The 57,671-nt window shown below is 25.7% G+C and carries 46 protein-coding genes and 2 riboswitches (1 of these 48 running past the window's edge); of the genes, 14 read left to right on the top strand and 32 right to left on the bottom strand.

Features of this window, described 5'->3' with window-relative positions; all coding sequences use genetic code 11:
• From AZI32_RS07565 to AZI32_RS07505, 13 genes are all read right to left on the bottom strand, one after another.
• A protein-coding gene (locus AZI32_RS07565; RefSeq protein ID WP_242865278.1) for a ribonuclease domain-containing protein crosses the window boundary here: on the bottom strand, nucleotides 1-129 show its 5' end (the start). It extends 135 nt beyond the left edge of the window; only the first 129 of its 264 coding nucleotides appear in the window; its start codon is at nucleotides 127-129; the stop codon falls past the left edge of the window.
• Between the two features lie 502 nt (nucleotides 130-631).
• Nucleotides 632-1,021, bottom strand: coding sequence for a hypothetical protein (locus AZI32_RS07560; RefSeq protein ID WP_061995270.1), 390 nt, complete (start codon nucleotides 1,019-1,021; stop codon nucleotides 632-634).
• 14 nt (nucleotides 1,022-1,035) lie between these two features.
• Nucleotides 1,036-1,383: a hypothetical protein gene (locus tag AZI32_RS18925; RefSeq protein WP_061995269.1), complete on the bottom strand. Its 348-nt coding sequence runs from the start codon at nucleotides 1,381-1,383 to the stop codon at nucleotides 1,036-1,038.
• 1,474 nt (nucleotides 1,384-2,857) lie between these two features.
• The gene (locus AZI32_RS07550; protein WP_061995268.1) at nucleotides 2,858-3,535 is read right to left on the bottom strand and encodes a DUF1963 domain-containing protein; all 678 of its coding nucleotides are present in this window, start codon (nucleotides 3,533-3,535) and stop codon (nucleotides 2,858-2,860) included.
• A gap of 13 nt (nucleotides 3,536-3,548) precedes the next feature.
• Nucleotides 3,549-4,421 (bottom strand): polymorphic toxin-type HINT domain-containing protein, encoded by an 873-nt coding sequence (locus tag AZI32_RS18920; protein WP_275934977.1) that lies wholly within the window; start codon nucleotides 4,419-4,421, stop codon nucleotides 3,549-3,551.
• 532 nt (nucleotides 4,422-4,953) lie between these two features.
• Nucleotides 4,954-5,565 (bottom strand): hypothetical protein, encoded by a 612-nt coding sequence (locus AZI32_RS07540; RefSeq protein ID WP_061995266.1) that lies wholly within the window; start codon nucleotides 5,563-5,565, stop codon nucleotides 4,954-4,956.
• The gene (locus AZI32_RS18815) at nucleotides 5,565-6,209 is read right to left on the bottom strand and encodes a polymorphic toxin-type HINT domain-containing protein (RefSeq protein ID WP_206406628.1); all 645 of its coding nucleotides are present in this window, start codon (nucleotides 6,207-6,209) and stop codon (nucleotides 5,565-5,567) included. Before AZI32_RS18815 ends, AZI32_RS07540 begins: the two co-directional genes overlap by 1 nt.
• A 12-nt stretch (nucleotides 6,210-6,221) precedes the next feature.
• Nucleotides 6,222-6,404 carry a hypothetical protein gene (locus AZI32_RS07530; RefSeq protein ID WP_061995264.1) on the bottom strand — a complete coding sequence of 61 codons (183 nt, stop codon included), beginning with the start codon at nucleotides 6,402-6,404 and terminating at the stop codon, nucleotides 6,222-6,224.
• A gap of 215 nt (nucleotides 6,405-6,619) precedes the next feature.
• Nucleotides 6,620-8,137 carry a S41 family peptidase gene (locus AZI32_RS07525; RefSeq protein ID WP_061995263.1) on the bottom strand — a complete coding sequence of 506 codons (1,518 nt, stop codon included), beginning with the start codon at nucleotides 8,135-8,137 and terminating at the stop codon, nucleotides 6,620-6,622.
• A gap of 72 nt (nucleotides 8,138-8,209) precedes the next feature.
• Nucleotides 8,210-9,715 (bottom strand): S41 family peptidase, encoded by a 1,506-nt coding sequence (locus AZI32_RS07520; protein ID WP_061995262.1) that lies wholly within the window; start codon nucleotides 9,713-9,715, stop codon nucleotides 8,210-8,212.
• A gap of 127 nt (nucleotides 9,716-9,842) precedes the next feature.
• Nucleotides 9,843-11,345 carry a S41 family peptidase gene (locus AZI32_RS07515; protein ID WP_061995261.1) on the bottom strand — a complete coding sequence of 501 codons (1,503 nt, stop codon included), beginning with the start codon at nucleotides 11,343-11,345 and terminating at the stop codon, nucleotides 9,843-9,845.
• A gap of 120 nt (nucleotides 11,346-11,465) precedes the next feature.
• Nucleotides 11,466-12,968, bottom strand: coding sequence for a S41 family peptidase (locus AZI32_RS07510; protein ID WP_061995260.1), 1,503 nt, complete (start codon nucleotides 12,966-12,968; stop codon nucleotides 11,466-11,468).
• 865 nt (nucleotides 12,969-13,833) lie between these two features.
• The gene (locus AZI32_RS07505) at nucleotides 13,834-14,928 is read right to left on the bottom strand and encodes a HEAT repeat domain-containing protein (RefSeq protein ID WP_061995259.1); all 1,095 of its coding nucleotides are present in this window, start codon (nucleotides 14,926-14,928) and stop codon (nucleotides 13,834-13,836) included.
• Nucleotides 14,929-15,622: 694 nt separating this feature from the next.
• Between AZI32_RS07505 and AZI32_RS07500 the strand changes: the two genes are divergently transcribed.
• The 10 genes from AZI32_RS07500 to lipA all read left to right on the top strand — a co-directional run bounded on the left by AZI32_RS07500 (nucleotide 15,623) and on the right by lipA (nucleotide 26,105).
• On the top strand, nucleotides 15,623-16,699 hold the full coding sequence (locus AZI32_RS07500) for a Xaa-Pro peptidase family protein (RefSeq protein WP_061995258.1): 1,077 nt from the start codon (nucleotides 15,623-15,625) through the stop codon (nucleotides 16,697-16,699).
• Nucleotides 16,700-16,887: 188 nt separating this feature from the next.
• Nucleotides 16,888-17,685: an N-acetylmuramoyl-L-alanine amidase gene (locus AZI32_RS07495; RefSeq protein WP_061995257.1), complete on the top strand. Its 798-nt coding sequence runs from the start codon at nucleotides 16,888-16,890 to the stop codon at nucleotides 17,683-17,685.
• Nucleotides 17,686-17,859: 174 nt separating this feature from the next.
• On the top strand, nucleotides 17,860-19,092 hold the full coding sequence (locus AZI32_RS07490) for an aminopeptidase (RefSeq protein WP_061995256.1): 1,233 nt from the start codon (nucleotides 17,860-17,862) through the stop codon (nucleotides 19,090-19,092).
• A 259-nt stretch (nucleotides 19,093-19,351) separates the two neighbouring features.
• Nucleotides 19,352-20,620: a hypothetical protein gene (locus AZI32_RS07485; protein WP_061995255.1), complete on the top strand. Its 1,269-nt coding sequence runs from the start codon at nucleotides 19,352-19,354 to the stop codon at nucleotides 20,618-20,620.
• Nucleotides 20,621-20,666: 46 nt separating this feature from the next.
• Nucleotides 20,667-21,383: a DUF6320 domain-containing protein gene (locus tag AZI32_RS07480; protein WP_061995254.1), complete on the top strand. Its 717-nt coding sequence runs from the start codon at nucleotides 20,667-20,669 to the stop codon at nucleotides 21,381-21,383.
• Between the two features lie 164 nt (nucleotides 21,384-21,547).
• Nucleotides 21,548-22,852, top strand: coding sequence for a hypothetical protein (locus AZI32_RS07475; protein ID WP_061995253.1), 1,305 nt, complete (start codon nucleotides 21,548-21,550; stop codon nucleotides 22,850-22,852).
• A gap of 23 nt (nucleotides 22,853-22,875) precedes the next feature.
• Complete coding sequence (locus tag AZI32_RS07470) at nucleotides 22,876-23,592, top strand: DUF6320 domain-containing protein (protein WP_061995252.1); 717 nt, start codon at nucleotides 22,876-22,878, stop codon at nucleotides 23,590-23,592.
• Between the two features lie 313 nt (nucleotides 23,593-23,905).
• Nucleotides 23,906-24,121 (top strand): hypothetical protein, encoded by a 216-nt coding sequence (locus AZI32_RS07465; RefSeq protein WP_061995251.1) that lies wholly within the window; start codon nucleotides 23,906-23,908, stop codon nucleotides 24,119-24,121.
• Between the two features lie 105 nt (nucleotides 24,122-24,226).
• Nucleotides 24,227-25,207 (top strand): lipoate--protein ligase, encoded by a 981-nt coding sequence (locus AZI32_RS07460; RefSeq protein WP_061995250.1) that lies wholly within the window; start codon nucleotides 24,227-24,229, stop codon nucleotides 25,205-25,207.
• Nucleotides 25,208-25,244: 37 nt separating this feature from the next.
• Nucleotides 25,245-26,105 carry a lipoyl synthase gene (gene lipA / locus AZI32_RS07455; protein ID WP_061995249.1) on the top strand — a complete coding sequence of 287 codons (861 nt, stop codon included), beginning with the start codon at nucleotides 25,245-25,247 and terminating at the stop codon, nucleotides 26,103-26,105.
• A gap of 57 nt (nucleotides 26,106-26,162) precedes the next feature.
• Here the strand turns inward: lipA and AZI32_RS18345 are convergent, their stop codons facing one another.
• The 7 genes from AZI32_RS18345 to AZI32_RS07425 form a co-directional block, all read right to left on the bottom strand.
• Nucleotides 26,163-26,339 carry a hypothetical protein gene (locus tag AZI32_RS18345; protein ID WP_157450862.1) on the bottom strand — a complete coding sequence of 59 codons (177 nt, stop codon included), beginning with the start codon at nucleotides 26,337-26,339 and terminating at the stop codon, nucleotides 26,163-26,165.
• 185 nt (nucleotides 26,340-26,524) lie between these two features.
• Nucleotides 26,525-27,166 (bottom strand): peroxiredoxin, encoded by a 642-nt coding sequence (locus AZI32_RS07450; RefSeq protein WP_061995248.1) that lies wholly within the window; start codon nucleotides 27,164-27,166, stop codon nucleotides 26,525-26,527.
• A gap of 199 nt (nucleotides 27,167-27,365) precedes the next feature.
• On the bottom strand, nucleotides 27,366-28,439 hold the full coding sequence (orr, locus tag AZI32_RS07445) for an ornithine racemase Orr (protein ID WP_061995247.1): 1,074 nt from the start codon (nucleotides 28,437-28,439) through the stop codon (nucleotides 27,366-27,368).
• A gap of 454 nt (nucleotides 28,440-28,893) precedes the next feature.
• Complete coding sequence (locus AZI32_RS07440; protein ID WP_061995246.1) at nucleotides 28,894-30,339, bottom strand: amino acid permease; 1,446 nt, start codon at nucleotides 30,337-30,339, stop codon at nucleotides 28,894-28,896.
• 193 nt (nucleotides 30,340-30,532) lie between these two features.
• Nucleotides 30,533-30,706: riboswitch (Lysine riboswitch) on the bottom strand.
• 116 nt (nucleotides 30,707-30,822) lie between these two features.
• The gene (locus AZI32_RS07435; protein WP_061995245.1) at nucleotides 30,823-34,041 is read right to left on the bottom strand and encodes a sensor histidine kinase; all 3,219 of its coding nucleotides are present in this window, start codon (nucleotides 34,039-34,041) and stop codon (nucleotides 30,823-30,825) included.
• A gap of 243 nt (nucleotides 34,042-34,284) precedes the next feature.
• Nucleotides 34,285-35,592 carry a helix-turn-helix transcriptional regulator gene (locus AZI32_RS07430; RefSeq protein ID WP_061995244.1) on the bottom strand — a complete coding sequence of 436 codons (1,308 nt, stop codon included), beginning with the start codon at nucleotides 35,590-35,592 and terminating at the stop codon, nucleotides 34,285-34,287.
• A 390-nt stretch (nucleotides 35,593-35,982) separates the two neighbouring features.
• Nucleotides 35,983-36,393: a hypothetical protein gene (locus tag AZI32_RS07425; protein WP_061995243.1), complete on the bottom strand. Its 411-nt coding sequence runs from the start codon at nucleotides 36,391-36,393 to the stop codon at nucleotides 35,983-35,985.
• A 205-nt stretch (nucleotides 36,394-36,598) separates the two neighbouring features.
• Here AZI32_RS07425 and AZI32_RS07420 point away from each other — a divergent pair, with 205 nt between their 5' ends.
• Nucleotides 36,599-37,225, top strand: coding sequence for a cyclic nucleotide-binding domain-containing protein (locus AZI32_RS07420; protein ID WP_061995242.1), 627 nt, complete (start codon nucleotides 36,599-36,601; stop codon nucleotides 37,223-37,225).
• Nucleotides 37,226-37,315: 90 nt separating this feature from the next.
• On the opposite strand, the gene hpdA is transcribed toward AZI32_RS07420, so the two are convergent.
• From hpdA to hpdB, 3 genes are read right to left on the bottom strand one after another with little or no spacing between them, the layout of a single operon-like run.
• On the bottom strand, nucleotides 37,316-38,260 hold the full coding sequence (hpdA, locus tag AZI32_RS07415) for a 4-hydroxyphenylacetate decarboxylase activase (RefSeq protein WP_345968956.1): 945 nt from the start codon (nucleotides 38,258-38,260) through the stop codon (nucleotides 37,316-37,318).
• Nucleotides 38,261-38,518 carry a 4-hydroxyphenylacetate decarboxylase small subunit gene (hpdC, locus tag AZI32_RS07410; protein ID WP_061995241.1) on the bottom strand — a complete coding sequence of 86 codons (258 nt, stop codon included), beginning with the start codon at nucleotides 38,516-38,518 and terminating at the stop codon, nucleotides 38,261-38,263.
• 1 nt (nucleotide 38,519) lies between these two features.
• The gene (gene hpdB / locus AZI32_RS07405) at nucleotides 38,520-41,216 is read right to left on the bottom strand and encodes a 4-hydroxyphenylacetate decarboxylase large subunit (protein WP_061995240.1); all 2,697 of its coding nucleotides are present in this window, start codon (nucleotides 41,214-41,216) and stop codon (nucleotides 38,520-38,522) included.
• Nucleotides 41,217-41,495: 279 nt separating this feature from the next.
• Between hpdB and AZI32_RS07400 the strand changes: the two genes are divergently transcribed.
• Complete coding sequence (locus tag AZI32_RS07400; RefSeq protein WP_061995239.1) at nucleotides 41,496-42,257, top strand: DUF4931 domain-containing protein; 762 nt, start codon at nucleotides 41,496-41,498, stop codon at nucleotides 42,255-42,257.
• Nucleotides 42,258-42,319: 62 nt separating this feature from the next.
• The gene (locus tag AZI32_RS07395; protein ID WP_010299124.1) at nucleotides 42,320-42,529 is read left to right on the top strand and encodes a cold shock domain-containing protein; all 210 of its coding nucleotides are present in this window, start codon (nucleotides 42,320-42,322) and stop codon (nucleotides 42,527-42,529) included.
• A 69-nt stretch (nucleotides 42,530-42,598) separates the two neighbouring features.
• On the opposite strand, the gene AZI32_RS07390 is transcribed toward AZI32_RS07395, so the two are convergent.
• The 4 genes from AZI32_RS07390 to AZI32_RS07375 form a co-directional block, all read right to left on the bottom strand.
• Entirely contained in the window at nucleotides 42,599-45,895 is a 3,297-nt protein-coding gene (locus AZI32_RS07390) for a collagenase (protein ID WP_061995238.1), read from the bottom strand.
• Between the two features lie 305 nt (nucleotides 45,896-46,200).
• Nucleotides 46,201-47,745 (bottom strand): methyl-accepting chemotaxis protein, encoded by a 1,545-nt coding sequence (locus tag AZI32_RS07385; protein WP_061995237.1) that lies wholly within the window; start codon nucleotides 47,743-47,745, stop codon nucleotides 46,201-46,203.
• 43 nt (nucleotides 47,746-47,788) lie between these two features.
• Nucleotides 47,789-48,793 (bottom strand): ketoacyl-ACP synthase III, encoded by a 1,005-nt coding sequence (locus AZI32_RS07380; RefSeq protein WP_061995236.1) that lies wholly within the window; start codon nucleotides 48,791-48,793, stop codon nucleotides 47,789-47,791.
• 32 nt (nucleotides 48,794-48,825) lie between these two features.
• A riboswitch (cyclic di-GMP riboswitch) is annotated at nucleotides 48,826-48,913 on the bottom strand.
• Between the two features lie 272 nt (nucleotides 48,914-49,185).
• Nucleotides 49,186-50,052 carry a radical SAM protein gene (locus tag AZI32_RS07375; protein WP_061995286.1) on the bottom strand — a complete coding sequence of 289 codons (867 nt, stop codon included), beginning with the start codon at nucleotides 50,050-50,052 and terminating at the stop codon, nucleotides 49,186-49,188.
• Nucleotides 50,053-50,210: 158 nt separating this feature from the next.
• Between AZI32_RS07375 and AZI32_RS07370 the strand changes: the two genes are divergently transcribed.
• Nucleotides 50,211-51,833: a WG repeat-containing protein gene (locus AZI32_RS07370; protein ID WP_061995235.1), complete on the top strand. Its 1,623-nt coding sequence runs from the start codon at nucleotides 50,211-50,213 to the stop codon at nucleotides 51,831-51,833.
• A gap of 68 nt (nucleotides 51,834-51,901) precedes the next feature.
• Here AZI32_RS07370 and AZI32_RS07365 read toward each other — a convergent pair whose 3' ends face one another.
• The 5 genes from AZI32_RS07365 to AZI32_RS07345 all read right to left on the bottom strand — a co-directional run bounded on the left by AZI32_RS07365 (nucleotide 51,902) and on the right by AZI32_RS07345 (nucleotide 57,558).
• Complete coding sequence (locus AZI32_RS07365) at nucleotides 51,902-53,935, bottom strand: methyl-accepting chemotaxis protein (RefSeq protein ID WP_061995234.1); 2,034 nt, start codon at nucleotides 53,933-53,935, stop codon at nucleotides 51,902-51,904.
• A 250-nt stretch (nucleotides 53,936-54,185) separates the two neighbouring features.
• Nucleotides 54,186-55,133: a GTP-binding protein gene (locus AZI32_RS07360; protein WP_061995233.1), complete on the bottom strand. Its 948-nt coding sequence runs from the start codon at nucleotides 55,131-55,133 to the stop codon at nucleotides 54,186-54,188.
• Between the two features lie 411 nt (nucleotides 55,134-55,544).
• Nucleotides 55,545-56,315 carry a C39 family peptidase gene (locus tag AZI32_RS07355; protein ID WP_061995232.1) on the bottom strand — a complete coding sequence of 257 codons (771 nt, stop codon included), beginning with the start codon at nucleotides 56,313-56,315 and terminating at the stop codon, nucleotides 55,545-55,547.
• A 1-nt stretch (nucleotide 56,316) separates the two neighbouring features.
• Nucleotides 56,317-56,907, bottom strand: coding sequence for an ATP-binding cassette domain-containing protein (locus AZI32_RS07350; RefSeq protein ID WP_082761173.1), 591 nt, complete (start codon nucleotides 56,905-56,907; stop codon nucleotides 56,317-56,319).
• A 27-nt stretch (nucleotides 56,908-56,934) separates the two neighbouring features.
• Nucleotides 56,935-57,558, bottom strand: coding sequence for a hypothetical protein (locus AZI32_RS07345; protein ID WP_061995231.1), 624 nt, complete (start codon nucleotides 57,556-57,558; stop codon nucleotides 56,935-56,937).
• Nucleotides 57,559-57,671: the final 113 nt, after the last annotated feature.

Raw genomic sequence — 57,671 nt, 5'->3', positions numbered from 1 at the left:
TCCTTTTTTCTGATCCCAGCCTAATCTTCTAGCCTCTGTCTTAGTAATGAAATTATTTGGAAGTTCCCCATTTTTTGCAACATAATTAGAAACATCATCAAAGCTATCAAGAACTTTATTAATGCCCATAGTACTTCCCATGCTACAAGTATTATGAACAAGTACTCCAGCATCTAAAACAAAGTAAGTATGCCAATTAGAAACTTCAAAGTTATATACCTTTACTGGTTTATTTAACTTTTTTTATAACTATTATCTTATAAATATTTATGTATTTCTAAACCTAGTAATTCAATTAGTCCTTACCACATTCTATTATAATCTTCTCATCCATTACAAATTTCATGGTTATCAACTTATATATCTATTCTATACTTATTTTAATTATTCCTAAAGGCATTAGTGTTAATTACCTAGGAACTTCTTTATTGATCCCAATTATTTATCTACTAAAAAAATAATGAACCAGCCTACTTAATTTCAGCTGATTCATTTCATCTTCTCACTACATTATTAATATTGTGTAGTGAAATCTAATCTTAAAATTATTAATTTATCTACACTCTTTTTAAATTCTATTTTATGAAGTTAAATATTTCATATTGTGAATCCAGTAAGCTTTAAAAATATATTATATTAAATCAGATAACATACCAATTGTTACATCTGATTCATGATAAAACTCTATTATCATACTTTCATCTTCTGATAATAACCAAGTATCAAAACTTACAGCTATTACATCATCTAACCTATTTAAGATATTTACCAACTCACTTTTTACTATAGGCATCTCAATATCTCCCCATATGATGTAATACTTTTTATTTCCCTCTATTAGATTTAAATCTGTTAACCTTTTAACTTCTCTTATATTTCTAAACTTATCCCAATTAATTCTTCCCCATGTAGTTAGTGGTATCATATCGTAGAACTTATCTTCTATAGCTAACTTCTCATCACCATTCAATATACATATATTATTACCTAATGCCTCAATACATTCTTCTAATAATGTCATTCTAATCACTCCTTTTATTTATTCAAATGTCTTAATAAAGTTTCAAAAGTCTTTTCATCGCCATCAAAAGGTATTGCTATTTTAGTTGAACTACTTCCTTTACCACCTCTAAAATCTTCAATATTTATATGTGTTCCTTTATTAGTGTCATAATCCAACCTCCATCTTACTTTTCCATCTGCTGATTGCCTTCCAATAATATTTCCATTTCCTTTACTAGACTTTAATCTCCCATACAATGGTTTTGAGTCATATCCTAAGTCTCCTATAATATGAAAAGCTTTATTTCGTGCTTGTTCATATGCTTTAACTCTAGGTAACACTACTTCTCCAGCTTGTGTAACCCCCTTAGCACTTCCCATGCTACAAGTATTATGAACAAGTACTTCAGTATCTGAAACAAAATAAGTATGCCAATTGGCAACTTCAAAGTTATATACCTTTACTGACTTATTTAACTTTTCTTTATAACTATTAGTTATTTTTAAAGTTTTACCAGAAGATAAAAGAACTTTATCTTCTTCTTTTAGCTCTCCTGCTCCCGTCCAGCCCTTTCCTACTATCCAGAATGGATGGTCTATTGTAGTACTAATTTGGGTACCATCTATATCTAGATGAATCAGAGTATCTACTTCTTTTACATAAAGATTTGTTACTTCCTTATATTCTTGTTCTCCTGTATATATGTTTTGAGAAAGTACCTTATCACCTATCTTTATTTTTTCTATAGGCTTATTTCCATCTTCTACTGCTATTTTAGTTCCAGCTATAAAGCAAACTCCAAACTCAGCTTTGCTAGCATTATTAATAAACTTGCTACTTGCGCTAGCCTCAGTACTAATACCTTTACTAATTAATGTTTCTGCTTCATTATAAACTTTATTACTAAAACTAACACTACCGCTTTTTGATATATTATTAGCTACTGCTAACTCTAGTTTTTGATGTATTTATCTTGATTGATGTATTGTATTTTTCAGTTATCTATTCCATTGAATGATTTTATTATTTATTGATTATTACTTTATTTTTTAGTTGATTAGACTTTCTTTATCTTTGTTTATTTTTTATTGAAATAGATTTTTATTTATATATTTCAATTCTTATTCTTTCTTTAGGTTCTTATTCCCCTCTATCCTCCGTTGCAATTTTCTAGTCCCTAACTCCCAATCTCTAGTAATTCTACTCAACGATCTTATCATTATGTTCTATTCTATCAGTTCTTTTTATTTTTTTAGTGCTTTTCTACTACATATTATATGTTACCAATTCCATTAACTTTTAAGTGGAGTTATTAGACCTAGGTTTTCCTAGCTTATCAGGTTACACATCTCTTCTATGCTTGATTTACTAGCTCCTAAAGGTACTATTATTGATTGCATAGGAAATCCTTTATCAGATGCTTATACTTGAGATATTGCTAAAACATCTGATTTTAATAAACTATCCATTTCTATTAAATCAGATGTTTTAACCTTTATTCATCACTTTTTAAATTCAATGCAACTCTTATTCGTAGTCTTTTAAAACTCCGTTTTTCAATGTGTTATCATTGCTTTTTAATATAGTTTTTTGAATTATGTGTTTATAGAATATGTTAGCTATTGAAAAAATAATGAACCAGCTTACTTAATTTCAGCTGATTCATTTCATCTTTTTCAATGCATTATTTAGATTATGCATTAAGTTAATCTTTAAAACTTTCTTCCTAATTATTGCAATCAGAAAGTTAAAACATTTAAGTTTGCAATTCTATTTTTTGAATTTAGTTAAACTAAAATTATGCATTCATTTATAAAAAACATTGTTACACTTCTAAATTTTTAAAAACTTACTTTACATATCTTGTATTAATAATTTTCCTCTTTTTAAATCATCTGAAATAAATGCAAAGGCAGTAGGCGACGCCCCTAAGTTTAGGTAAAATGGAAGAAAATTAGAATTCAATTGCATTAATAACTTCCACTTACCATCCTCTGGCCATTCATCTCCTTGGAAAAAATACGGCACTCCTCCAATTTTATTACCTTCAACCGACTTACAGTAATCACTTTTTTTATCTTCCGAAAGATTTCTAAATACATTTGAATCTATAAACTCAGGGTCTTCTAAGTACTTAAATTTTACATATCCTTCATAAGTTAATCCTGATGAATCAAAAAGTGTTGGTCCATTTTTAAGTCTTTGTGTTTCTAAAAACATCTGTCCTCCTGGTTGTATAATTATTGCATTTTCCCCTTCATCAGGATATACTATGTCTGGGTCGAAAAAGTCATCTTCTGGATTCTCTGCATGTGTTACGAAAATATAAGCCATTTTTTCTTCAATATTTCCGAATAATTTCTTATCTAATGCAACTTGTGCAACGAACATCATTGGTCGATTGTCCCAACCACTACTTATAGGCCATTGAGGTTCAGTTAACCATACTGGCTGCCCTCCAAATTTAGTTACAGGCTCATTTATTGCATCATTGACTCTAATAAATTCTTCAATTTCTATCTTAGGTATCATACCCTTCACCTCTTTACTTAATTTCTATTGTCCAATGTATCTTAGTAACCTCATCACTCATATTTAAAATATCTTTTGCAATTCTATTTGCTTGACCACCTAATATTGAGTTTATACGCCTACTACCTATTCTGGTAACATCTGTAGGCAATCCACCAGTTCTCATGTCTGGTTCATGAAGCCATGCAAATCCATCTGGTGCTGAATCTAGTGTTTTAACATAGGCCCTTCCCTTAGCTTCTAGCCTCACATTGTATGAAGTAATCCTATTTTTTAATCCACTCATACCTTCATTTTCAATTATTCTATTCATTGAATCAACTTGGCCTCTAACTTGATTACCTAGTTCATCTAAATCAGTCACCTTATTACTTTTTACTTTATGAACATATTTTAGTCTTCCTTCATTATCATTTAAGCCCTTAAGCATATTTCCTAGATTATCGCTTGAGGTACCTAGTCCAGTTTCTCCTACCCCCTTAGCACTTCCCATACTACAAGTATTATGAACAAGCACTCCAGCATCTGAAACAAAATAAGTATGCCAATTAGAAACTTCAAAGTTATATACCTTTACTAGCTTATTTAACTTTTCTTTATAACTATTAGTTACTTTTAAAGTTTTACCGGAGGATAAAAGAACTTTATCTCCTTCTTTTAGCTCTCCTGCTCCCGTCCAGCCCTTTCCTACTATCCAGAATGGATGGTCTATTGTAGTACTAATTTGGGTACCATCTATATCTAGATGAATCAGAGTATCTACTTCTTTTACATAAAGATTTGTTACTTCCTTATATTCTTGTTCTCCTGTATATATGTTTTGAGAAAGTACCTTATCACCTATCTTTATTTTTTCTATAGGCTTATTTCCATCTTCTAATGCTATTTTAGTTCCAGCTATAAAGCAAACTCCAAAATCAGCTTTGCTAGCATTATTAATAAACTTGCCACTTGCACTAGCCTCAGTACTAATACCTTTACTAATTAATGTTTCTGCTTCATTATAAATTTTATTACTAAAACTAACACTACCGCTTTTTATGTATTTACACTGATTGATGTATTATATTTTTCAATTCTTTTTATTTTTTAGTGATTTTATATCTTTTTTCTATCATATTATATTCCCAGTTTCATTAACTTTTAAGTGGAATTATTGAGTCTAAGATTTCCTAGCTTATCAGCTTACATATCTATGCTATCATTATTTTACTTACGCTTAAAGGTAATAGTATTGATTGGCAAGGACCTCCTTTGTCAGACACTTATATCTGTAGAACTGCTAAAAAAATAATGAACCAGCCTACTTAAATTTCAGCTGATTCATTTCATCTTTTCACTACATTATTTAGATTATGCAGCTAATACCTATAGTACTATTTAACCAATCATTTTTTATACGACTAGCTTACCCTTTATTATGCATTATACTTTTTTAATACATCGATATCATTCTCATCTAGAACAGCCTTTAACTCATCTTTCTCCAAAATAGCCATATAACCACTTGGCAATGCTAGAGTTTTAATTATTGATGGTCTAATCTTTAATAATTGATATGCATAATACGCTTCTAACTCATCAGTAGCAATTGTTTCATCAACTGGACCAATATACCACCCCGAATCATATTTCTCATGTTCCTTACTTCTTTCTAAGTAAATTTTATCTAGTTTTAGCACTCCTTTGGAACATACTACTTTATCTTGGAATGAAATCATTTCTCCATCTAAATTTAATTTATTTAAAAGAATACTTTGCTCTAATTGTACCCACAATGATATGGTTAGATCATCAGTACTTTCAGTAAATGGATTTCTGTTGTAATCTGGTGCAATTATATTGAATCCCTCGCTATCTTCTACTACTTTAAAGATACTCCATCCTACTTGTACTTTAAAATTATCCTTTAGTTTGTTTAATTCAATATTACCTATTACCTCAATTATTGCTTCTGCTTGTTTACTTAAGTGCTCTTCAGAAGTTACTTTAAATAGCTTACCACCAATATTTTTTTTTATGTTCATCATTACTTTAACCTCTCTTTAATCGCTTTTTGCAATGCAATTCTAGCTGAATTTTCTAGTTTCAACATATTACTTCTTACATCACTTGGAACTTCTCCTAATTTTGAATGTCCTACCCAGTCAGCCCAGCTCTTTGCACCTTTTGATGTATTAGTTGACTTACCTAAACCTATGAAATTATTTTTTAAATTTAGTATTTCTATTTTTTGGCTTTCTGATAATTGAGAAAAACCTGGCATATTAACAATTTCTTTCATAGGTACAATATGGTCTGCTTCAAGAACATTTGTCTCATATCCATAAACAGGATCTACCTTTGGTCCTTTTGGATTTACCATCTTCCTAATCTCATTATTTGGTGTCTTCTTTCTAAGACTACTATATTCTGATTTTGTTATAGCGCTACCAGCCCCATTAGCACTTCCCATGCTACAAGTATTATGAACAAGCACTCCAGCATCTGAAACAAAATAAGTATGCCAATTAGAAACTTCAAAGTTATATACCTTTACTGACTTATTTAACTTTTCTTTATAACTATTTGTTACTTTTAAAGTTTTACCAGAAGATAAAAGAACTTTATCTCCTTCTTTTATCTCTCCTGCTCCTGTCCAGCCTTTTCCTACTATCCAGAATGGATGGTCTATTGTAGTACTATTTTAGTTCCAGTATAAGTCAAACTCTACAATCAGCTTTACTAGCATTATTAATGAATTTGCTACTGTGCTAGCCTCAGTACTAATACCTTTACTAATTAATGTTTCTGCTTCATTATAAACTCTATTACTAAAACTAACACTACCACTTTTTGATATATTGTTAGCTACTGCTAACTTTGGCACTTGTTGTGGTATATTAATTTTAATATCACTTACAGATTTCTGTAATAACTTTTCTATAGCACCTACACTTTTGCTTATATCTTAGGGATAAAATAATTCAAACTATCTATTAATAACATGATGAATAAACTATTAATTTAAGCTTTTATAATGAAAATATTACAATATAATATCACCAAAATTAATAAATAAATTACATTAACTGTTTATATCCCTTATTTAAGATTATAATATTTTATTAGCTTTTGAACCTTTTCTAATGCCTCATTAGAATCTACTAATATATCTGGATGAAATCCATTAAATTCAAACTCGTTACCATATGGTGAAAGGTATAAGTAATTTCCTAGTTGAACTGTTATCGATGAGTTTTTTAGTTTATGATAATATGGGTCACAACATAGATTAGCTCCTGATGTATTTGTTCCAACTAATATTACATTGTCCATATTCATAAGACATTCAATAAAAAATTCCCCTGCGGAAATGGTATTTTTATCTATTAGCACAAATACTATTTTATCATTTGGTATTCTAGGCAGTTCCTTAGAATTTAATGAAGATGATATAAAATATGAAGCTACAAAGGAGTCTGGATAATTAGATTTTTTTAATTCTCTTATTAGACTGCTATTTAAATATGAGTAAGCTCCCCTTGGATTTGCAGAGTAGCCAGAATAACTTTGAATCCAATTAGTACCAGCATCTACAAATCCACCTCTATTTCCACGAAGGTCTATTATTGATACTGGATAATTTTGCATATCAATTGCTGAATTTGCAAAATCATATTGACTTGTATCTTCTTCAGTTGATGTATACATAGCACTCAATTTAGCAATAGGAACATTATCTTCTACTGAATACTCAAAAGGAACATTATTATTTGGTGTAGAAAATTTTACTTCATCTAAAACAATACTTTCATTTAAAGTATCCTTATTATTTGAATAAGTGATATCTGTGTTAATATTTAAAGAAGAATTTTCATACAACATAGCTATACTATATACTAGTTTTCCATTATCATTAATAGTATATTTCATATATTTATCTATATTTTTATCTTTATTTATCTCTTTTATATAATAATGTCTTTTATCTACAATTTTATAATATCCATTTTCATTTTTGAAAAATTCATCTTTATCATATATATAATATGATTTAAATTTATATCTAAAAGGATTTTTATCAGCTAAGGCAAAATGACCATCTTTTATAAATTCTAAATTATTTAATAATAAATTTGAAAAATCTTCAGCTTTAATTGAAGGTTGTACATTTAATGTATTTATTATATTTTCTTTAGCTTCATTAAATACAATATCACCACCAAAATATCCATAAGCTGCATAACAATATCTAAAAAGTTTAAATAAACTGTTTACATCTTCTTCAGCTTCATCATAGGTTATTACTTTTTTTTCATTATATCTTCTTGCAGAATGTAATATTAGATTTTTTTGATAAAAACTTTTTTGATAATCTATAGCTTCCTTAGTTTCTTCTGGAGTAAATATATCTTCTCCATCTTTGAACCACTTTATATACTCGTCCTTTATAGAAGGTGCATTTTTAAATAATTCATTCCTAGATAAATTAATACCTTCTACAAATCTATTAAAATTCTCTTTTTTATTAATTTCTGAATTTTTTTTAATTAAATATACTGCAAATATAATTGACAATATTAAAATTGGAGTTAATGTCTTAATTAACTTTTTTTTCATCACACTAATCCTTTCTAAAAGAATATTATTAAGAAATTCTAATTAACATAAACTAAAATATGTTTATACACATTAATTAAGATTATAATATTTTATTAACTTTTGAACCTTTTCTAATGCCTCATTAGAATCCACTAATACATCTGGATGAAATCCATTAAATTCAAAATCGTCACCGCATGGTGAAATGTATAAGTAATTTCCTATTTGAGTTGTTATCATTGAGTTTTTTAACCTATAATAGTATGTGCCACCACTTAAAGTACCACCACATGTATTTGTTCCAACTAATATTACATTATCCATGTTCATAAGACATTCAATAAAATGTTCTCCTGCTGAGAAAATGGCTTTATCAATTAACACAAATACTAATTTATCATTTGGTATTCTAGATAATAATGTAGGCTTTAATGAATTTGAACCTCCAGAATAATTTGAACCATTATATTTATTAAATTCTCTTATCATATTATTAGATATAGTTGCGTAAGCCCCTCTGTTAGTTGTGTATTCACCAGAATAACTTTGAATCCAAGTAGTACCAGCAGTTAAAAATCCACCTTTATTTCCACGAAGATCTAATATTGATATTGGATAATTTTTCATTTTAAAGCCTGTACCTGGAAAATCAAATTGGCTGTCATCTTCTTCACTAGATGCATGCATAGCTCCTAATTTAGCAATAGGAACATTGTCTTTTATTGAATATTCAAAGGGAATATTCTCTTTTTGAAAATCAAAGGGTAAAATATTTAAAACTAGACTTTCACTAAAACTTTCTTTATCATTTAAATAAACAACATCTGTATTAATAGTTGATGAAACTTCTTCTTGTAAAATAGCTATGCTATATACCAATTTTCCATCATTATTAATTGTATACTTCATATATTTATCTATATTGCTATCTTTATTTATCTCTTTTATATAATAATGTCTTTTATCTACAAGTCTATAATATCCATTACCGTCTTTAAAAAATTCATCTTTGTCATATATATAATATACTTTAAGTTTATTAAAAAACGGATTTTTACTAGCTAATGCAAAATGACCATCTTTTATAAAATTCAAATTATTTAATAATAAATTTGAAAAATCATCAGCTTTAATTGATTGCTGCCCATTTAACACATCCATTATATTTTTTTTAGCTTCATTAAATACAATATCACCACCAAAGTATCCATAAGCCCCATAACCATATCTAAGAAACTTAAATAAACTATCTACATCTTCTTTAGCTTCATCGTAAGTTATTATCTTTTTTTCATTATAAATTATATTAGGATTTAGAATTAAATTTTTATCAAAAAAAAGTTTTTGATACTCTACAAATTCTTTAGTTTCTTCAGGGGTAAATTCATATTCATCACCTAAATTCCAATTTAAATACTCATCCTTTATAGAAGGTGCATCTTTAAATAATTCATTCCTAGATAAATTAATACCTTCTACAAATTTGTTAAAATTCTCTTTTTTATTAATTTCTAAATTCTTTTTAATTAAGTATACTGAGAATATAATTGACAATATTAAGATTGGAGTCAATGTCTTAATTAACTTTTTTTTCATCACACTAATCCTTTCTAATAAGAATATTATTAAGAAATTCTAATTAACATAAGCCAAAATATGTTTATACACATTAATTAAATTTAAAATTATAATATTTAAATATTCACTTTGAATATTCTATTCCTTATTTAAGATTATAATACTTTATTAACTTTTGAACTTTTTCTAATGCCTCATTAGAATCTACTAATATATCTGGATGAAATCCATTAAATTCAAAATCATTACTACATGGTTGAAGGTATAAGCCACTTCCTAATCGAACTGTTATTGATGAGTTTTTAAGTTTATAATAATATGCATTACGAGTTATATTAGCGCCAAGTGTATTTGTTCCAACTAATATTACATTATCCATATTCATAAGACATTCAATGAAATACTCTCCTGAAGAAGCAATTGCTTTATCAATTAATACAAATACTAATTTATCATTTGGTATTCTAGATAATGATGTAGGGGTTGTTGAATATGCATTTGAAATATAGTTACCATTGTATTTTTCGAATTCTTTTATCATATTGTTAGATACACCTGTGCAAGCCCCTCTAATCTCTACAAACCCATCAGAATAACTTTGAATCCAACTAGTACCAGCAGTTACAAATCCACCTTTATTTCCACGAAGATCTAATATTGACACTGGATATTTTTTCATTTCAAAGCCTGTACCTGGGAAATCAAATTGGCTGTCATCTTCTTCACTAGATGCATACATAGCTCCTAATTTAGCAATAGGAACATTGTCTTCTATTGAATATTCAAAAGGAATATTCTCTTTTTGAAAATCAAAGGGTAAAATATTTAAAACTATACTTTCACTAAAATCTTCTTTATCATTTGAATAAACAACATCTGTATTAATAGTTGATGAAACTTCTTCTTGTAAAATAGCTATGCTATATACCAATTTTCCATCATTATTAATTGTATACTTCATATATTTATCTATATTGCTATCTTTATTTATCGCTTTTATATAATAATGTTTTTTATCTACAATTTTATAATATCCATTAGCATCTTTAAAAAATTCATCTTTGTTATATATATAATATATTTGATGTCTAGTGAAAAATGGATTTTTATTAGCTAATGCAAAATGGCAATCTTTTATGAAATTCAAATTATTTAATAATAAATTTGAAAAATCATCAGCTTTAATTGATTGTTGTCCATTTAAAACATCCATTATATTTTCTTTAGCTTCATTAAATACAGTATCACCACCAAAATATCCATAAGCCCCATAACCATATCTAAAAAACTTAAATAAACTATCTACATCTTCTTTAGCTTCATCATAAGTTATTACCTTTTTTTCATTATAAATTATATTAGGATTTAGAATTAAATTTTTATCAAAAAAAAGTTTTTGATACTCTACAAATTCTTTAGTTTCTTCAGGGGTAAATTTATATTCATCACCTAAATGCCAATTTATATACTCATCCTTTATAGAAGGTGCATTTTTAAATAATTCACTTCTAGATAAATTAATACCTTCTACAAATCTATTAAAATTCTCTTTTTTATTAATTTCTGAATTTTTTTTAATTAAATATACTGCAAATATAATTGACAATATTAAGATTGGAGTTAATGTCTTAATTAACTTTTTTTTCATCACACTAATCCTTTCTAAAAGAATATTATTAAGAAATTCTTATTAACATAAGCCAAAATATGTTTATACACATTAATTAAAATTAGAATATTTAAACATTCACTTTAAATATTCTATTTCTTATTTAAGATTGTAATAATTTATTAGTTTTTTAACTTTTTCTAATGCCTCATTAGAATCTACTAATATATCTGGGTGAAATCCATTAAATTCAAAATCATTACTACATGGTTGAAGATATAATCCACTTCCAAATTGAACTGTTATTGATGAGTTTTTAAGTTTATAGTAATATATATTACCAGTTATATTACCGCCACATGTATTTGTCCCAACTAATATTACATTATCCATATTCATAAGACATTCAATAAAAAGCTCTCCTGCTGAAAAAATAGTTTTATCAATTAGCACAAATAGTAATTTATCATTTGGTATTCTAGATAATGATGTAGGGTTTGTTGAATATGCATTTGCAAGGTAACCATAATTATATTTTTCAAATTCTTTTATCATATTATTAGATACACCTGCACAAGCCCCTCTGATTTCTACAAATCCATCAGAATAACTTTTAATCCAGCTAGTCCCAGTGGTTATGAATCCACCTGTATTTCCACGAAGATCTAATATTGATACTGGATAATTTTTCATTTCAAAGCCTGTACCTGGAAAATCAAATTGGCTGTTATCTTCTTCACTATATGCATGCATAGCTCCTAATTTAGCAATAGGAACCTTGTCTTCTATTGAATATTCAAAGGGAATATTCTCTTTTTGAAAATCAAAGGGTAACATATTTAAAACTATACTTTCATTAAAACTTTCTTTATTATTTAAATAAACAACATCCGCATTAATAGTTGATGAAACTTCTTCTTGTAAAATAGCTATGCTATATACCAATTTTCCATCATTGTTAATTGTATGTTTCATATATTTATCTATATTATTATTTTTATTTATCTCTTTTATATAATGATGTTTTTTATCTACAATTTTATAATATCCATTACCGTCTTTAAAAAATTCATCTTTGTCATATATATAATATACTTTAAGTCTATTAAAAAACGGATTTTTACTAGCTAATGCAAAATGACCATCTTTTATAAAATTCAAATTATTTAATAATAAATTTGAAAAATCATCAGCTTTAATTGATTGCTGCCCATTTAACACATCCATTATATTTTTTTTAGCTTCATTAAATACAATATCACCACCAAAGTATCCATAAGCCCCATAACCATATCTAAGAAACTTAAATAAACTATCTACATCTTCTTTAGCTTCATCGTAAGTTATTATCTTTTTTTCATTATAAATTATATTAGGATTTAGCATTAAATTTTTATCATAAAAAAGTTTTTGATACTCTATAAATTCTTTAGTTTCTTCAGGGGTAAATTCATATTCATCACCTAAATACCAATTTATATGCTCATCTTTTATAGATGATGCATTTTCAAATAATTCATTCCTAGATAAATTAATACCTTCTACAAATCTGTTAAAATTCTCTTTTTTATTAATTTGTGAATTTTTTTTAATTAAGTATACTGAAAATATAATTGACAATATTAAAATTGGAGTTAATGTCTTAATTAACTTTTTTTTCATCACACTAATCCTTTCTAAAAGAATATTATTACATTTTATGAAAAACAATCTAAAAAATTCTAATTAATACAAAATAAGATATGTTTATATTTTTATACACTATAGCGTTCCAAGTTGACTTTTAAAATTGTCCATTCCAAAACTTGGATACCTAAAATAGTGAGACATGCTCCGAATCACTTAAAATTCAACACTGTATCTTGTGTGAAAATATTTTAAAGTTATTGAATAAATTTAAATTGGAGCTTGTTTCCCTATATAAAACTTATAATTTTTTCTATATGTATATATTCATCTAAGCTTACTTTCATAATTCAATATACTAAATCAAATCCCTTCCAAATTTGTGCATTTAATTCTTTTAATCTTATAAAAAACAAAAATCTCTAATAAATAAAAATTTATTAGAGACCCTTATTCTATATGGTTACAAGTATCTGCATAGAGCTATTCCAATTTATTTCAATAAAATATTTTTTTGAAAATTTTACAAATTATTTTAGTTAAAAGTTAAGAGTGAATAGTGAACAGTTGTGGTTATTACTATTTACTTCGTTCCTAGTAATTCTCAACGTATATTTTTATAAACTTTCAAATCAAATTATATTGATAGATTTTTTAAAATCATTTTCAGAAAGTGGTTGCCACTTTCATCCTAAATTCATAATTCATAATTCATAATTCTTAACTAAATATATTTGCACTTATTTTTCTCAACTAATAACAAAAATTTCATGTATAAATTTAAGTTCGAAATTGTTTCCCTATATAGGGTTCCACAGTCTTAATTTAAATTAAAATAAAAAAGGATGTTTCAAAATAAAATCCAATTTTATTTGAAACATCCAAATTATAATAAATTTAATTATAAACTTAAATTAACATCTTTTAAATCATCTAATTTATATTCCACTCGACGCTGTAAGCAATCCATATTTTTAAGTTTAACATTATTTATTTTTGCAGTAGCTAATAACTCTCTTTTTAAATTTAATATACTTTTATTATAGTTTTCATTTTTAACAATATCAGCTATATAATCAATATATTTAACTTCATAACTTTTACATAATGCTGATGCTAATACTCCTCTCATGGTTTTTGTATTTTCTTTTTCAAGCAATTTAAAACATGTTTTTGCTGAAAAATCTGTTTTAATACTCTCAAATACCATGGAAACATATAGCCTAATTGAAGTATTATTACATTCTAACATTTTTTTATAAACAGCTTGTATAACTGTATCTCCACCAATTTTACTTAAAGCTTCTCCTATAACTTCGTTAGTTAAATCATCATTTTCTTTTAATTTTGAAATTAAAATATCTATACAACTTTTATCCCTTAATTCACCTAATATATAAACTAAATAAATTACATAATACTTGCTATTTTCATTTTTTAATTCCTTGATAATATACTCCAAATTTAAATCTTCTCTATCACTTAAAATTTTACCTATATTTATTCCTTTATCATAATCAAAATCATTTTCTTTTCTTTCTTCATTGTTATTTGCCAAATCTTTTAATTGTTTTAATAAGTTTTCAGTTGAACATTCATCTAAAGTTTTTAATTTATTATAATGCTCAAACAATTCCAAACTACTATCCTTATTAATAAAAAATTTTTTTTCTTGTATTTTATCATAAAAACTTTCTATAACATCAATTCCTTGTTTAATTGTTAATGTCACTATGTTATTTTTAAAATATATATCTTCACCATAATCTAAATTCATTAGTTTATTAATTTGAGTTTCGTTAATATTTAAATTTTCACAATTAGCCATTAAATAATTTCTTTCAAAAGAATCATCATACTTTCTTACGGCATCAATAACCCTATCAACAACCTCACTATCCCTAGAGTAACTCTCATTAAAATAACTTAATGCTGCACATCTAACAATAAAATCATTAGAGTTAATTAAATCTTTCATATAATTGTCATTTACCATTAAAATGCACTCCCTTCTAACTATTAAATAAATTTGGTTATTTTACAAACTAATGTAAATATTTTGTAATCATTTACATTAGTATACTATATGTTTGTTAATATATTGTAAACAACATGTAAATCTTGTAAATTATTTCAGCCTATATATTTATCTTCTATTTTTTAGAGATATAGGGAAACAAGCTCGAATTTAAATTTATTTAATAACTTTAAAATATTTTTATACAAAATGTAGTGTTGAATTCTAAGCGATTCAGAGCATGTCTCACTATTTGGGGTATCCAAGTTTTGGAATGGATAATTTTAAAAGTCAACTTGGAACCCTATATAGGGAAACAAGCTCGAATTTAAATTTATTCAATAACTTTAAAATATTTTTATACAAAATGTAGTGTTGAATTCTAAGCGATTCAGAGCATGTCTCACTATTTGGGGTATCCAAGTTTTGGAATGAACAATTTTAAAAATCAACTTGAAACTCTATAAAATGCACAAATAAATTAAAGTTTTATTAACCTTATTAATAAAACTTTAATTTATTTGTATATTTTTAATTGAATATATATTACAATTATTATATATAGGGTTGCAAGTTTACTTGCTAAATTATTCTTTTCAAGACTTACAACACCATATGATTATCTAGATTTAATTAAATTTAATTTAATATAAGTGTATTGGAGGAGATTATTTTGAAACAAAATAGACTTAACAAAGTTATAGAAGGAATGAATGATAGGAAAATAACTCAACTGCTAATATCTGACCCAGCAGCTATTTTTTATTTAACTGGAAAGTGGATTCATCCTGGTGAAAGATTGTTAGCACTATATTTAAATATTAATGGGGATCATAGACTATTTATAAATAAACTATTCCCTGTACAGGAAGACTTAGGTGTTGAAAAAGTTTGGTTTGACGATAATAATGATGCCGTAGAAATAATAAATAACTACATAGACAAAGATAAAACTTTAGGTGTTGACAAAAATTGGCCTGCTCGTTTCCTTTTAAGACTTATGGAGCTTAAAGGCGATTCTAACATAGTAAATGGTTCTATAATAATTGATACTTGTAGAATGTTTAAAGATGATGAAGAAAGAGACCTAATGAGAGCATCTTCTAAAATTAACGATATGGCTATGAAAAAAATACAAACTTATATAAAAGATGGACTTAGCGAAAAGCAAATGGCTTCAAAGCTTTTGGAAATATATGAAAATCTTGGAGCTGAAGGTTTTTCATTTGACCCTATAATAGCTTATGGAGCAAATGGCGCAGATCCACATCATGGTAATGATAATTCTATGGTTAAAGAGGGAGATTCCATAATTATAGATATGGGATGTGTAAAAGATTCCTATTGTTCTGACATGACAAGAACTGTATTTTATAAGAATGTACCACCAAAATCTAAAGAAGTATTTGAAACAGTACTTGAAGCTAATAAAAAAGCTATATCAATAATTAAACCTGGAGTAAGATTTTGTGATATAGATAAGGCTGCTAGAGATTATATTGATTCTAAAGGTTATGGAAAATACTTTACTCATAGAACTGGTCATTCAATTGGACTTGAAGTTCATGACCTTGGTGATGTCTCTTCTGTTAACACTAATGCTGTTCAACCAGGAATGATATTTTCAATTGAACCTGGAATATATATTCCAGGTGAAGTCGGAGTGAGAATAGAAGATTTAGTTCTAGTTACAAAAGATGGTTGTGAAATATTAAATGAATTTAATAAAGAATTAGTAGTTATAGAATAGTTTTTAATGTACTATCTCAAAATAGATCTTATTATTTTGGGATAGTACATTTTCATTTATATAATATAAATTTAATTAAATTTATTATTTAAAGCCATAAATTATACACTAACATAAATGTATTCACATATTATATTATGTAAAGTATCTTATATACAAAATGTACTCATATAAAAGAGGTGCAAATTATGAAAATTGGGGGAAGATCTGGTCATAACCCATTGGCTCCAGGTGCTAGTGGTATAATTGATGAAACTACTGAGGCTAGAAAGATATTCTTATATTCTAAAAAATATTTGGAAAAATCTCATCAATTTATAGATTGTTATCCTGGAAATATGAATGATGCTAGTGTAGAATTAATGTGGGGTATAAATAAAGCTAATTCATCAAATGTAGATTTTTTCTATTCTATTCATTTAAATAAAGCATACGATTCATACAACGGAGCTATTGGTTCAGAAATTTGGGTTTATCCAAATTGTAGCCAAGCTACTAAAGATAAAGCTAATAGAATCTTAAGTAATTTTCAAAAACTTGGCTTTATTAATAGAGGCATTAAATTTTCAACTGAGCTTGCAGAGCTCAATTCCACTTCTATGGAAGCCATGATAATAGAATGTTTTTTCTGTGAAGCAACAAAAGATGTTGAATTATATAAAAAATTTGGTGAAGATAAATTAGGTTTTGCTATAGCAAATGGAATTGATCCTACAATACAAAACTCTACACCAATACCTGAGGTGAATAAAGTGAAAAACTTAATTATATATAATAATGATATAGATAAAAGAGCTGCAGAATATTTAGCTGATTTTCTACTTTCTCCTGTAGTAAGAGAAAGTAATTATAACGCCACTACAATGCCTGCTGAAAAAATCTTTGTAGTTGGTGGTGGTGTAAAAACTAAAGGTGATATTAGATTAGAAGGCAGCGATAGATATGAAACTATAAAAGCTGTTTTAAAATATATGAATAAATTATAAAGTTTTATTTAAAATAGGAATGGATATATGTCCATTCCTATTTTTTTATAAATACCTTATTAATAAGAATATTGATTATTCAAATTTTTTTGCTAATATGTTGTTAATATATTATAATTAATGTATTTTATAAAAAATATAATTGAAATATAATTTATTTAGGAGGAATATAAAATGAATAATTTCCAAGAAACATTAATGAAATATGCAGATCTTGCAGTTTGTGTTGGTATAAACATACAAAAAAATCAAACTTTAGTTGTTAATTCCCCTATTGAATGTGCTGAATTTGCAAGAGCTATATCTGAGTCTGCTTATAAACATGGTGCTAGAAATGTTATAATTAAATGGAATGATGAAAAAGCATCTTTAATAAAATTTTTAAATGCTCCAGAAGAAGTATTTAACGAATTTTCTAAATTTGAAGCTGATGAACTTGAAGATTTAGCAAAAAATAATGCTGCATTTTTAAGTATATACGCACAAGACCCTGAAATTTTAAAACCTGTAGAGCCTTCTAGAATAGCGTCTGCTAGCAAAGCCCGTTCATTAGCTACTAAAGCTTTTAGAGAATATACTATGAGTAGCACTGTTGCATGGAATGTAGTGTCTGTTCCTACAGAAGCATGGGCTAAAAAAGTATTTCCTGAAGTTTCACCAAAAGAAGCTGTTGAAAAATTATGGGAAGCTATATTTAAAATAGTAAGAGTTGATAAAAATAATCCTGTTGCTGCTTGGAATGAACACCTAAAAACTCTTGAAAAAAGTACAGCATTTCTAAATGAAAAGAAATTCAAAAAATTACATTATAAATCAAGCATCACCAACCTTACTGTAGAACTTCCTGAAAATCACATTTGGTCTGGTGGCGGAGAATACAATGGTAAAAACACTTTTTTTGTTGCTAATATGCCAACTGAAGAAGTTTTTACGCTACCGCTTAAAACAGGTGTTAATGGAACTGTAACTAGTACTAAACCCCTTAATTATGGTGGAAACTTAATTAATGATTTTGCTTTAACTTTTAAAGATGGAAAAGTTGTTGATTTTACAGCAAAAGAAGGTTATGAAACATTAAAAAAATTATTAGATACAGATGAAGGTGCTCGTTATTTAGGTGAAGTTGCATTAGTTCCTTTTGATTCTCCAATTTCTAATTCAAATACAGTATTTTATAATACATTATTTGATGAAAATGCTTCATGTCATTTAGCATTTGGAAATGGTTATCCTACATGTTTAGAAAATGGTACTGAAATGTCCGAAGAAGAATTTAAAAATGCTGGTGGTAATACCTCTTTAACTCATGTTGACTTTATGATAGGATCAAGTGATCTTGATATAATTGGAATAACTAACGAAGATGAAGAATTTTATATATTTAAAAATGGGAACTGGGCATTTTAGTAAAAAATAAAATTTCAAAGGGAGTATCTCTAAATGATGAGACTCCTTTTTTTGTATTTTACCATTAAAATTTAATAGTACTTTTTTTATTATTTTTATAATATGAATATTTATATAAGGCATACAAAAATATCAAGTTAAAATTGTTACACTATATTTTCTGTATGACAGCGAATTTTATTGATGTAGCATAAGGAAATTAGTCTAGTATCACTTGTTATTTTTTAAATATGCTTAAGTATTTTTTTATGAGGTAATTATGAATAATAATAAATTCGACTGGTACGTTCTTGATAATGCAGGCAAATTATATCCCTCAATAATGTCTTGGAGGGTTACTACTGTTTTTAGAATTTCTGCTACTTTAACTGTTGATATAGAACCAAAAATATTACAAAGGGCTTTAAACAAAACAATCAATAAATTTCCTTTTTTTAAAGTCAACTTAAAGCCAGGATTATTTTGGTATTATTTTGACTATGTAAACTTTTTTCCTACAATTGAAAAAGAAACCTATTATCCTTGCACTGGAATGGAACTTAAAAAGAAAGGTAACTTTCCCTTTAAAATTTTATATTATAACAAAAAAATTTCTTTAGAATTTTCTCATTGTATTACTGATGGTCATGGCGCATTAATATTTATGAAAAGTTTACTATATGAATATTTTTCTTTTAAAAACATTATAAAAGAAACAAAGGAAATCAATAATTACTCTTCTAATTTATTTTTTGAAGATTCCTTTAAAAAACATTTTAATCCAGATATACCTAGTCCATCACCACTACCTTTTGCTTTCCATTTCCCTATGGAGCTAGACTCTAAAGGTATATATTATATAGTTACAGGTTCTCTTCCTTTAGACAAAGTACTTAGTATTTGCAAATCTAAAAATGCCACTGTTACAGAATTTTTCTTAGCAGTATATTTTGATACAATACTAGATTATATTAAATTGTTAGAAAGATTTGATTTACCATTTAAAAAATCACCTATAATACTAAATGTACCAGTAAATCTTAGAAAAATTTATAATTCTAAAACTCTTAGAAATTTTTTTATTTCTATAACACCAATGATTGATCCAAGATTAGGTGAATATACTTTTGATGAGCTTTTAACCTATATTAAAAGTTATATGTATATTAATACTGATAAAAAACAGATTAATCAACATATTAGCAAAAATGTTAAAACAGAACTTTTCTTTTTAAATAGAGCAGTTCCTCTTATATTTAAAAATTTATTTTTACCTATTGCTTATAGCACCTTTGCTGAGGGACATTATACCAGTGGCCTTTCCAATTTAGGTAAAATAACTATTCCTAAGGAACTGTATCCTTATATAGAGAAATTTGAAGCATATCCTCCACCAAGTGAAGGTAATAAAATTAAACTTGTTTTATTAAGTTTCAAAAAAACTCTTTATATAACTTTTGGGAAAGTAACCACAGATTCAAATATTGAAAGAATATTTTTTAATAAACTTAGAAAAATGGGCATACCTATAAAAATAGAAACTAATTAATATGAATATATATTTCTATATTAAGATTTACTGGAGGTGTTAATAGTTGTCTTATTGTCCTAAATGTGGTGTGGAAGTTAACTCTAATGCGAAAAAATGTCCTCTATGTAAGTTTTCTTTACCTTACATAGATACAAATTCTTCAGAAAGTTTTTCTGATAGTTTTCCTAATGCAATTAATATTTATAATAAAAAAGTTAAAGAATTTAAAAAAATACTTTTTTCTATAATTAAAGCATTTTGTATATGTAGCATGTTTATAACCTTATTTTGCAATTTTTATATTTCTGGAAAACTTACTTGGTCAAAATACTCTACAGTTTGTATAGTTGCAGCTATGTTTTATTTTTATCTAATGCTAGATTTACAATGGAAGTTTAAAAATTTTATAATAGGATTTGGTTTAAATACTTTTATATTAATATTATTATTAGATATTTTTGATGGTAAGTTATCTTGGTCTATAAAATTAGGACTTCCTTTTATAGTAATGACTATATGTCTTTTATCCATATGCTATGAAGTTTTTAGAATTGCTAAACATAAATATTTTAATGTAGCGGGATACACTTTAATTGCCTTATCCTTATATTGTATTGGAATTGATGGTTTTGTATCTTTAACTTTATATAACTTATTTAAATTAAGATGGTCTTTATTAGTGACTATAGTTTTATTACCTCTAGGCTTAGTGCTTATATATATACATCATAAATTACCTGTTGAATATAAAATTAAATTGAAGAAAAAACTTCATATATAATTAAATTCCAATTAAATCGATATACTATAAATAATACTATTAATTATTTATAGCATAAAAAGTCATTTAAAACTTAATTTTTTGAAAAATTAATCTACTATTTAAATGATTGATGCTATAATTAAATTAGTTTTAAATTTGGGTTTATTGAAAGAGGTTTATTTATGAAAAAAAAATCAAAATCAAACTGGTACCCTTTAGATAATGCAGGAAAATTATACCCTTCCATAATGTCTTGGAGGGTAAGTACAATCTTTAGAATTTCTTCAACCTTAACAGAATATGTAGATTCTACTTTGCTTCAACAAGCCTTAAATCTAGTTATTAAACGTTTCCCTTATTTTCAAGTAAATTTAAGACCAGGATTGTTTTGGTATTATTTTGATCATACAAAAAAAACACCAAAGGTTGAAGAAGAAAAATACTATCCTTGTATTCGTTTAGAGCTTAAAAAAAAGGGTACCTTTCCTTTTAGAGTAATATACTATAAAAAAAGAATATCTGTTGAATTTTCACATAGTATAACAGATGGTACCGGTGGAATAATATTTTTACAAAGCCTTTTAAAAGAATATTTTAAACTTAAAAAAATAAATTTTATAGATGAAGATACATCTTTTTTTAATTATAATGATGTTCCAAAAGAAGAAGAATTTGAAGACTCCTTCAAAAGATACCTTAATAAGACTACGCCACCACCTTATAGATTACCAAAGGCATTTCATTTTCCTATGCCTTTAGATACTAAAGGTGTATACCATATAGTAACAGGAATACTCCCTGTTAAAAACATATTAGAAATTTCCAAAAGCCATGGTGTAACTCTTACAGAATTTATCATAGCGGTTTATTTTGATACTATATTAGATTACATAAAGGAGTTAAAAAAGGAAAATCCTAAAATAAAATTGAATCCAATAATTTTAAATGTACCAGTTAGTTTAAGAAAATTATATGATTCAAAAACACTTAGAAACTTTTTTATATCTGTAACTCCTATGATAGATCCTAGACTTTTAGATTATAGTTTTGATGAAATATTAACTTATGTTCATCAATATATGAAAGAAAAAACTCACAAACGTTTTATTGATCAGCAAATAACCAAAAATATTAAAAGTGAGTTAAGTTTTTTAAATCGTTCTACACCTCTTTTTATTAAGAATTTAGTATTGCCTATTGCTTATAGCAGACTTGGTGAAGGTAGTTACACCAGTGGAATATCTAATGTTGGTAAGATAACTATGCCTAAAGAGCTTGAACCACTTATAGAGCGTTTTGAAGCATATCCTCCTCCTAGTGAAGGTAATAAAATAAAAATTGTTATGGCTAGTTATAAAGACAATCTTTATATAACTTTTGGAAAAGTAACTTACGATAAAACTATAGAAAAACTTTTTTTTAGGAAACTACGTAAAATGGGTATAGTTTCTAAAATTGAAACAAATAACAGCTTTATACATAAATAAGATTAAAGGAGGTATTTTCTTTTATGCCTTATTGTCCAAAATGTGGTGTAGAAGTAGAGTATACTTTAAAAGAGTGTCCTCTTTGTGAATTCTCTATACCAAATATAATTCCAGATATTCAAATTGAAGAAGAAAATAAGTTTCCTAATGCTACTAACATTTATCCTTCAAAGCATGAGCAACTTAAAAAAGTAATATTTTCAGTATTATTAGCTATTTCTATATGTGGTATATTTATAGCTACTCTGCAAAACATATATTTTTCTAAAACTATTACTTGGTCAAGATATAGCACTGTAAGTATTTTATCTGGAATAATTTACTTATATATAATACTTAAAACTAACTTATCTTTAGATAAATTTATAAAATCAATGGCCACTAATACTTTTTTTTTAATTCTTTTATTAGATATTGTTGATGGTGAACTATATTGGTCTATTACTTTTGGATTACCTTGTATTTTCTTAGCTACAATATTTATACTGTCTCTTGTAAAATTAATTAGAATAAGTAGAAATCCAGGATTTAATATAGCTGCATATATTATTTTTCTTTTAACTTTATATTCTTTAGCCATTGACACACTAATATGTCTAAACTATAAAGAATCTATAATATTAACTTGGTCAATAATAATTGCCTTTATAGGATTTCCTTTATCTATTGCTTTATTATACATACATTATAAATTACCAGAACAATATAAAGAAAAGTTTAGAAAAAAATTTCATATATAATTGTTTTAATATACCTTTAAATAATATTTTTTATTTAAAGGTTTTTTATTTCTAACTTTTTAACTTATATTTTTGTTTTTTATTACATATGTCAATAATTTTTACCATTTATTGTATTATTTTTCTTTTAATATTCTTGAATTTATTTATATTTAAAGGATATTTTTGAAATAGATTTTACTTTTTCTCAAAACAACTTTTTATTGATTAAATATTGTGTTTTTTTTGAATTTTGTATTTATTTTGTTAAATTTTAGGAGTATAATAATAATCGAAGTTAAAAATATCTATTTAATCTTAGGAGGATTTTAAAATGAAAAAAGTTCTTTCAATCGTATTATCAGTAATGTTAACATTATCTTTAGTTGCTTGTGGTGGAAACAACGCTACTGAGAACAAAACTGAAGGAAATAACACAAAGGTAGAAGACACTAATAAAAAAGATGACACTAAAAAAGATGACACTAAGGATGCAAATGCAAACAAAGATAAAGATACAAATAAAAAAGAAGAAACTAAACAAAACTAATATTATTTATTCTTAATTATTTAGTTTTAAATAAAAAAGAAAGAGTATAAATTTTCTCTTTCTTTTTTATTTTATACATAACTAAAAAAGAAAGGTTGCTAAATAATGATATTTATAAATCACAATAACATAAACCCATATTTTAATCATTCTGCTGAAGAATATATTTTAAAGACTTTAGATAATGATTGTTTTATGTTATGGCAAAATGAGCCTTGCATACTTATTGGTAGAAATCAAAACGCATTTGCTGAAATAAATGAAGATTATGTAAGTAATAATAATATTAAAGTAGTTCGAAGACTTACTGGTGGTGGTGCAGTTTTCAATGATTTAGGAAACATAAATTTTTCTTTTATTTCTCAAAATACTGGTGATGTTACTTCTAACTTTAAAAAATTCACTCTTCCTATAATTAAATCTCTTCATAGTCTAGGGATAGATGCTAAATTTTCAGGAAGAAATGATTTGGTTATAGATGAAAAAAAATTTTCAGGTAATGCTCAATATTATTATAAAAACAAAGTTCTTCATCATGGTACACTTTTGTTTTCAAGCTCTATAGTAAACTTATCTTCAGCTTTAAATGTAAATCCTTTAAAATTTAAGCATAAAAGTGTATCTTCAGTTAAATCAAGAGTTACTAATATTTCTGATTACCTTAAAGAAAATATGACTGTGCTTAATTTTAAAAACTATGTATTAAATTTTGTTATGAATGAATTTAATGAAAAAAAACTATATTTTTTTGATGATACAGCTTTAAAAGAAATTAATAATATTATGAATACACGTTTTGCCACACATGAATGGAATTTTGGTAAAAACTCTAAATATAAATACTCAAAAGAAAAAAGATTTAGTGGGGGAACTATTGAAGTTAATTTTAATATTGAAAAAGGAATTATTAAGGATTTAAAGTTTTATGGAGACTTTTTCTTCACAAGAAATATTGAATATCTAGAAAGCAAACTTATTGACAAACCGTATAATTCAACTATATTAAGTGCTGTACTAAACTCATTTAATATAGAAGATTATATAAAAGGTATATCAAATAAAGATTTAATTAATCTTATGTTTTAGTATAACAATTATTTTATTAAGTTGTGGAGGTATTTTTATGTATAAAAGAAAACCAGATTGGTTAAAAGTAAAATTAGAACATAGTGATAATTTTAAAAAAGTACAAGCCTTAACCCGCTCATTATCTTTAAATACTGTATGCACAGAAGCTAATTGCCCAAATAGATTAGAATGTCATAATAAAGGAACTGCAACATTTATGATTTTAGGTAATACCTGCACTAGAAATTGTAGATTTTGTAATGTAACATCTGGAACTCCATCAGATGTAGATCCTCTTGAGCCTATGCATATAGCAGAAGCTATTCAAAAACTTAATTTAAAACATGCAGTTATAACTTCTGTAACTAGAGATGATTTAGTTGATGGTGGAGCTTCTCACTTTGCTAATGTCATAAAATGTATTCGAAAGCTTAATCCATCTACTACAATTGAAGTTCTTATACCTGATTTAAGAGGAAATTGGAACGGATTGAAAACAATTACAGATGCAAAGCCTGAAATTTTAAATCATAATATAGAAACTGTTCCAAGTTTATATAATACTGTAAGACCTCAAGCAATTTATTCACGTTCTTTAGAACTTTTAAAAATGGTAAAAAAATTAGATCCTAATATTTTAACTAAATCTGGTTTTATGCTAGGTTTAGGTGAAAATGATGATGAGGTAATATCTTTATTAAAAGATTTAAAATCTTATGAATGTGATATTGTTACAATCGGTCAATACCTTCAACCCTCTAAAAACCATGTTGAATTGGTAGAATATGTTCATCCAGATAAATTTAACAAATTCAAAGACATAGGTATGAATATGGGGTTTCGTTATATAGCATCAGCTCCTTTAGTTAGAAGTTCGTATAATGCCGCTGAAGCTTTAGAATGTAAAGTCTTATAATTTTTAAGCAACATAAAAAGCAGTGTCCTATTTGGTTATAGAACACTGCTTTTTATATTATTTCAGCTTCTTTTCTACAAATCTAAGAGCAAAAATATCTATGATAATTACTATTAGAAAAAATAACATCCAAAATATCGATTGCTTATAAGCAGAAATTAACATACATATCATAAATAAAGGTATTTCAAAATTGAATGCTATTTTAAAATATCTTAAGGTTTTTCTATCCATTTTAAGTACATCTCCTAAAGCATATATATGCTATTTACTATTTTTCCTTAGATTAATTAAGTTTTTTTATTTTAAGTATTTATAAATTATCTTTATATAACTTATCCATAAAAAATACTTTCTTCCTTTATTCCTCATAGTATATATTTGTTATACTACTTTTTCAATCACTAGTAAAGTTTATTTTAATCATCTAAACTCTTATACATAAACCACGAAGATAGCTTACATATATTTTCTTCTTTAATTCTCTCCTCTGTAACTTCTTCACTACCTCCAATTAAAACTTTATTTCCTATAATCTTATTATTGGGCCAATTTGCTGGTGTAAATAAATGCTTTTCACTAGCTATTTGTAAACTTTTAACTATTCTTATTATTTCATCTATATTTCTACCAATTTCTTTAGGATATTCTAATATAGTTCTTACAGTGCCTTTAAAATCTACTATAACTACTGATCTCGCTGTTGTTGTGTCCTTTTGTTCATCTCTTATCATTCCTAATTGTTTAGATATTTCTTTATTGCTATCATCTATTATTGGAAATTTAATCTCTACATTTAAATTTTCTTTTATCCATAAAATCCAATTTTTATGTTCTTCGATGGTATCAACACTTAACCCTACAAGTTCAGTATTCAACATTTTAAACTTCTCTATCTTTTCTTGAAACGCTACAAATTCTGTTGTGCAAACAGGAGTAAAATCTGATGGGTGACTAAAAAACACAAACCATTTTCCACTAAAATCATCTGGCAAATTCATCTTCCCTTTTGTAGTAACAACATTCATTTTAGGAAATTTATCTCTTACTAATAACTTCATATAAACTTGAGTTTATAAATAAACTCATCCCCCTTTTCTCTAAATTTTCTGATTTTATTATATCACACATATACTTTTTTCAAAAATGTTCAATTACAGTTATATTTTTCTTTATATATTTACCTTATCTATTTATAAATTTTATTGTAAAATAAAAAAATATCTCAAGATAAATTCTATCTTGAGATATCATTTCATATTACCTATGCTTATAGTACTTGCTTATATATGGTGATGTCATAGCTTGAAGCAAACATCCATACTTAACATCAAAATCCACTATATCCCCAACCCTATAATCTTTCATATTTTCAGTCAAATCTAATATTAAATGATCACTACTTGCTCCTAAAATCTTTATTTTTTCATCCCTAGGACTCATAGCATCTACCTTTATATCTTGCCTTCCTATAGCTAATATAGCTCTTTTCATAATACCTACATCTTCAAAATGTGGTTCTTCACCAAAAGCATTTAATCCTATAGTCCCCTTAGGAACAGACGGTTTATTTTTTATTTCTACTATCTCTCCTTTTAATGTAAACACATCTTGGAAAGTATTATCAATCTTATTTGCAAAAGATGACTCTGTCCCTAATATAATGCCTTCACCTATTCTAAGTTGATTTATTCCATTAGGTATCTGACCATTTATAACCATATATAAACTACTAGAATTTCCACCTGATATTATTGGAAGTTCAATGTCTAATATTTTTTCTAGCTTGTCCCTTAACTCAACTAACTTACTAAGATTATCTTCATCTGGCAATACGCCACCATAACAAGTTAAATTAGTTCCAACACCTATTAGTTTTATATTAGGAAGCTTTAATATTTCTTTAACTGTATCTAATAAATCTAATTCTAATACACCTTCTCTTAAATCTCCTAAATCTATCATAAGTATAATATTGTGTATTTTTTTTGCTCTTTTTGCTGCTTTTGATAATTTCTCTATGACCTTTAATTCAGAATTTAAACTTACATCAGAATACTTAACAACATTAACTGCATCACTTTCCATGGGTATTCTTACTAAATATTTTTCACAATTTAGCTCAGCGACACCTCTCAAGTTCTGAATTCTTGCATCTCCTATTGTTTTAATTCCAGCTTCAACCATAGCATTAACTATAGGCTTTTTTGCACAAAACCCTTTTGTTATAGCAACTACTTCTATTCCTTGATTATTGCATAATTTCAAAATTGTCTTGCAATTATGTGCTAACTTATTCAAATCTACTTCTATACAAGGATAACTTCTTCGCATATTCCCACAACCCCCTATTTAAAGCCTTGTTAAAACATATTATGTCTTTTTAATAATATGTCTTACGTATAACTATATAATTTTTTTAGATAAATTAAATTCCTTTATCATTTTAATCAAAATATTTAGAATTTATAATTTATTATTAGTATAATAATACCATTAAATCACATTATTTCATAGCTGTTATACTATCATTCTGCATATTTTTTGAAGGATATCTTGCCCATAACACAATTTCATTTACATATATATTAAAGAAAAATTTAAATATTACATGTAATTGATAGATAGTGAAGAGTATTTTTAGGTTTATCTTTCAACGATAAAATTAACATAATTTCAAATAAAATATCTGTTCAATTTTATTTAACTCTCCACTATCTAATTTATATACTGCATTATTATTGTTAAATTTAAAAAGATAATTTTTAAAAATTTATTTACTTTTTAATTATGCTATTTTATTATTATTTTCCTCTTTTTCATTATATATCAAATCAACATCTTCTAATTTTATTACTTTAGTCTTATTTTTAATTTTATATCCAACGTATAAAATTAGGAATAATGGTAATCCAATATAGGATGCTATCAAGCCTTGCCAATCTATTGTATCCCCACTTAAATAGCTATATCCTTGTCCTATTATTATTATTACACACATTACCAATGCAATAATTGGCCCTAGTGGATATAATTTAGCTTTATATTTTAAATCAGATAATTTTTTATCTTGTACTATATAGGCTTTTCTAAACCTATAGTGACAAAGTGCAATGCCTACCCAAGCTATAAATCCGGCTAATCCTGATGCTGCTACTAACCATACATAAACTGTATTTTCTGCAAAAGCTCCTGTTAAAAAACATATTGATGCAATAGCAGTAGTTAATACTATAGCATTAACAGGAACTCCTTTTGAATTAGTTTTTGCAAAAGCTTTTGGTGCCATTCCATCCTTAGCCATAGCATGTAACATTCTACTTGATGCATACATTCCTGAATTTCCTGCTGATAATATTGATGTTAAAATTACAGCATTCATTATTGATGCAGCCATAGGTATTCCTGCTCTTTCAAAAACAACAGTAAAGGCACTTTGTTCTACTCCTAATTCAGTATAAGGTATTATAGCTCCAATAATAACAATAGTTCCTAAATAAAATATTAATATTCTCCAAAATATAGTACTTACTGCCTTAGGTATAGTTTTCTCTGGATTTTCACTTTCAGCTGCTGCTACCCCAACAAGTTCTGTTCCTTGAAAGGCAAATCCAGCCAATAAAAAAATCATAAATATTGAATTTTTACCTCCAACAAAAGGCCCTCCATTTGAAGTAAAGTTTTCAAATCCTATCCTTTCCCCACCTATTACTCCTAAAATAGTTAAAACTCCAATTATCAAAAATATTATTACTGTAACAATTTTTATACTAGCAAACCAATATTCTGATTCTCCAAAAGCTTTAGAAGATAACAAGTTCAATCCTACTATTATAGTTAAAAATATAATACTCCATATAACTGGCTTTACATCTGGAAACCAATATTTCATTATCAACCCACCAGCTACCATTTCTGCTGCTATCGTTATTGCCCAGTTATACCAATAATTCCAACCAAGTGCAAATCCCAATGATGGGTCTATAAATTTTGTTGCATAAGCACTAAAGGAACCAGATATAGGCATATATGTAGCCATTTCCCCCAAACTAGTAATTAAAAAATATACCATAACTCCAATTAACCCATACGCTATTAGTGCGCCTCCTGGACCTGCCTTATGTATGGTATCTCCCATTGCAAGAAATATACCTGTACCTATGGCACCTCCCATTGCAATCATGTTTAGATGTCGTGATTTTAAACCTCTTTGTAACTCTTCATTGTTTTGCATTACTATTCCTCCTTATGGGCATTTTATTAGGTAATCCATAATAACTGCTCAATTATTAATTCCCATAAGTAATTAACCAAGATACATCCACATTGAATAAACTGAATAATTATTCATATTCTAAAAAAACAAAAAAACCATAAGCATATACTTATGGCTTCGAATTCTTTTTAAAAATAATCTTCAAAGTTTATAAAGTAATAGCCCTCCACAAAATATTTTGTGACAGTTTTACATATATTCTATATAAAACCAGCTAATAGCCTTAAAGCATCCGCTATTAACTTCGGCAAAATTTCCTTTTTTATTACTTCATCGTGCTTATCTCCATAATAATACTCTTAAATTTTGCTCCTCTATCTTAATTATTTACTTTTTAATATATGTATTATTATGCATCTTTTAAACTTTCAAGTCAATACATATTATATTTTTCAGAATTATATCTCATTTCCAATTTTTCTAATTTTAATATGTTAAAAATTATTGATAAAGTGGCAACGTTATTATAAATTCACTTCCTTTTCCTAATTCGCTTTTCAATTCAATAGTTCCTTTATGAAGTTTTATTAATTGCATTGTAAGTGTTAACCCAAGACCACTGCCACCATGTTCTTCTGACGATTTATCATAAGCTTGAGAAAATCTATTAAATATACTTTCATGATTCTGTTTATCTATGCCAACTCCAGTGTCTCTTACAGATATAGATACGGTATCACCGTTATCAAATATCCTTATTTCTATTAGCCCACCTCTATTGGTAAATTTAACTGAGTTCCCTATTAAATTAATTATGCATCTTTCAATATCACTTGGATCACATTCTATAATCTTTTCCTCAATTTCAGGATCAATTATAAGTTCTATACCTTTATCTTCTATAAATTCTTTCATAGATAAAGCTAATTCTTCAACTAAATAAACTATATCCACCTTTTGTATATGAATTTTATAACTTCCTGAGTCAATTTTTGATGTATCAATTATATTATTTATAAGCCTTAGCAATCTATTAGAATTTTTAGTCATAACATCTAAATAATATATCATTTTTTCATTTTGTATTGTTATTTTATCTATAGTAAATCTATTTAAAAGTTGAAGTGTAGACATAACAACATTTAATGGAGTCCTTAGTTCATGTGATAAATTAATAAAATAGTTGTTTTTATATCTTTCTGTCTCTATTAATTTGTCATATAATTTTTTGTTTTCTTTTAATTTTGTGTTAAGTTCAAAAGTTCTTTGATGTACCATCTTTTCTAATATATTTACATAATTCCATATTATATATATAAGTAAAGTTAATATTAAAATATAAATCAAGTATGCAATAGGAGTTCTCCAAGGAGGATTCATTATATTTATCGATAATTTGGTCTCCTCGCTCCAAATCCCTGCAGTATTTCTAGCTTTAACTGTAAACACATATTTCCCTGGTGGTATATTAGTGTAATTACCATAATTCCTATTTTTACAATATACCCATTCCTTATCAAATCCATTTAATTTATAGCAATATTCTGTTTTAGATGTATTGTTGTATTCTGGAAGAAAAAATTCTACATTAAAGTGATTTTCGTTATATTTAAGTGTAATGTTTTTATTATATTTTAATATATTTCCATTAAATAAAACCTCTTTAATAACTACTTTGGGAATATAATTATCTTGATTTAGATTTTTAGGATAAAACGTGCTAAATCCATTAATTCCACCAAAAAACATTTCTCCTGATTTACTTTTAAACATAGAATAAGAATTAAACTCATTACTTTGCAATCCATCTGTTACATTAAATTTTAAAAATTTATTTTGTTTTATATCTAATTTTGATATACCATTATTAGTACTCATCCATGGATTTTGTTCTTCATCTATAAGAAGACCATAAACAAAATTATTAGATAACCCTTCATTTTCTGTATATACTGTAAATTCCTCTGTTTTAGGATTAAATTTATTTAATCCATAATTAGTAGCTATCCATAAATTTCCTGTACTATCTCCTCTTATACATTTAACACTATTCATACTTAAACAATTACCATCAATTATATGACTTGTATAATTTTTTACTGTTCCTTTTTCTCTATTATACTTTATAATTCCACCATTTAAAGCAGCTCCAATCCATAACTCGCCTTTATCATCTTCATATATAGATGTTATGAATTCGTCTGTTAATCCACCTTTTTTAAAAATTTCTTTTTCTTCTTTAAATGTTCCATTTTTATCTCTACAGGTTAGTCCATTTCTTGACCCAATCCACATATTATCTTTGCTATCAAAATAAATATACCTAGTTTCATTAGATGACAATCCATCTTGTATGTAATACCTTGTAAACTTTTCCGTTTTTTTATCAAATTTATTTAATCCATCAGATGTGGATATCCATATCTCATCATTATTGTTTGCATTAACATGCCATATTTCATTATTGCTTATACTATTATCATTATTAGGATTATGTTTATAAATTTTAACTTCTCCAGTTTTTCTATTTAAACAGTTTAATCCACCACTTATAGTTCCAAACCAAATTAAACCATCATCATCTTCATATATACCCATTATAGATTTATCACTAAAAGTTTTTTCAATAGTCGGATTGAATTTATAACTAGTAAAGAAAGTATTGGGATTAAACATATTTATACCATCATATGTACCTATCCAAATAATACCTGACTTATCTTTAAATATACTTAAAATATTATTATTTATTATACTTTGATTGTCATAAATATTATGGGTAAAAGTTATAAACTCATTAGTTTTATGATTATATCTACAAAGCCCATTATCTGTACCAATTAATATTTCATTATCGCTCATAGCTTTTATACATCTAACATAATTACTCGGTATCTGTTTTTTATTATCTTCATCTCCATCATTAACATAGTACTCTACTTGTTCTTTTTTTAAATCTAATTTATTTAGACCACCAAATTTTGTTGCAATCCAAATAATATTATTTTTATCACAGTATACATTAAATATATAATCATCACTCAATGGCATAATTTCACTATCTTTAAAATACCTTGTGATTTTTTTATCATTTATATTCAAACTATTTAGTCCTTTTTTAGTACCTATCCAAATTAAACCATTTTCATCTTCATCTAATGACAAGATAAAATTATCAGACAAACTATTTTCATTTTCTTTATTATTACAAAACTTTATAAACATATCCTTTTGCTCATCATATAAATTTAAACCGTTTTCAGTACCTACCCATAAGTTACCTTTACTATCTATAAGTAAATTCCATATATTATAATGAGATATTCCTGATAAATTATTCTCATCATAAAAATAATTTTTTATTACTTGATTTTTTTTATCTATTTTACTTAACCCTTTACTAGTTGCTATCCATATATTTCCTTTTAAATCTTCTGTTATATCTGCTATATAACTTCCAGCTATGCCATTTTTACTTCTTTTATCAAATTTATAACTTTCAAAACTATATCCATCGTACTTATTTAAACCATCCGCTGTTCCAAACCACATATATCCTTCACTATCTTGAAATATAGCAGAAACAGAATTTTGTGATAATCCGTTTTCTATGGTTATACTTTTAAAATTTATATTTTTTTCTTTTGCTTCTACATTAAATGTAAATAATATAGAAAATAAGATAACACTTAATATAAATAAACTACTTTTTTTCCTCATATTTACCTCATCTTAGATTAATATATAACTCTATTCTTTTTAAATAAATTTCTTCAAGTTAAATTATATCAATTTTTTTACAAAATTTCTATTATTATTTATTAACTTATATTTTATACATAATATCCAATTTATTTTATATATAAATTTAAATATTATTAAAATTTACATAAAATAAAGTTAATTTAAAAATTCATTTTTAAATTAACTTTATTTCAATTTATTTATCTAATTTTTAAAGTCTTAAATTAAAAATTCTAATATATCTTCTATTATTTCTCGTTCTTCTAATTTATTGTAATATTTTATTAAATTTAAAATAATTATATGATTTTTATCTATTTTATTTTTAGAAACTAATTGCAATATTAAATTCTTTATATTGTTTACTTCCTCATAATTTTCTTCATTCATATATATATCTAATAAAATTAAAATACTTTTTTCTAAAATTATTTTATCATTTAATTCTATAGCAATTTCTTTTGCTTTTTTTAAATATACTACACATTCTTCTTTCAAGTTTAAAGCTTTAGTTGCTATAGCTATGTTAATATATACTTTTGGTTTTAATTCTTTTGGAATTTCAAATTCTTTATCTAATTTTATTAATTTATTAGAGTATTTTTGCAAATTTCTTCTATCTTTTAGTGAGTTATATATTTCAAGTATATTTACATTACATTCAAATTGACGTTGCAAATCATTAATTGATATTATTTTTAATATATTTTTTTCTATATCTAATGATTCTAAAAATGAATTTTTTTCTCTTAAACAAGATGATTTTAGTTTTAATAAGTTTATATATTCATCTGGGTAATTTTTTAAATATTTTTCAAAAGTTTTTTCTAATCTTTTTATGCATTCCAATGAATAATCTATCTTATTTATTTCTCTATAACAAATAATTTCTTTTATTATTATATTATATTTATATGACTCTTTTAATTCTTCAAACTCATGTAATGTAAAATTTATTAAGCTTAATGCTTGCTCATATTTTTTAGTAATTATACAACAAGAAACTAATTTATCTATTAAATTAAAAAATTCTTCTTTATTATCATTTAATATATAATTTTCATAGGCTTTATTGTAAAAATAATATGCTTTGTTATATTTTTCAATGGTTTTAAATTTATCTCCTATTTTTGAAAATATAATTATTTTTTTTTCTCTGCAATTATATTTTTTTAGAAATACTTCAACCTCATCAAATGAGTATTCTATTGTATCCATTTTTTTTATATCTGTTTTTTCTATAAACTCAATATAATTATCACAAATCTTATTTACCTGTGAAGTAATATTCTCTAAAAGATAATCTGCAGTTATATAAAAATCTATTGAATTTCTACTACAATAAATATTTATATTATCCGCTAATATTTTAGCCACATTTTCAGTTAGATTTGCCTTATTATTCTCTATTATACTAATTAAGTTACGTGTAATTTCACCACCAGTTATATCTTGTTGTTTAATTTTAAATCTTTTCCTAATATTTTTTATTTTTTCCCCTGGACTTAAAACTTCGATTGATTTCATAAACCCCACCTCACATTTAAAAATTTATAAGAGGATATACCCTAAATCTAATTTTTTAAATATTTACACATTTGATTTTATTTTATATTTCAATATTAATACTACATCTTATCATTTACATGTAAGCACCTTAAAAAATTCTTTAATTTAAATATCTTTTACTATTAATTTAAATTATAATTAAGGAATAGTAAACCTATTTTATTATAATTTAAAAAATTAACAGTAAATAGTACAAAAAATTAACTGTTATTTAATATATTATACATTAAATAATTCATTATAATAATATTTTTAATAAAAAAATTAAAAATTAATTATTAAATTAAAAAAGCATGAATGAAATACAATCATACTTTCTTATTATATTACAAAATATTTCAATTTTTTTTATTGACTCAAAAGCACTGCTCCACCAATTACAATTTTTTCATTTTTTTTATTTTTAGGTGTTGTAAATCCTCTTACTTTTATTACATCACCAATTTTTACATTTGAAATATTTACATCTTTTTGAAATCCTATAGCTATATCATCTTCTCCTTCATTTGCCATAATTATTCTTTTGCTTGTTGTACTTTTAACTTTCAATGTAATTTCAATAACCTTTTTATAAAATTTTTTATTATTTTTAATTGACATTTCTTCACTTAATTCTTTTGGTGTTATACATACTATATCAACACTTCTAGCCTCTTTAACCTTTTCATTAGCATATTCTATAATTTTATTTATTCCAAATATTCCTCCTGCAATTATAAATAATATAACAAAACTTGATATTATCACAGTTCGTCTCATATTTTGTACCTCCTTAAATGCCTAAGATTTAATTTTAATTTATATATTTATTCTAATAATTTTTTCTATATATACTGTAACTAACATTATATTGTATAAACCTTTAATATATCTTTAATGAACCTTAAACTAACATTAATTTTTTAATATTAGTTTGAAATATGTTACTATATAAATATATAAATGTATAAAATTAGGAGGATTTATGAGTATCTGTGATTATTTTCAACCTTACTTGAAAGAAATGGAAACAATTTTTTTTAAAAAAGGATCTTATATAATAACTTCCGATAAAGAATTTGAGGAAGTTTTTTATATATTAGATGGTGTTGTTACTGTTGAATGTATTAATGCGAAAGGAAAAATGTTTTTAGTAGACTCATTAAAAAAAGGTGATTTTGTTGGAAAACTTAGCTACATATACGAAGCAGATTTTCGTTGTGATATTATAGCCAATACAAATGTAAAACTTTTAAAAATTCACAAATCAACGTTGAGCCATCTAAAAAAGAATGCTGATTTTGTTAATCTATTTTTTTTTAAAACCAGTAAAAGAATATACTACATATATAAAAAAATGTTAATAAAAGATTTGTTTAAAATAGAAGAGATTTTTGCATATCACATTCTTACTCACTCTTTAAATAATGTTTTTAAATTTAAAAGCATGTATGAATTGTGTAAAGAATTATCCATCAGTAGAAAAAGCTTATACAATACTCTAAATAATTTTTTTGCTCTTGGATATGTAGACAAAAAATCTAATTCAATAATTATTTTAAATAGAGCCTATTTAGAAAAATTAAGTGAAAATTTAAAAGAATTTTATTAAATTTGCAATTTTTCTATAAATCCAAAGGATTTGTAGAAGGATTTTTGTCAAAGCAAATTTTATATATTTGACATAATCCTTCTATAATTTTTATATACCTAGAGTGTCGTCCCCTATATAGCAAGCTATCTCTTCTTCTAAAAACATATCCTGAAATTTATTCAATAAAGCTTTATCTATATCTCCACACGTACTATATTCATACTTATTACCTAACTGATTCCACTTACTTTCCCCTAATCTATGAAAAGGCAATAAATTTATTTCTACTAAATCATTGCAATGCATAAAATCTATAGTTTCATGTATATTTTCTATATTATCATTAAATCCACCTATCATTGGAATTCTTAAAACTAACCTTCCCTCCCACTGTAATTTAGCTAAATTTACTATATTTTCTTTTATTATATCGTTACAAACTCCTGTTTTTTCTTTATGTCTTTTTCTATTCATATGTTTGATATCTATAAAAGCAAAATCTACATACTGCATAACTTCATTAAATATATCAGTATCTTGATATGCACTTGTTTCTATAGCTGTGTGAAATTTCTTTTCTTTACATCTTTTCAATACTTCAATTAAAAATTCATTCTGCATTAAAGGTTCGCCTCCACTAAAGGTAACCCCACCATTTCCTCTCCAATTATTAGAATCTCTTTGCAAGATTTTCATTAATCCTTCTATTGAGTATTCTCTTGAACAATATTTTAAAGCATCATAATAACAAGCATTTGCACAATTAAAATCACTACACTCTTTACATATTTCAAAATTTAATATTGGTCTATTATTTTCATCAAATTTTAAACCACCTCTAGTACAACTATTTTTACAAATATTACATCCACTTCTATACTTACAAGTACCTTCACTAAACATTATATTATTACTTCTCCAACTTTCTGGATTTGCACACCACCTACATTTTAATGGACATCCACTCATGAATATGGTAGTTCTGCATCCTGGTCCATCATGAAGTGAAAAACTTTGGATATCGAATATTCGCCCCTTAATCAATATTTTCACCTACTCATTAAATTCATGTTTTTTACAAGTTATAGCATTTAAAGTTTTAAATGACCAATTCTCTTTTTCTAATCCAGTACATAAACCTATTCCCTTTTTATCTTCATTTTTAAAATTTATGCAGTTACCACACTTAGGTGTCAACTCAAATTTATTACAGCCTTCCTCATCTATAGATACAAATTTTTTACTTATTCTACAAATACCTTTAGATGCATCTACATTACAAAAATTCTTACACTCTCCATGATATAACATATTATTTCACTCCCTTGTACTCTGTTCTTGCTATTACTTCATCTTGTATAGGTTTTCCAAGTTCACACCAATATTGAGTAAAACCAGCTACTCTAACCATTAAATCTCTATATTCATTAGGCTTCTTTTGTGCATTTCTTAACATATAAGAATCTATTATATTATATTGAATATGAAATCCTCCTTTTCTTAAATAGGACCTTGTTAAATCTAATAGTTTTCTACTACCTTCTATTCCTCTTAAAACCGTTGGATGAAGTTTTAAATTCAATTGTGAATTTTGAGATGTTGTATGATCCCAAACTGTTGCTGACTCAAATAATGCATATACACCATTTTTATCTGTGCCAGGATAAGCTGATACCGACCCATCTGAGTATGTGGTTCCACTTAACCTTCCATCAGCACTTGCAAATGTTGCTGCCCCTTGTGGCCCATGAGTAGACACAGATATTTGACAGGGATACATTTTCTTTCCATATAGTGACTCTGCTTTTTCGCAGGCTTTTTTAAACCATATCTCATATTCCGCTAATATATTATCTGCATAAGAATTGTTATTTCCATACTTAGGTGCCTTTAAACACTCACCATATATATTGTCATATTTACCACTACTATCAAATTTAACTTGATCTTTCATTGAATAGCTACCAACTTCTGATGCATTTTTAAAACCAAAATTATTTAACATAGCATCTTTTAATTCTTCCATGCTATATTTATTTTCATAAACAACTTTTTTAATTGCAGCTAAAGTATTTACCATAGTAATTGTTCCACAACTTTCAACATTAAATGTTCCATTATATCTATATCCCATATTTCCTATATGTTGCCCTTTTTCCAAACAATCAGGCTTTAGAAACGAATTTATAACAGACATGTTTTGCTTTCTCCACACATCATGTTGAATATTATTTGTTTTAGCTAAAACATTTATTGTTTCTTCATAATATTGTTTAAACACTTCAAAAAATTCTTCAAAATTCTCAAGTTTTTTATTATGTGGATTATAGATTTGTTGTCCCGTTCTATAATCCTTTCCATTTGTTATTACCAACTCTATTATTTTAGGATTTGCTATAAAATGTACTCCAACACTTGTAGGTTGTCCAGCTCCACCAGGTATTTCATAGACTCTATTATTTAAATGTAGTGTTTTAAAACAACAAGGGGAAGTCTCTAAACATCCACCTATAGCAATAGCTCTAGCTTCTTCCAATGTCATTCCTTCATTTCCAAATTGATTAATTAAAAAATCTATAGCATTTCTATTATTAACCCATGCTGGATATCCACATCCTGTTTTATTACTTTCTACTGCTTTTAATAAAAATTCTTCTGGAAGTTTTTCATCATAGAGTATTGTTAGCGTGGGTTGAGGCGTTTTGCACCTTATTCCAGCCTCTAATATTATCATTTCTAATTCATTAGTTGCAGATTTTCCATCCTTAGTTAATCCACCTAAACTTAAATTATTAAATGTGTTTCCTGATAGCACCCCTCCATTTACGCCAGCTGATGCAAAACAGTCTATACACGTTATCTTAATTCTATAAAGTTCCATAAGTTCCAAAACTTCTTCTTTTGTTATCTCTCCAGTTTTAATGTCATTTTCATACCAAGGATATAAAATTTGACCAAGTCTTCCTATAGACATTCCAGAAATAGCATCTTCATTAATTGAAGCTATATGAATAGTATACGAAAGTTGAAGTGCATCTCTAAAGTTTCTTGGTTTATTGTAAGCTATCCATTCTAATGTTTCCTTTATTTTTTTATATTCTTTTTTATCTTCTAAGTTTTCCTCTAGTTCTTCTAAACACTTTGCATGCTCGGCATAATTTAAAATCCAAATTTGTATTCCTTCAATAACATTTATTACTGCATCATAAAAATACAATCTATCCATGCCTATTATTCCATCACCAGATGCATTTCCTGCAACTTCATTAATAGATTCTTTCGCTATATCTTTAATTTTTTCAAAGCCATATTCTAAAGGATAATAATAGTTTATAACCTCTCTTCCTTGTGGAATTGTATATCCTGAATCAAACATACATATTAAACTATTCATTATTTTTTCTTTAGTTTCATACTGTGGAACTAATTTTTCGTATCTATGTCCTACATCTTCAACCGATTTGTTAACCCAACTTTTAGCGATCTTTAAAAGCGCTGTAGCTTCACTTTTTTCCATTCCAAATTTTCCTGCTATAGAAATTACATTCCCAAAACTTTTTGTTACATTTCCTCCACCTTGCCCAAATTGGCTTAATTCATCTCCACTATTCGTACTTGTAATTTCTTTGCTGATGCTATCTTCCTGTGATATGAAAAAATTTTCACTAAGCCATGGCATGGGAAAAGAACCTCTATAATTTTTAGTCTTTTGCATTACTAATTTTTCACCTGGTATAATGTTAGGTGTTAAATGTGAAAATGCATTTTTTAATGCTTTTGCTCTTCTTACTATTGTAACCTCTCCATTTAATTCTTCCCAACTTCTAGTATACCAATAAGGAAATTCCATATCTGTTGTAGATAATGTATTATAAAATATATCTCGTAGTTTTTTAGACCTATCCGTTGGTTCTTTAATAATATCTAAATTACTATCATTAGAATCACTATTTTTTATTCCTTTAGCTTTAAGAATGTTTTTTATTTTTTCTTCTTTTTCTTTCAGCATCCAAATCCCCCCTGTTTTTCAATATATAAGCATCTATACTTTAAAATATACTATCTATATACAATTTTAAGGTAGTGTAATTTACACTACCGACATCTTTTTTCACCTTTCATTTAATCTTTTAACCTTAACACTATTTTTATTCTTTTATGTTATAATGTATAAATAAGCAATTAGGATATTATCGACTCTAGATTGTCTTTTAATTGAATATATTTCAATATGTATCCATATATAATTTTGTTTGTTTAAATTAATGTTTTATAAGTAGGTGACAATATGAATGGCGATAAGTATATAAACTTTTTATACAGTATAGGTGCAAGTAAGCCTAATAACATAAATAAATCCGATATATCTTGCCCTTTTTGTGATAGATCTAAATTAAGTAATATATTAGATGAAGATGAAAATATTATACTTTTAAAGAATAAATATCCTACCCTTGAAAACTCATTACAGCTAGTAATAATTGAAAGTGATAAATGTGATTTAAATATATCTTTTTATTCTAAAGAACATATAAGAAAATTGTTTGATTTTGCAATTAAACACTGGTTTAAATTAAGAGAAAGTAACAAATTTAAATCTGTAATTTTATATAAAAATCACGGACCTTTATCTGGTGGAAGTTTAAAACATCCTCACATGCAAATAATAGGCCTTAATGATATAGACTATGAGGATACTTTAAAAGACATATATTTTCGTGGAAATATAATCCATAAAAATAAACATTGTGAAATTAATTTATCAGATAAGCCATTAACTTGCTTTACTGAATTTAATGTTATTATAAAAGATATTAAAGATATAGATTACCTTGCAGACAACGTACAGAAAGTTGTTCACTATATTTTAAATAATTATAGGTCTAACTGTGATAGTTTTAATCTCTTCTTTTACTGTTGGCATGAGGAAATAATCTGTAAAATCACACCACGTTTTGTTACATCACCTTTATTGCTAGGATACTCATTAAAACAAGTACCAAATAATAATGATGAAACTATTGATTCAATAAAAAAATTATACTTTTAGTATAATTCCCTTATATTTGCAAACACTAGTTATTGAATTTAATTTTAAAGGAGAGCGTTAAAATGACAATGTATAATGGTGTTATTAAATGGTTTGATAATTCAAAAGGATATGGATTTATTTCTGCAAATAATGGAAATGATATATTTGTTCATCATTCACAAGTAAAAGAAAAAGGAAATGATAAAGATTTACATGAAGGAGAACAGGTTGAATTTGATATAACAGAAGGTTCTAAAGGACCTATGGCAATTAATGTTCAAAAACTTTAATTTTATTATTAAAGTTTAAAATAAAAGACCAAAATTTCAATTAATTTTGGTCTTTTATAGTTAATAAATTTAATTTATCTCTACAGTATATTTCCCGTTGTCTTTTGAAAAATTATATACATATAAATAATATTTACCTTTAGTTGCTTTATATGAATTTTTATAAATACTTCCATCTATTTGAGCAAATGAAACATAGTCATTTAAATCTTCTTCCTTATAAAGCAGCCAATTTAAGCCTATATTATTCATGTTACTTAAAACTATATTTATATCTTTATCTTCATCTAATTGAAATTTAAAAATATCTACATTATCATCATCACTTAAATTTCCATTTATAATTTTATTTAATTCAACTATATTAGCTTTTTCAAAATCATTATTAGGTTCACTTTCCATAATTATATTTTTACTAGATTCACTAGATATTTTAAACTCATACTTACCATCTTCATAATCATACTTATAAATATTTATATAATACATTCCTGGCTTAGTTACTTCATATTCTCCATTTAGTTCACTATCCATTGGATAAGCTACAAATTCATTTAGATTTTCTTCATTAAACAATGTCCAATTCATACCTATATTATCCAAATTATTAACTTCAATCTTTAATTTATCTGGATTTTCAACTTTAAAGCAATATACATCAACATTATCATTACCTAATAAGGACCCTTTATAACTCTTATTTAAGTTTGGTACCAAACTTGCTTCTTTAAAATTATTATTAGGTTCTAAATCGATATTGTCCTCTTCATCTATATTTTTCTTCTCAACTTTTATTGTGAAAATTTTTTCTCCTAATGCACCTTTATCATCTTTAACTTTTAAAACTATATTAAATGTCCCTTCTTTTTTATATACATGGGTTGGATTTACTTCATTAGATGTATTTCCATCTCCAAAATCCCAAAAGTATTCTACTATTTTTCCATCACTATCTGTAGAATTTTTTGAAGAAAGTGTAACATTCTCTCCCACTTTACAAACATTAGGCCCCTCTATATTCGCTATTGGTGGATTGTTACTAATATTTTCATCCCCCAATATACCGGTAAATATAACATCATATTCATATTGACCCTGGCTATTAACTCTATGATTTACAAAATAACAATTTATAGTTTTATAACCTGACCACTCTAAACTGCTTAATTTTTTTACAAAATCATTAGATTTTTCATTCATTTTCTTCCAATCTTCAAGTTCACCATAAGATTTTTCACCTATATAAGTTCCTCTTAAAGTAAAAGTATTGAAAAATTGTCCTTTTTCTTCATTAACTGTAGTATTTTTAATATTAGAGATTTTCTCTATATTAGAGTATATTAATTTTGAATTTATAGCACTATGATTTTTCAGATAATCGTCTGAAACTAAAGGTGTTGTAAGGTTCTCATAATTTTTCACTAGATTCTCCATATGAGACTGATATTGATTATTTATACCATTATCTAAACCTAAAGTTGATATATAATCATCATATCCCTTTACATCATTTGATTTAATAGTTTTTATAAACTTATTAAAAATATCCATTCTATTGTTATACATATAATCTGAAAATGCAAACCCATAATAATAGAATTCCCAAGACCCATATTTAGAATTAAATAGTTTTTCAGCAGTGAATCTGTTTGATGGATTGCTATCTAAACCTGACACTTGAGATTTTCTAGCAAGTATATTATTTTCTCTAGTTGAACCTGCAAAGAATTCCGCTGTTCCTTCTTCAAACCATGTTAGTCTTGAATCTTTTTCTTTGTAAAAATCTCCTGTACCCCATAATCCAGGAACTAAATATCTACCTTGAAGATAATGTGTATACTCATGACGGAAAAGTTCCTCTAAACTAAATATACTATCATCCACAGTCCTTTCATATGTGAAAAATGTTCCTATTCCTTCTATATAAATTCCACCATTATCAGTACTATATCCATATAAAGATGAATTCATCTTATATTCTTTAGGGCTATTATAAATAACCATAGTTAATATATCATCAGCATTTCCTTGTTCAAGTTCTTTATCATTTCCAACTACTCTATGAAATTGAGATCTAACTTCTTTAGATGCCCAATAAAGCCTTTCCACCTTTTCTTTTGTTACTTTATCTCCTGACTTTATTATCATTTTACCATCTTCAAATGTATAGGTATTAGGAAGATAATATTTTTTTCCATCTTCTTTTATTTTTTCTAAGTCAATAGTTTTACCTGTACTTAAAATTCCATTAAAATCATATTGAATTGATTCTATAGCTTTGAAGTACTGTTCTCCTAAATACGGATAAACCTTTAAAACATTTTCTACTTCCTTTTGTTTTTCTATTGGACTACTATAAAACTTAGCAAATTTTCCTGTTAAATATATTCCACAATTAATTAGCCAACTATTTTCCTCTGTTACATTTTCATCAATTATAAATTTTGATACTTCATCTATGAATTTATCTATTCTATTTTTCCAAGGAGAATTACTTAAGTCTCCATTATTATTATACACATACGAAGATAATTCATATTCTACTCCTTTTACCACTTCAAATACTGCATTTGATTTTGAAATATCTTTTATATATAGATTTTTATTTTCATTATATTGCTTAATTATCTTAGTAAAATTATTTACAATTTCTTCATTACAAGTTGTATTTCCTATTAACATTCCAAGTGATTTAATTGTTTCATTTTGACCACTTTCTCCTAGTTTAAAATTGCTGTTTTTTTGGATTTGTAACATTGAAGGAATACATTTTTCTCTATAACTTAATTCATAGAGTTCATTTAAAGGTTTATTATAATAACCTAAATAAAATCCTGATCTTAAAACCTCTACTATTGTAGGTATACCTTTATCATCTGTTGCAGTGTATATCTTTCCTTTTTCACCTAATGCATTTATTAATGCTTCCATACGATTTTTATCTTTATAAAATTCATAGGAATCATCAGTAAATTGAAATAATCCCTCTATTTCATACCAATTACAATTTGATATTGTTTCTACTAGAGTTTTATAGTCTAGAGTATTTAAATATTTCATTGTATAATTGCTGTTGGCTTTTAAATTATATTTTTTTAAATTTTCAGTTTCATCATAAGTTGAATCCAATTTTCCTTTTATTTGATCTTTATAATCATTCTCTGCTTCATCTGTATTTTTAAAATGTTCGAATCCATAGCATTCATTACTATCCATATTTTTTTCTAATACAGCCTCGCTTTGTATCTGTGGTTCTTTGAAGTTTTGTTCATTATTTTCTTTTGCTAAAACTATAAGATTTGAATTTACGGTAATTACCGCTGTAACTACTATAAAACAAATACTTTTTAAATGTTTTCCTTTCATTTAAGCCCCTCCATCTTTATCTAGAGTTTCTTAATATTTATCTATTAAGATGTTTAATTTAAATAAATTATTATGAAACTCATATTAAAATAAAAAAATAAAATTCAACCTCCTATTTTGAAAATTTTGATAATTTTGATTTTACATCATCATTTTAACTATCGATTCCTAATATAAAAATATTAGCTTTAATTTTTTCATTAATTAATAATTGCCCTTTTATATTATGATAAATATTTTTCATTTGTTAAAATAAAAAGCTGTTTTAAAATAAGTTTCAATTCCTATTTTAAAACAGCTATTGTTTACTTTTCTTCTATTAATTCATTCATTTCTACAGCCATAAATCTTAAACTTTCCGCATTTTCTGCAACTTGCTGACTCATTGCTACATTTTCATTAACAGAATGATTTACTGATAAAAATTTATTTATAGTATCTTCTATACATTCATATATATTAGTATTAAATTCAACAACTTCTTCCATTTGTATTAGCAAGTCACTACTTAAGGTTTTTATTTCTTTTATATTTTCACCAGAATCTTTTAATTTTGTCAACATAATTTTTATATTATTTACACCAGAGTTTATTGTTTCATTTCCATAAGATATTTTGTTTATATTTGCAGCCGTAAGCTTTTCTACATCTTTTAACCTTATATTAAACTCATTGGTAATTAAAGATATATTTTTTAATGACTCTTCCGTATTTTTTGCAAGTTTTCTAATTGATTCTGCAACAATAATAAAGCCGGCTCCATATTTTCCTGCTCTAGATGCTTCAATTGTAGCATTTAATGCAAGTATATTAGTTTGTTTAGAGATTTTTTCTATAATAGCTACTACTTCATCAATTTCTTCAGATTTTTTTTCTAATATTTTTGTAGCTTCAAAAGTACTTCCTATACTTACTTTTATATCATCTATTATTACTAATGTTTCATTTAATCTTTTCTCATTATCATTAGATAATATAATAAGCTCATTTGATTTGCTTTCATTATCCTCAGTTTTATAAGATATAATTTCATTTGTGACTAATAGCTTCTCTAATATTTGTTTATTTTCCATAGCTCTTTTTAGCATGTTGTTAGCATCTACTGAAACTATATCTGTAGTATTAGACAATTCTTCTAATGATTGATTTTCTTCTTCAGATATTTCTGTCAAAAGTTCACTCGCTCCTAATAGTGTTTTTGCATAGTCACCAGTTTTAAAAAATATTTCTTTTATTTGACTATTGTTTTCTTTAAGTTTCTCTTCATTTTTATTTACACTGTCTAATAACTTAGATGCAAATAAAGTAAAAATTAATATTCCAAAGGATATTAATCCTATAATAACTATTCTTAAAATTAGTTCCCGTGCAAAAAATTCATTTGGAAGAGTAGTTTTATTTATTGAAAAAACCAAAATTTCAGAAACTATACTTAATCCTATAGAAAGTATATTCATTTTATTATCTAAAAATAATGCTCCAATAATTATAAAGTAAAATACAACTACCCAGAATTCCTTTGAATGAATAAAAATTGACATATATATGTAATTCATATAAGAAAATATAAGAATAAGTTTCTTTAAAAATCCAAATTTCCTAATATCAAACACTATAGCATTTAAAGTTATATTATACATAACTTTAAAAGTTACTAATTCTACTAAAATCATTATTGATAATCCTATAAAAAAACTACATTTTAAATCATCAAACAATCCTAAAATTTTCATAGTAAAGAAAGTAACGCCTGCCATTATAGCACTTATAGAATATAAAATAAGAACATATTTCAAAGTATTTTTCTGATATCTGATTATTGTACTACTATCATTTTGTATATTATTCATCTTATAATACCCCTTATACACTTACTCCCAATTGTATGTTTTTCTACCACTTATACAATAAAGCACATATACTATATCCTGATGCAACAGAACAAAATACAATTAAATCATCTTTATTAAAATGTTCTTCATTTAATTTATCTTCTAAAGCCATAATAGGACTTGTACATCCAGTGTATCCATACCTATTTCCCACAAAAATCGCCTTTCCCATATCTGTACCTAATTTAGTTACTGTTAACTCTATATCTGCTCTTGAAAATTGAGACATAAGATAGTGAGTAACATCTTTTGTTTCATAGTTATAGTCCCTTAATAATTTTGTTATTGTTTCTGTCCATTTTTCAGATAAAAAACTAAAATCAAAAGGTTTCCATACCATTTTCTTATTTTCGTTATCTATATTCATATCTAAAATATTGGACATTCCACACCCTGGCATAGTTATAGACCAATGATATGAATCATCAGTATACATTCTTGAACCTAAGAATCCTTTTTCTTCATTTTCTTCTCTCTTCTCTAAAACTATCGCTGCTGCACCGTCAGCAGAACATCCAAATGCTACAATATCATCTTCTCTAGCAAACTTACTTATTAATAAAGAACCTACTACTAATATTCTTTTATACTTATTATCAGTTTTTAAATATCTACTAGCTACATCTATAGCAGTTAACATTCCTGTACAATTAGAATTCATATCAAATATAGCATTTGCATTTTTAGCATTAAGTTGATTTTTAATTAAAAGTGCACAGCACGGTGATAAATATTCTGGAGTATCAGATACAGATATAATCATATCTATATCTGATACTGAAATTTCAGCGTTATGTAAAGCTTTTCTAGAAGCCTTTAATGCCATGCTAATACCATTTTCTCCTTCTTCAGCAATTGTTCTAGTATCTCTACCTAACTTGTCCATTAAAGCTTCAGCATAATCTTCTAATTTATATTTTTTAAAATGCTCAACAAAATATTGATTTTTCAATTCCTTTTTGGGATGGTATGTACCGACTCCTATAATGTGTACATTTTTATACATAATAATTCCTCCTTGTTGTATTACAACATTAATCTAGTAACCTAACTATCTTGGGATTATTTATCCTTTAGACTTACGGCTTTGCGTCCTTATTTTTCAATAAGTTTGCCTTTTTTAGATTTATACATTACTTTTTATGTATAAACCACATTTTGTATAATAAGACCTCCTTAATACAATTATATTATTTGTATTTTTTTACGTATATACCTTATTATACTTGTTAATACATTATTTTTCTATTTATTGTTTAAAATATTTTAATTTTAAGTAAATAAAAAAACATTTAAGTATCTAAACTTAAATGTTTTTTGCATTTTTAGTCATAATGCTCTATTTTTATTTTAAATTTATTCTTTAAAGCTAATTTTCTACATTTTTCTTTTTTAACTTTAAAGCATTCTCTCCACTTCATCCCTTATATCTCTATTTTCTAACGCATTATCAATTTCTCTTATTAATTGCTCTCTATCTTTTGGTAAATCCCCTCTTAAAAGCAAGTAATTTGATGCATGGTTACATCTAAATACAATTTTTCCTTTTGTGTTTATGTTCTGAAGAATATTCTTGATTTCTTTTAATACCTCTATATCAGATAAAACTAAAAACTTTCCAGAACTAATATCTTTATATAGTTCTGTATTCTCTTCTATCATAAGACTAAGAACCCCTAAGAAATCAGGACTAATATTACTAATAAGTTTTCCTGTATTTATGCTATGTTCTATTGTTCTATCCTTACCTCCAATTCCTGCAATCACAGTTACAGATAAAAGTATTCCACTTTCTTTTACTTTTAATCCTGCATTTAATAATTCACTAGAAGCAACACCTTTATTTATATAATTAAGTACCAAATTATCGCCACTTTCAATTCCCATATAAATCATTGATAATCCTAATCTCTTTAATTCTTTAAGCTCATCTATAGTTTTATATAATATAGATTTAGGCGATCCATATAATGTAATTCTCTTACATTCTGGAAAAACTTCTTTTATATACTTAAGTATTTCCTTTAAAGTATCTATCGGAATTATTAGTGCGTCTCCATCTGCTAAAAATATTTTTTCAGCCTTTCCATATATACTTCTAAATATATCTATTTCTTTTTTTATTTCCTTCAATGGTTTTATAGTAAATTTTTTAGATTTATACATACTACAAAAATTACACTTATTATGAGAGCAGCCTAAAGTCACCTGAATAATTAAGCTATACGCTTCACTTGGCGGTCTATATAATGGCATATTGTACATCATAAATTATTTCCTCCCTAGCTTTCACATTGTTATAATCTATCCCTGTAATAATACAATATTTCACTCTAAAATTCAAAAGATTTGAAATTTTTTTTATCTTCCATGTTATAATACTTTTAACTGTAAATATTTTAAATGTACTTAGAGGTGATATAATGAAACTTAAAAAAATTTTTATTACTTTTTTCTTTATTTTTTTTATAACATTTCTTTATGGATGTGAAAATAAAAATTTCAACTTTGAAAATGCCTTTGACTTTAAAGGTGATGTAGCTCGTGTAGAAACAAATAAAAAGTTTGGTTACATAAATAAAGAAGGTAACTTTATAATTAATCCCAAATATGAGGATGCTCTTGATTTTTCAAATAAATTTGCTTGGGTTAAAAAAGATAATTTATGGGGATGCATAGACAAAAATAATAATACTATATTAAACTTTGAGTATGAAGATGTAATACCAACCTATGAAGCTACTTCACTTATTGTAAAACAAGATAATAAGTTGGGCTTATTTTATGATGGTGAAATTACAATATTTCCTATGTTTGATGAAATAACTCCTAATATAAATCCAGATGTATTAATTGTTAATGATGGGAATAAATTAGGCTTGTTTACTTATACTGGAGATACCATATTAGATCCAATCTATTCTGACATTTCATTCAAATCTAATTTAGTATGTTTTATGGTTAATAATAAATATGGAATTTTAAATTTAAATACTAAGGAAAAACTAGAATCACTTTCTGACACACCACTAAATTTTATTGATAATATATCTACTTTTTCATCTAATGGTAAATATGGGTATATTAATATAGATGGCAATGTTTTAATAGAACCTAAATTTGAAAATGCTCTTTATTTTAATTCCTGTAATTTAGCTAGTGTTAAACTCAATAATAAATGGGGGGTTATCAATAAGAGTGGAGATTTTATAGTAGAACCTAAATATGAAGAAATTGTTTATAATGAATCTTCTGATTATGATTTTAAAGATAAATCTGATTCTTCTACATTTCTGATTAAGCTCAATAATAAATGGGGATTACTAGACTCCTATGGAAAAGAACTTTTAGAACCAACTTTTAATTATGCTACTCCGTTAAATAATGAAACTTTTGCTATAAGTGAAAATTCTTCTATGTGGGCATTAGCTGATACTAAAGGAACTATTCTTAGTGATTTTAAATATAATAGTTTACATTCTATATCAGATAAATTTACATGTGCACAAATAAAAGAAAAAAATACAATAGTTAATTTAAATGGTTTAGAAGTGCTAAAACCTGAATATAATAGTGTATATTTTTTTAATAATAATTTTATTATAGAAAAAGATGGTAAGAAAGGCTATGTTTCAAATGATGGTAAAGAGATTCTTCCAATCAAATATGATGAATTAAATTCTTCTCCTGAATTTTTATTACCTGAAAATTATAATTTAACTATAGAAGACTTTCACTCTTCTTATATAGAACTTTATAATCAACATCTCAATAATTATATATACATTAAACTAGATAATAAATTTGGTGTCTGTAATAAGGATGGAAAAATAATAATAGAACCTAAATATTCTAGAATTAAATACTTAAACAAAGATTATTTAGCAGTATTAGAGGATAACCTATGGGGCATCATTGACATAAATGGAAAAGTTATAATTCCTCCTAAATTTAATGACATAGGCAAATTTAATGCAGATTTAATTCCTGTTAAAGTAGAAAACCATTGGAGATACGTGGATTTAAAGGGCAACCTTGTTATATAAATTTAATTTCTTATAAAACAAATAAAGTATTAACTAAACTTTAAATTTAGTTAATACTTTATTTTACTTTATCTGTCTTCAGTTTTAAATTTTTTTAACTTAACATTTAAATTTTCCGTTAGTTTAAACAAATTACTAGCTGAATTGGCTATTTCTTCACTGGAACTGTTAAACTCCTCTGTTGATGCTGATATTTCCTCTGTAGTTGCCGATATCTCTTGTGATATTGAAGTTGAATTTTCTATTTTTATAATTATATCATCCTTATCCTTTTTTATATTATTAGAATTATTATAAGTATCTTTTATAATAGGGTTTATTTCTCCTAAAGATTTAGATATTTCCTCAAAAGAAAAAATTGCCTTCTGAATATCTTGTTTTTGTAATTGAACTTCATTATCTAAAATATTAGTTTCACTTATAATATTTTTACTTTCATCCAAAACACCATCTATAACATTACTTATTTCAACTGCAGAATCTTTGCTTTGCTCTGCAAGTTTTCTTATCTCATCAGCCACTACAGAAAAGCCTCTACCTGCCTCTCCTGCCCTAGCTGCTTCTATAGCTGCATTTAATGCTAATAAGTTAGTCTGTTCAGCTATACTATTTATAACATATGTTATTTTATTTACCGAATCTATTTTACTATTCATACCTTCAATAGTAACTAAAAACTTTTTAAATATGTCATCAAAATCATTTATAGAATTAAATAAATTTTTCATGTCTTTATTACTAATATTAGCTTTATCTACAACTTTTGTAGAAACTGTATTTATATTTTTTATATTTTCAATCATTGTATTTATTTTATCACTAAAATTATTCATTATATTATCTATATAGTTTAACCCTGAGCATTGATTATCATTACCTTTTACTGATTCCTGTATTGCACTAGCTATATTTTCTGAAGATAATACCATCTCCTCTGATACTGCTGATAATTCTTTTGAATGTTCTGTTATTATATTAGAACTGTCTTTTATAGAAGTTAAGATTTCACCTACAGACTCTTTAGTTTTATTTATAGCTTTATATATATCTCCAATCTCATCTCCTTGATTGATATCCTTTTCATCTATAGTTAAAGTAAAGTCTCCTTGTGATAAAAGTGATAATTTATTTTTTGCCTTAACTAATTTTTTAGAAAACTTACTTGAAATTCCCAAACTTAATATTATAGCTAATAATAAGCTTATTAATACACTTATTGCTAACGCAAGTTTTAATCTATTTAAACTTTTTAAAACTACAGATTCTTCTACTAAAATACCAACTGACCAACCATTTGTATTTTCAATAGGTGCATAAGCTAAATATTTATCAATGCCATATTTATATTTGGATATACCTGTTTCCCCTTTTATCATTTTTTTATGTATCTCCGCTACATTTTTTGAAAGTTCATCTTTCTCTGCATTTTTTATTTCATTATGCTTATTTATTACATCATCAAAATTGGCACTAGCAACTGAATTTCCTTCCTTGTCCAATATAAATGCTGTGCCTTCTCCTTTTAATGTTACCTTTGCAATATTATTTGACATATCCTTGGCATTTACATTAAACAATAAACAGCCAACAATTTTTTCTTTGCATTTGATTGGAACTGAATATATTACCACATATTCATTTATTTCTTTTATAAATCTTGGTTCTACTAAGGTTTCTTCTCCCTTTAATGCATTTTTAAAAAATTCTTCATCACTTATATTAGAATTTTTTTGACCATCTGTTGATTGATAAATACCATTTAAATCTGCAATTCCTATTGTTAATGCTTTTGTTTTTTCTGTAAAATCATTTAAAGTTTCAAGTTTTTTTTCAAAAGGAATATTCATGTCATTGATTAAATTATTATTACTTAATAATTTTGCTGTTTGAAAATTTTCATTAACATCCCTAGAAACAAGTCCAGCATTCTGTATTATTATATTGCTCATATTATCTAAGTCACTTTTTAATATTATTTTATTTGACATATAATTTACCATAAATAAAATAAACATAAGTATTAAAAAGAATGCCATAGATATAACAAATGTCATTTGAAATTTTATGTTTGCATTTTTCAGTTTAATGTTTTTTAATCCCATATTACTTCTCCCCTTTTTTTAATTAAATTCACCATAACATAAAAATATCCCTTTAACCTAAAAACTTAACACTTAAATAAATTGAAAATTCAACTTTATTCTATCATATAATTTACATATATTTAATTATTTATTTAATTTTATATTTTTTTACATTTATTTTATACCTATACTTATACTTGTTTTAAACATAAAAAAAAGTTGAAAATAAATTATTCAACTTTTCTTTTATCATCATATTTTATACAGTTTAACTAAAAAAATTATATAATAGTTCTTTGTTTAGTTTTTTACCTATAATACAAACAACTCCCTCTTCATTAAATTTATATGGTACGACATTAAAACTTTTTAATACATAGTCAAATTTTAATTGTTTGCAATTATTACTTTTAACAATTCCTTTTGCTCTTATTATATTTCCAAATTCATTATTTTTTAATTTTTCCATCACATCTTCTAATTGTTTTTCTGTAAAAAACTTATTAGTTTTAAAAGATAAATTCTCAAATTTTTCTTCTACATTCACCCTATAATGTTTTTTTGTTTTTATTGATGTATTTTTTTTAGGTTTTTTTATGTATTTTATAGTTGAAAAATCAGTTTTATCTTCTCCCCAAAATATAATCTCTTCTCCTTGTACACTATCTGAATTACATATTATATTAGCATTTGAATTTATATTTTTTAAATCATCTTTAATCTTTTTTATCTTATCCTGAGATATATTTTCACACTTGGTTATAACAATAGATTTGCAATTAATAATTTGATTTTTATAAAATGCTCCAAAATTTTCAACATATTCATTAAAATTTTCCCCATCAATTACAGTAATAATCATATTTACATTAACCATACTATTTATTTTTTCATCATTAAATATTTTTAATATATCTGATAACTGAGCAACCCCTGAAGGTTCAATAATTATTCTATCCGGTGTAAATAACTCTGTTACATTTATTATGCAATCTTTAAAATTTTCTGTTAAAGTACAGCATATACAACCATCAGTTATTTCTTTTATATCTATATTATCCTTTTTTAAAAATTCACCGTCTATATTTACTTCACCAAATTCATTTTCTATAATTACTATTTTTTCATTTAAAAAGTTATTTTTAATAATCTTTTTTATAAGGTTAGTCTTACCAGCACCTAAAAATCCTGAAATTATATCTAACTTAACACCCATAATTTCTCTCCCATCTTAACAAAATTTTATATTATATACTAATAAGTTACAATTTATATAGGATTCCAAGTTGACTTTTAAAATTATCCATTCCAAAACTTGGATACCCAAAATAGTGAGACCTGCTCTGAATAGCTTAGAATTCAACAATGTATCTTGTATAAAAATATTTTAAGGTTATTGAATAAATTTAAATTTGAGCTTGTTTCCCTATAATATATCAAGTTTTAACCATTTAATGAAGCTAAATTTGAAATAATATACATATTTAAAATTATTATTTAAAATAATACTATATTATTATTTTATCTGTCTACCATAAGGGGAGAATATCACTAATGCGACAGCCCCATTTTTAAATCATTTTATTTACTCTAATTTTTATTAATTCAATTTTAGTTAACTTAAAATTTATTCATAACTTAATGCTTTACTTCCAATACTTTGCCAACTCTTAATAAATACTTGTTTGTCTACAGCTTTATTTTTTTCATTACTTAGTGGATCGTTATAATATATATAATCTTTATCATATCCTGTTAACAATACTGTATGTTGATTAAAACTACAAGTTATTTCTTCTCCATCAACAATCCAACTAGCATCTAATGTAGGATTTCCAAAATCCGATGTTATCCAAACTACCACTGGTTTTCCATCGCTTAAATATTTTTCTAACTTAAAATATGGTTCATCAGTTAAATCAACTGGATTTATATATTTTTCTAAAGATTCTACCATTGCAGTAGGATAAATGGCGAATCCTGCTTCCTCACCTGTAATATCTCCTACAAATCCTACATTTGGATTTCCCCATGATATTATTTTCCCATCAACATCTCTGACAATCTCTGTAGTGTCTATTTTCATTTCATTTGCTAATGTTAGTTTATCTACGTTAATCCCTTTATAATTAAGCATCATAGTTGTAGAAGTTATTTCACAACCATAAAGTAACTCTGGTAATTGACTCACTAATGGCACATCAAGTTTAACACTTTGTTTTGATGAAACCTCATATTGTTTCAAAGCATTTTCCACTGAAAATATAGGATTTTCACATAATTTTTTTTCTGCTGCTAAATATGTACTATTCATAATAATACATTTAAATAATATTATTAGAGCTGAAATTAATAATATTATCAAAACTACTTTTCCTTTTAACTTATATGTACGCATTTTAAATCTTCACCAAATTTTTATTAAAAAGCTTATAAGTACTATCCGATTTACGTACTATTTCATTAGATGTAACTTCATCTAAAATTCCTGTTTGTTCATCTGCTTTAATTAAATCTGTTTTTGAAACTAATGCTCTTGCTATTGCTACCCTTTGTTGTTGATTTCCACTTAAGGTTAAAACTTTTTGATTTGCTTCCTTTTCACTTATTCCCACTTTTGCTAAAATAGAAAGGCATTCTTGACTTTTATTTTTTAACTTTAATTTTCTTATATATATTCCCATTTTCGTATTTTGTAATGCCATCCTATAATTGAGCAAATTATATCCGTAGAAAACTATAGATACATATTTATTTCTAAAATTTTTTAATAATATTTTAATTGTATCAATTTCTTTATAAAAACTTTTTCCTTCATCCTGTTTATCTAATCTTGAAACTAAGGATAAAAATGTTGTTTTTCTCAATCTTGAAGGTGCTATTATAGTATAAAATTTTCCTTTTTCAAAAGAAACATTTAATTTTTTTATAATTTCCTTTTCTTTATCATAATTATAACTAACCTTTTCAAGTTTTAATAATGCTTCCATGTAGTTTCCTCCTAAGTTTGTAATTGTCTACTGATGTTTACTTAATATATTTTTAGGGTTAAGTCGAATAATAGATATAGATGGTAATAAAATAGATACTATAGCTATTGAAATTGTCACTACTGTCATTTTTCCAAAAACTATTATAGTAATTTCGACATCCATACTATCAATAGTTTTCACACTGCTTTCTTCCCTCATACCAGCTTTATCTCTCATTTTACTATCCATTCCTGTTATGCCCTTATTTGTACTACTACTTATCTCAATTTGATTAGATAAAAGGTTTGTTGCCATTACATTACTTACTTTATTACCTACAACTCCTGAAATTCCTACTTTAATATTATTTTCACTTTCTTCACTAACTATCGGTTCAAAACTATCTGCATTTACATAAGTTGTACTTATTAAATTATATGACTTAACATGCTTAATTTCAGCCAATTTCTTTACATCTGATATATTTATTGGTGTATTTTTCATTCTTACTTTCTTATCTTCATTACTACTTTCATTTGACATTTTACTTCTCATATTTTCCGAATCAATTTTTAATGATACTGTAACACCTAAACTCTCTCTTGCTAGTTTTTGTGAAGCTTTTTCTGCAGTTTGTATATCTATCTGATAATATAGGGTTCCAAGCATGTGCGTAAAGCTAAGCCACCTTATTCCAATAAAATATTTTTCTTTTAAGCTTTTAATACATTATGTAATAATAAAGATTTTAAATAAGCTATTCATTGAAAATTGATTTAGAA

Source organism: Clostridium sp. ATCC 25772 (genome assembly GCF_001573875.1).
GTDB lineage: Bacteria > Bacillota > Clostridia > Clostridiales > Clostridiaceae > Clostridium_J > Clostridium_J senegalense.
This window is presented reverse-complemented; position numbering and strand designations above follow the sequence as displayed.

What these genes read in the sequence shown, in the direction of transcription:
- AZI32_RS07380 (WP_061995236.1), bottom strand. Translation starts at nt 48,793, where the DNA reads ATGTATAAAAATGTACACATTATAGGAGTCGGTACATACCATCCCAAA.
- AZI32_RS07550 (WP_061995268.1), bottom strand. Translation starts at nt 3,535, where the DNA reads ATGATACCTAAGATAGAAATTGAAGAATTTATTAGAGTCAATGATGCA.
- AZI32_RS07355 (WP_061995232.1), bottom strand. Translation starts at nt 56,315, where the DNA reads ATGCGTACATATAAGTTAAAAGGAAAAGTAGTTTTGATAATATTATTA.
- AZI32_RS07430 (WP_061995244.1), bottom strand. Translation starts at nt 35,592, where the DNA reads ATGAAATCAATCGAAGTTTTAAGTCCAGGGGAAAAAATAAAAAATATT.
- AZI32_RS07525 (WP_061995263.1), bottom strand. Translation starts at nt 8,137, where the DNA reads ATGAAAAAAAAGTTAATTAAGACATTAACTCCAATTTTAATATTGTCA.
- AZI32_RS07465 (WP_061995251.1), top strand. Translation starts at nt 23,906, where the DNA reads ATGAAAAAAGTTCTTTCAATCGTATTATCAGTAATGTTAACATTATCT.
- AZI32_RS07440 (WP_061995246.1), bottom strand. Translation starts at nt 30,339, where the DNA reads ATGCAAAACAATGAAGAGTTACAAAGAGGTTTAAAATCACGACATCTA.
- AZI32_RS07400 (WP_061995239.1), top strand. Translation starts at nt 41,496, where the DNA reads ATGAATGGCGATAAGTATATAAACTTTTTATACAGTATAGGTGCAAGT.
- AZI32_RS07375 (WP_061995286.1), bottom strand. Translation starts at nt 50,052, where the DNA reads ATGTACAATATGCCATTATATAGACCGCCAAGTGAAGCGTATAGCTTA.
- AZI32_RS18925 (WP_061995269.1), bottom strand. Translation starts at nt 1,383, where the DNA reads ATGGGAAGTGCTAAGGGGGTTACACAAGCTGGAGAAGTAGTGTTACCT.
- AZI32_RS07435 (WP_061995245.1), bottom strand. Translation starts at nt 34,041, where the DNA reads ATGAGGAAAAAAAGTAGTTTATTTATATTAAGTGTTATCTTATTTTCT.
- AZI32_RS07365 (WP_061995234.1), bottom strand. Translation starts at nt 53,935, where the DNA reads ATGGGATTAAAAAACATTAAACTGAAAAATGCAAACATAAAATTTCAA.
- AZI32_RS07475 (WP_061995253.1), top strand. Translation starts at nt 21,548, where the DNA reads ATGAAAAAAAAATCAAAATCAAACTGGTACCCTTTAGATAATGCAGGA.
- AZI32_RS07470 (WP_061995252.1), top strand. Translation starts at nt 22,876, where the DNA reads ATGCCTTATTGTCCAAAATGTGGTGTAGAAGTAGAGTATACTTTAAAA.
- AZI32_RS07490 (WP_061995256.1), top strand. Translation starts at nt 17,860, where the DNA reads ATGAATAATTTCCAAGAAACATTAATGAAATATGCAGATCTTGCAGTT.
- AZI32_RS07495 (WP_061995257.1), top strand. Translation starts at nt 16,888, where the DNA reads ATGAAAATTGGGGGAAGATCTGGTCATAACCCATTGGCTCCAGGTGCT.
- AZI32_RS07450 (WP_061995248.1), bottom strand. Translation starts at nt 27,166, where the DNA reads ATGAAGTTATTAGTAAGAGATAAATTTCCTAAAATGAATGTTGTTACT.
- AZI32_RS07385 (WP_061995237.1), bottom strand. Translation starts at nt 47,745, where the DNA reads ATGAATAATATACAAAATGATAGTAGTACAATAATCAGATATCAGAAA.
- orr (WP_061995247.1), bottom strand. Translation starts at nt 28,439, where the DNA reads ATGCGAAGAAGTTATCCTTGTATAGAAGTAGATTTGAATAAGTTAGCA.
- AZI32_RS07360 (WP_061995233.1), bottom strand. Translation starts at nt 55,133, where the DNA reads ATGGGTGTTAAGTTAGATATAATTTCAGGATTTTTAGGTGCTGGTAAG.
- AZI32_RS07390 (WP_061995238.1), bottom strand. Translation starts at nt 45,895, where the DNA reads ATGAAAGGAAAACATTTAAAAAGTATTTGTTTTATAGTAGTTACAGCG.
- lipA (WP_061995249.1), top strand. Translation starts at nt 25,245, where the DNA reads ATGTATAAAAGAAAACCAGATTGGTTAAAAGTAAAATTAGAACATAGT.
- AZI32_RS07510 (WP_061995260.1), bottom strand. Translation starts at nt 12,968, where the DNA reads ATGAAAAAAAAGTTAATTAAGACATTAACTCCAATTTTAATATTGTCA.
- AZI32_RS07540 (WP_061995266.1), bottom strand. Translation starts at nt 5,565, where the DNA reads ATGATGAACATAAAAAAAAATATTGGTGGTAAGCTATTTAAAGTAACT.
- AZI32_RS07520 (WP_061995262.1), bottom strand. Translation starts at nt 9,715, where the DNA reads ATGAAAAAAAAGTTAATTAAGACATTGACTCCAATCTTAATATTGTCA.
- AZI32_RS07505 (WP_061995259.1), bottom strand. Translation starts at nt 14,928, where the DNA reads ATGGTAAATGACAATTATATGAAAGATTTAATTAACTCTAATGATTTT.
- AZI32_RS07350 (WP_082761173.1), bottom strand. Translation starts at nt 56,907, where the DNA reads ATGGAAGCATTATTAAAACTTGAAAAGGTTAGTTATAATTATGATAAA.
- AZI32_RS07345 (WP_061995231.1), bottom strand. Translation starts at nt 57,558, where the DNA reads ATGCTTGGAACCCTATATTATCAGATAGATATACAAACTGCAGAAAAA.
- AZI32_RS07395 (WP_010299124.1), top strand. Translation starts at nt 42,320, where the DNA reads ATGACAATGTATAATGGTGTTATTAAATGGTTTGATAATTCAAAAGGA.
- hpdB (WP_061995240.1), bottom strand. Translation starts at nt 41,216, where the DNA reads ATGCTGAAAGAAAAAGAAGAAAAAATAAAAAACATTCTTAAAGCTAAA.
- AZI32_RS18345 (WP_157450862.1), bottom strand. Translation starts at nt 26,339, where the DNA reads ATGGATAGAAAAACCTTAAGATATTTTAAAATAGCATTCAATTTTGAA.
- AZI32_RS07370 (WP_061995235.1), top strand. Translation starts at nt 50,211, where the DNA reads ATGAAACTTAAAAAAATTTTTATTACTTTTTTCTTTATTTTTTTTATA.
- AZI32_RS07560 (WP_061995270.1), bottom strand. Translation starts at nt 1,021, where the DNA reads ATGACATTATTAGAAGAATGTATTGAGGCATTAGGTAATAATATATGT.
- AZI32_RS07425 (WP_061995243.1), bottom strand. Translation starts at nt 36,393, where the DNA reads ATGAGACGAACTGTGATAATATCAAGTTTTGTTATATTATTTATAATT.
- AZI32_RS07460 (WP_061995250.1), top strand. Translation starts at nt 24,227, where the DNA reads ATGATATTTATAAATCACAATAACATAAACCCATATTTTAATCATTCT.
- hpdC (WP_061995241.1), bottom strand. Translation starts at nt 38,518, where the DNA reads ATGTTATATCATGGAGAGTGTAAGAATTTTTGTAATGTAGATGCATCT.
- AZI32_RS07420 (WP_061995242.1), top strand. Translation starts at nt 36,599, where the DNA reads ATGAGTATCTGTGATTATTTTCAACCTTACTTGAAAGAAATGGAAACA.
- AZI32_RS07485 (WP_061995255.1), top strand. Translation starts at nt 19,352, where the DNA reads ATGAATAATAATAAATTCGACTGGTACGTTCTTGATAATGCAGGCAAA.
- AZI32_RS07515 (WP_061995261.1), bottom strand. Translation starts at nt 11,345, where the DNA reads ATGAAAAAAAAGTTAATTAAGACATTAACTCCAATCTTAATATTGTCA.